This window comes from Phenylobacterium sp. (assembly GCF_041920015.1).
GTDB lineage: Bacteria > Pseudomonadota > Alphaproteobacteria > Caulobacterales > Caulobacteraceae > Phenylobacterium.
Genome location: NZ_JAYRST010000011.1, coordinates 1 through 57,270, shown reverse-complemented (window position 1 = coordinate 57,270; position 57,270 = coordinate 1). Strand labels below are relative to the sequence as shown.

Sequence of the window (57,270 nt, the reverse complement as noted above, 5' to 3'; positions counted from 1 at the left end):
CGAAAAGGCGAGACAAACACCCGCGCTGGTCCGCATCAGGGCGCGGGCAATCGGCGTAATCAAGGCAATCCCCTTAAGCTCAAGCTTTTGCAACTCGGTCGCACTAACACATGTCTCCGCAGATGCAATCGCTTCTGCGACCTATTCTCATGAACAAACGGGGATGTGATGCCGCGCGCGGGCCGCGATCGCGCCGAGATTTCGCCCCAGGCTGCGCGGCAAGCTGGGCCATGTTCGGGAAAGACAGCGAGGTTCGCCATGTCAGTGCATCAGGCTTTGCGTAAGACCTCCATCCTCGGGATTGCGGGCCTCGTCGCCGCATCGGGGCCGGTTGCGCCGGTCGTGGCCCAACCGGTCGTGCGCGACGGCGCGCCCACGCCGGCGGCCTGCGAGGCGCTGGGCTTTCCAAGCGCGGGCCTGCGGGACCGAGAAAGGCTCGCGGGGCGCGCCTATGCGCCTCCTGCGCCGCCCCCGCCGCTTCCGGTTCCGGCGGTGCAGAAGTCCGCTCCTCGCGCCGACGCCGCCCGCGTCGAGGAGTTGGCCGTTTTCGGCAGCAGCGTTCGCCCCGCGCCCACGCCCTATCCCCAGCGGCCGGCGGAGACCGAGCGCTATCCGAGCGCCCAGGCCAATCCGATCAAGCAGGTGGCGCAGGAGCCGGTCTCCACCTTCTCGGTCGACGTCGACACCGCCTCCTACGCCAATGCGCGCCGGTTCCTGAACGATGGCCGGCGCCCGCCCGCCGACGCCGTGCGGGTCGAGGAGATGGTGAACTATTTCGACTACGGCTATCCGAAACCGACGGACCGCGCCCAGCCGTTCCGACCGTTCGTGGCCGTGACGCCCTCCCCCTGGTCGCAGGACCGGCAAATCGTGCATATCGGGCTGCAGGGCTATGACACGCCGCGCGCCCAGCAGCCGCCGCTGAACCTGGTGTTCCTGGTCGACACCTCCGGCTCGATGTGGGGCGAGGATCGTCTGCCGCTGGCGATCAAGTCGCTGAACCTGCTGGTCGACCAGCTTCGGCCGCAGGACCGGGTCGCGATCGTCGCCTATGCCGGATCTGCGGGCGCGGTCCTGGCCCCCACCGACGGGCGCAACCGGCTGAAGGTGCGCTGCGCGCTCGGCGCCTTGCAGGCCGGCGGATCGACCGCCGGCGGCCAGGGCCTGACCCTCGCCTACGACCTGGCGCGGCAGAACTTCGCCAAGGACGCGGTGAACCGGGTGATCCTGCTGACCGACGGCGACTTCAATGTCGGCGTGGCCGATCCCGCCAAGCTGAAGGACCTGGTCGCCCAGCGTCGCAAGGACGGCATCTACCTGTCCGTCTACGGCTTCGGGCGCGGCAACTACAACGACGTGATGATGCAGACCCTGGCCCAGAACGGAAACGGGACGGCGGCCTATATCGACTCGCTGAACGAGGCGCGGAAGCTGTTGCGCGACGACTTCTCCTCCTCGCTGTTCCCGATCGCCGACGACGTGAAGATCCAGGTCGAGTTCAATCCGGCGGCGGTCAGCGAGTACCGGCTGATCGGCTACGAGACCCGGATGCTGGCGCGCGAGGATTTCAACAACGATCAGGTCGACGCCGGCGAGGTCGGATCGAAGGCCTCGGTGACGGCGCTCTACGAGATCACCCCGGTCGGGGCGCGGCCCTCGAGCGATCCGCTGCGCTATCGGAGCGCCCGGCCCGAGGCCGCGCCGGGCCTCGCCCGCGAACTGGCCTATCTGAAGATCCGCTACAAACTGCCCGGCCAGCCGGCCTCGCGGCTGATCGAACGGCCGATCGGGCCTGGCGACGCCTATGCCAGCGTCTCCGCCGCGCCAGAGGCCACGCGCTGGGCGCTGGCCGTGGCGGGCTTTGGCCAGCTTCTCAAGAACGATCCGCGGATCGATTCGGGCTTCGGCTGGAGCGAAATCACGCGCCTGGCCCAGGGCGCGCGCGGCGACGACCCCTTCGGCCTGCGGGCCGAGTTCGTGCAACTGACCCGAGCCGCCGCCGACGCCCCGCCGATGAGCGACTGAACGCGCGGATTTTTCGTGTGGGAGGGGAGCGCCGGCCAGAACCAAACCGGCGTTCCGTTCGTTTGCTCAGGGTCGTAAACCAGGGAGGCGGCGAGTGTTCGACGTCACCGACTCGCGTACCCAAAATCTCATCCGCCTGGACCCGACCGAAGCACCGCATTTCGGGGCGCCGGGCCGTCTCGGCTTCCACCTCATCGACACCACCATGATGTACGCGCCCCGCTCCGGCGGGGTGAAGCGCTATCTGCATCAGAAGCGCGACTGGCTGGCTCGCCGCCGGCCCGACATCAGCCACACCATGGTGGTGCCGGGCGCAGTCACCGGCCTCGCCGCACCTGGGATCGTCTCGGTCGCGGCCGCCCGCCTGCCCTTCGGCGACGGCTATCGGATGCCGGCCCTCACCGCCAAGTGGGAGACGGTGCTGCGGATGCTGGAGCCCGACATCATCGAGGCTGGCGACATGTTCGTGCCCGGCCATGCGGCCCTGGAGGCTGGCGAGGCCCTGGGCGTTCCCGTGGTCGGCTTCTGCCACACCGATGCGGCGGCGCTGGCGGCCCTGCATTTCGGCGAATGGGCGCAGGCGCCGGCCATGAAGCACTGGGCGGCGATCTTCCAGCAGTTCGACCGGGTGGTGGCGCCCAGCCGTCACATCGCCCAGCGTCTGGGCGAAGCCGGCGTCGAGAAGGTCAGCGTGCAGCCGTTGGGCGTCGACACCGAGCTCTTCCACCCCTCGCGCGCCGATCCTGCCCGGCTGAAGCGCCGGCTCGGCCTGCCGCCCTCGACGCGCCTGCTGGTGTTCGCCGGCCGCCCGGCGCGCGAGAAGAACATCGACAGCCTGATCTGCGCGGTCGAACGCCTGGGCGAGCCCTATCGGCTGCTGCTGGTCGGGGCGGGCAAGGACGCCCACTATTCGCCGCGGGTGATCCCGCTGGGCTACGAACGCGATCCCGAGCGCCTGGCCGCGACGATCGCCAGCTGCGACGCCCTGGTGCACGCCAACGAGAACGAGCCGTTCGGCCTAGTGGTGCTGGAAGCCCTGGCCGCGGGCCTGCCGGTGGTCGGCCCCTCGCGCGGCGGCATCGCCGAACTGATCGACGAGCAGGTGGGCCAGCGCGCCCACAGCGTCAATCCGGCCGGCATGGCGGAAGCGATCGAGGCGCTGTTCGCGCGCGACCTGGCGCCGATCCGAGCGGCCGCGCGCCGCCGCGCCGAGCAGCGGCACCGCTGGGACACGACCTTCGAGGGCCTGACCCGGCTCTACGGAGAACTGGTGGCTCGCAGCGCCGCCGGTCACCCGACGGCGCTGCGAGCCTGAAGCTTGATCAGCGGCCCGTCGGCATGTCCTTGAAGGGCACGTCCTTGTCGACACGGATGTCGCCGGGCAGGCCCAGCACGCGTTCGGCGATGATGTTCTTCAGGATCTCGTCGGTGCCGCCGGCGATGCGCAGGCCCGGCGCGAACATCACCGACGAGTGGAAGGCGCCGTGCAGCGGGGCCAGGTCTGGATCGTTGATGATCCCATACTGATCCAGCATCTCGATGGCCGCATTGGCCAGGTCCTGCATCTGGACCGCCGAGATGATCTTGCCGATCGAGCTTTCCGGCCCCGGCGTCTGGCCGCGCGAGAGCGCGGTCATGGTCCGGTTGCGGGTGTGCTTCAGTCCCTCGGCCTGGACGTACCAGTCGGCCAGCTTCTCGCGCAGGGCCTGATCGGTCAGGGCGGTGGCGCCGTCATGGCTCGGCGTCTTGCGCGCGACGTCCATGAACTGGCTCCAGCCCGCGCCCGAGGCGCCGCCGACGGCCAGCCGCTCGTTCATCAGGGTGACCAGGCTGACCTTCCAGCCCTCGCCCTCGGCGCCCAGCCGCTGGCTGTCCTTCACCCGGACATTGGTGAAGAACACCTCGTTGAAGCCCGACCCGCCCGACATCTGGTGGATCGGCTTGACCTCGACCCCCGGGTCCTTGAGGTCGAGCCAGAACATGGTCAGGCCCTTGTGCTTCGGCACATCAGGATTTGTCCGAACGATTACAATGCCGTAGTCGGAGAACTGGGCGCCGGTGGTCCACACCTTCTGGCCGTTGATGATCCAGTCGCCGGAGCCGTCGTCCACTCGCTCGGCCTTGGTGCGCGAGGCGGCCACGTCCGAGCCGCCGGACGGTTCGGAAAAGAGCTGGCTCCAGATCTCCTCGCCGCGGATCGCCGGCCCGACGAAGCGCTTCTTGGTCTCCTCGTCGGCGAAGGTCATCACCGTCGGCAGGCACATGCCCAAGCCGATCTGGAACGGATTGCCCGGAATCGGATGCTTGGCTTCTTCCTGGTTGAAGATCACCTGCTGGACGGGCGTCCCGCCCTGCCCGCCCCATTCCTTGGGCCAGGTGATGCAGGCGTAGCCGGCGGCCGCCTTCTTGGCCTGCCAGGCCTTGGACGCGGCCATACCGTCGCCGCCTTCGGGATCGGACGATGCTTCACGCTTCTTGGGCGCGTTGGCGGCGAGCCATTCGCGGACCTGGGCGCGGTAGGCGGCTTCTTCGGGGGTGTCGTTGAAATCCATGATCCTGCTCTCCCCTCAGGCGGCTTCGACGTTGCGGCGTTCGAGGTGGCTGACGAGACGCTCCTTCCAGACCCGCGGCGCGCCGGCCACGAGCGAAAGCTGGCGCGAGCGCCGGTAATAGAGGTGGCAATCCATTTCCCAGGTGAAGCCGATGCCCCCGTGGGTCTGGATGTTTTCCTTGGAGGCGAACCAGAAGGCTTCGCTGGCGGCGATGCGCGCGGCGCTGGCGGCCACCGGCAGTTCGGGCGCATTCGTGTTGAGCGCCCAGGCGCCGTAATAGGCGTTCGACCGCGACAGCTCGTTCTTCACGTACATGTCGGCGAGTTTGTGCTTGATCGCCTGGTACGAGGCGATGACCCGGCCGAAGGCGTAGCGCTCCAACGCATATTCCTTGGCCATTTCCAGACAACGGTCGGCGCCGCCGGTCTGTTCGAAGGCCAGCAGCACGGCGGCGCGGTCGAAGATCTGCTCCAGCAGTTCGAACCCCTCGCCGGCGTTCCCGATCCGGCGGACGGGCGTGTCCTTGAAGGTCAGCTTGGCCGCATCGCGGGTCGGGTCGAGCGTCTTGACCACTTCACGGCTCACCGAACCGCCGCCGAGATCGGCGAGAAACAGACCCGGCTTGCCGTTCTCCCTGGCCAGCACCAGGGCGACCGTGGCGATGTCGCCGTCGGTGACCGGAATCTTCACGCCGGTCAGCTTGCCGTCCGAAACGCTGGCCTGCAGGGCGGCCGGGGTCAGCACGCCGGGGCCTTCGGAGGTCGCCACCGCCCCGATCACCTCGCCGGCGGCGATCTTCGGCAACAGCTCGGCCTTCTGCTCGTCGCTGCCGGCCAGCATGATCGCCTCGGCCAGGAAATAGACGGTCGAGGCGAAGGGGATGGGCGCGACCGCGCGCCCCAGTTCTTCGGCGATCACGCAGAGTTCGAGATGGCCGAGGCCAAGGCCGCCATGCGCCTCGGGAATGGCGGCGCCGAGCCAGCCCTGGGCCGCCACCTGCTTCCACAGGTCCGCATCATAGGCCTTGCCGTCGTCGTCCAGCACCTTGCGGACCTGCGAGGTCGGGCAATTGGCCTGGAGGAACTTGCGCGCCTCGTTCTTCAGGAACTTCTGGTCGTCTGAAAAGTCGAAATTCATTTCCGCCCATTCCGCCGTTGGTCCGGCTGGTTCGATACGTCTTTGCGGCACCATACGCGTCGCGCGCGCCTTGGAAAGATTGACCTCACGTCAAGAATTTCGGGGTCTTATGGGCCGCTGGACCGAGGGCTCGAAAAGGCGCGCGCATGGCCAAGGCGATATTCCAGAGGAACCAGAAGGTCTGGGTCGAGAGCGTCGGCGTCTGGGCCAGCGTGGAAAAGATCGTGCCGATCTGGGCCCGCGGCTTCGACGAGCCGGTGCGCGTCACCTACGATGTCGGCCTGGGCCGGGAGTTCCTGGCGCACGAACTGAAGCCCGAGCAAGACAGCGGCGCCGAGGCGGTCGGGGACGGCGCGCCGCCCTGGCGGCTGCTGCGCGCCCGCAACAAGTGGCAGACCGAGGACGACAGCGGCCACCATCCCTATCCGGGAACCTATCCGGTCGTGGTGACCGATGCGGCTGACTGGGGCGGATGGCGGGTGCCGGGCGCCGAATACGACCGCGATCCGCACAAGATCGAATTCCAGGCGCGGCTCATCACCTGCGCGCCCCGAATGCTGGCCCTGGGCCGCGCCCTGGTGAAGCTGGTCGACGAAAGCGCCGGCGATCCACCGCCCGAACTGCAGCGGATCGCCGAGGAATTCGCCAAGCTGGACCGGCACTTCCGCGAGGCCCCGAGCGCGAATCCAGTTCCCGCCCGGGCCAAGGTGGCCTGACGCCGGGCTCAGGCCAGGCGCTGGACCGCGCCACGGCGGCGCGCAAGGCCGCCCACCATGCCGAAGCCGACGATCATCATCGCCCAGGTCGCAGGCTCCGGCACCCCGCCGGTGATCGGCGAATAGGTCGAGCGGAACTCCCAATTGACGATGTCGTGGTTCGCCGCCGCCGCGCCGGTGCCGGAGGTGAACCCGACAAAGGCGTCGGGCGTGCCCAGCACGGCCGCGAGATTGACAGTGTGGGACAGCAGCGCGGCGACCGGGCGTATGTTGCTGCTGGCCAGGCGCACCTCGAGCAGGTTCGTCGCGCCGTTATAATCGACCCAAGCGGTCAGGTCCTGGCCGGCGTCGAGGACGAAGGGCGAGGTAGTCCAGAGCACCGAGGTGATGTTGCCGTTCAGGTCGATGCCGACATGGTTGGCGTCCGGATCGTAGCCCGCATTGTACCAGTTATCGAACTCGATCCCGACGCTGTTGGCTATGCCTTGGTAGCCGATGCCGCCGCCTGCGCCGCCGACATCGTTGGAATTCGTCTGGACCGTGAAGACGATCCCGTCCGCGCCGCCGCCGAGCTGGTGGTTGAAGTTGAAGGTGAAGCGGGTCGAGAAACTCACGTCCGCGCCGAGCGTGATCGGGCTGGTGCTGAACACCGATCCGGCCTGGTTGTAGTTGGACGGCGTGACCCGCAGCACCTGGCGCGCACCATCGTTCGCCGCCGCCGCCGCTCCATTCAACTTCAATCCCGCCGTCGAGCTGAAATCGTTGAACACGATCGTCGTGGCCAAGGCCGGCGACGACATCAACGCCAGCGCAGCGGCCGCTCCAAGCAATCCGACCTTCATATCCGTCCTCCCGAGCGAGGCGCGGAACGGCCTCTGTGCAAAGATATTGCGAGCCGGCCATGGACGGCTCAATAGTGCAAATGCGCTATGAAATGGAGGATGGGTGGCCTTCACCGGCGACATTGAAACCGCCGGCGGCGCGGTGAACGCGCTGATCGCCCACATCTATGCCGGCGTGCTGGAATTGCCGTTCGCCGACTTCAAGGAACGCACCCTGGCCAGGGTGCGCACGGCCATCCCCTTCACGTCCGGCGTCTGGGCCTCCGGCGCCTACAGCAGCAACACCATGCACAGCGTCTCGCTGCTGAACCATCGGCCCGAGATGCTGATGGACTATGTCGCCCATTGGCAGGACAGGGACTTCGTGCGCGCCGCGGTGGTGGCTGCGCCGGGCAAGGCGTTCCGCAACGAGGACATCGTTCCCCTGGCCGACTTCCGCCAGTCGGCCATCTATCTGCAGTTCTGCCGCCCCTCGGGATTGGAACACGCGCTGGGGGTGGTGGAGGCCGACCAGGTCCGCGACCTGGGCGAGCTTCTATTCCTGTTCCGCAACGATCCCGATGCGCCGTTCACCGACGAGGAGGTCGCGCGGCTGGAGCTGCTGCTGCCGCACTTGACCACCGCCTGGCGCCAGCGCCAGGCCCTGCACCGCTACGAAACCGGCAATCCGGCCGAGTTCGGCGCCAGCGGACAGGCGGTGATCGACGACCAGGGACTGCTGTGTGCGGTCGAAGCGCGGTTCAGCGAGCTGTTGCGGGCCGCCTTCCCCCACTGGACAGGACCGCGACTGCCGCCCGACGCGGCTCGGGCCTTGCGCGACGGAGTCGCGCGAGCCGGCCACCTGGAATTCCGCCTGATCCGCGGCGAAGGGCGCCATGTCTTGTCGGCGCGACGCCTCGGCGACGACGGGCTGACCTCCGCGGAGTCGAAGGTCGCCCACCTGTTCGCCGGAGGCCGCTCGAATCGCGATGTGGCGGCCGAGCTGGGAGTCAGCCCGGCCACCGTGCGCAACCAGCTCGCCTCGATCTATCGCAAGCTCGACATCCATTCGAAGACCGAGCTGGCGCGGCTGTTTCCGCCGGACGCCAAGGCGCCTGGAACCAGCCCAGGAGAGGGTTAGAATCAGGGCGAGGGTTAGAACTTGTAGCCGACGCCCGCCGAGACCACCCACGGATCGAGCTTCACCTTGGTCTTCAGCGCCCCGTTATTGACGCTGGCGTCGGTCTCGAAGAACACCTTCTTCACGTCCAGATTGGCGCTCCAGCGGTCCTTGAGCGCGACGTCCACGCCTGCCTGCAGCGCGTAGCCGAAGCCGTCGTCGATATCGACCTTGAAGCCGTTCTTGTCCTTGCCGCTGTAGAACAGCATGTAGTTGATCCCCGCGCCCACATAGGGGCTGACCTTGGCCTCGGGCGCGAAGTGGTACTGCAGCGAGACCACCGGCGGCAGGACCCAGGTCTTGTGGACTGCGATATCGGTTCCCGGCCCGACCGCCTTGACCTCGTGCTGAGTCGTGCCGGCGATGGCCTCGACCGCGACGTGGTCGGTCAGGAAGTAGGTCAGGCCGATGGTCGGCATGACGTCGTCCCCGACCTTGGCCTTCAGCCCGCTGTCGGCGCCAGCCGCGGTCTTGATCGCGCCGTCCGCATCGGTCAGCACGCCGGTCGCGCGCACATTGAGCATCAGGACGCCCTTCTGCTTGGGCTGGAAGTCCTGGGCCGAGGCCGTCCCGGCCAGGCAGGCGGCGGCCAGGCCCGCGAAGGCGGCGAAACGATAGGCGCTCATGAATTATCCCCATTTTTGTTACGGCTATTGCCAAGGCGGATATGCACCCGCCCCCACGGCCACGCTTTGACCGAGCGCAAATCCCGGCCCTTCGCGCATCGCCGCCCTGGCGGTCCCCGCCGGCCGTGGCTAAATGCCAGCCATGCGCACTGAAACGCCCCAGCCGATCCGGCTCGCCGACTACGCCCCGCCCGCCTTCCTGATCGACGAGGTCCGCCTCGCCTTCGACCTAGCGCCCAACACGACCCGGGTGAAGGCCCGCCTGAGCGTTCGCCGCAACGGCGACCACGACCAGCCCCTGGTCCTCAACGGCGAGCGGTTGAAGCCGGTCTCGGTGGCGATCGACGGCCGGGCGCTGGAAGACGCCGAGCGCGCGATCGATGCGGAGTTCCTGACCATTCCCGGCGTTCCGGACGCCTTCAGCCTGGAGACCGAGGTCGAGATCGACCCGGAGAACAACAAGGCGCTGGAAGGCCTCTACATGTCCGGCGGCCGCTTCTGCACCCAATGCGAGGCCGAGGGCTTCCGCAAGATCACCTGGTATCCCGACCGGCCCGACGTGCTGTCGCGCTTCACGGTGCGCATCGAGGCCGACAAGGCCGTCCGCCACCTGCTGTCGAACGGCAATCTGATGGAGGCCGGCGACCTGCCGAACGGCCGCCACTACGCGGTCTGGAACGACCCGTTCCCCAAGCCCGCCTATCTGTTCGCCCTGGTCGGCGGCGAGCTCGACGTGCTGGAGGACAACCTCGTCACCATGACCGGCCGCACGGTCGAGCTGAAGATCTTCGTCGATCCCGGCATGGCGCCGCGGGCGGCCTACGCCATGGACGCCCTCAAGCGCTCGATGAAGTGGGACGAGGAAGCCTTCGGCCGCGAGTACGACCTGGACCTCTTCATGATCGTCGCCGTGCGCGACTTCAACTTCGGGGCCATGGAGAACAAGGGGTTGAACATCTTCAACTCCTCGCTGCTGCTGGCCGATCCGGCGACCGCCACCGACCTAGATTACGAGCGGATCGAGAGCGTGGTGGCGCACGAATACTTCCACAACTGGACCGGCGACCGGATCACCTGCCGCGACTGGTTCCAGCTCTGCCTGAAGGAAGGCCTGACGGTCTTCCGCGACCAGAGCTTCTCGGCCGACATGCGCGGCCACGCGGTCCAGCGGATCAAGGACGTCAAGGCCCTGCGCGCGCGCCAGTTCCCCGAGGACCAGGGTCCGCTCGCCCACCCGGTCCGCCCCTCCAGCTATCTGAAGATCGACAACTTCTACACCGCCACGATCTACGAGAAGGGCGCCGAGGTCATCCGGATGCTCAAGACCCTGATCGGGGCCGAGAAGTTCCGCGAGGGCATGGACCTCTATTTCGAACGCTGGGACGGCCACGCCACGACGGTCGAGGCGTTCATCCAGTGCTTCGCCGACGTGACGGGGCGCGACCTCTCCGACTTCTTCGCCTGGTACGAACAGGCCGGCACGCCGCGGGTCGAGCTGAAGCACAGCTATGACGAGGAAGCGCGGACCCTGACCGTCGAGCTGTCGCAGAAGACGCCGCCCACCCCTGGCCAGCCGACCAAGCAGCCGCTGCCGATCCCGGTCGTGCTGGGCCTGCTGGACGGCGAGGGCCGCACCCTCGCCTTCGAACGCGACGGCGTCGCCGTGGACGAGACCCTGGTGGTGCTGGACGGGGAAAGCGCCGCGTTCACTCTGACCGGCGTCGATTCCCGGCCGGTGATCTCGGCCTTCCGCGGCTTCTCCGCCCCCATCGGCCTCTCCACCGACGCGCGGCCGACCGATCGCTACGTCCAGATGGCCAGCGATCCCGACCTCTTCAATCGCTGGGAAGCGGGCCAGGACCTCGCCCGGGCGCTGATCGTCGCCCGCGCCAAGGGCGCCCCGGACCAAGTGGGCGAGGAGCGGTTCGCCGAGGCGATGGGCCGCGCCCTGGCCGACCAGGCCAGCGACCCGGCCTTCAAGGCCCAGCTGCTGGCCCTGCCGAGCGAGCCGGACCTGGCGCTGGCGCTCCAGCCGGCCGATCCGGCGGCGATCCACGAAGCGCGCGAAGCCCTGCGCCAGAGGCTGGCCCTGCACCTGACCGACGACCTCAAGCGCATCCATATCGGCCTGCAGGAACTGGGCGAGTTCTCGCCCGACGCCGCCAGCGCCGGCCGCCGCGCTCTGCGCAACGCCGCCCTCGACCTGCTGGCCGCCAATCCGCGGGCCGAGATCGCCGAGCTGGCGGAGGGCCACTATCGCGTCGCGGCCAACATGACCGACGCCATGGGCGGGCTTTCGGCCCTGATGCTGATCGGCGGCCAGGCCTATGAGGACGCCCTGGCCGACTTCTTCCAGCGGTGGAAATCCGAGCCCCTGGTCATCGACAAGTGGTTCGCCCTGCAGGCGCGCGATCCCGACGAAAGCGCGCTTGGCCGGGTCATGGGCCTGACCGCGCACCCCGCTTTCGAGCAGAAGAATCCCAATCGGCTGCGGGCGCTGGTCTCGACCTTCGCCAACTTCAACCCCGCCCGGTTCCATGACCCGAGCGGGGCGGGATATCGCTTCCTGGCCGACCAGATCCTGGCGGTCGACAGCTTCAATCCGATGACCGCCGCGCGGCTGGTGGACCCGCTGGGCGGCTGGCGGCGCTACAAGCCCGAGCTAGGCGCCTTGATGAAGCAGGAACTGGAGCGGATCGCCGCCAGCGAAGGCCTGTCGAAGAACGTCCACGAGCTCGTCGCCAAGGCCCTGGCCGACTGACGAGCCTGCCTGATCCGAAACGCCGCACCCAGGGCGCTTTCCACCGAAGCGGACGCCGGTTCGGCGGAGAAAATGCTCTAAATTCAAGAGATTCGAGCGTGATCCGTTTCGATGAAAATGGATCACGCTCGAGCCACGTCTGCGGATGACGCGACCGGCGGCCTTGCGTAGACTCTCCGTTAAGGTGAATCAGGGCGCAGGGGAGCGGTGGGACTTTGTCCAAACGCGGTGGCAAGGATACGGCCGGATCGCGGCCAGGCCATCCGCGTGGCGTAGCGGCGTCCGGGCGGGGCCTGGCCGCCAATCAGAGCTTCGTCCGCATCGTCATTCTCGCCACCCTGCTGCTGCTGGCGATCTATACGGCCGTGGCGGTCGTGCGGATCGGCAGCCGGCCCCAGGTTTCGACGCCCGAGAACGCGCTCCTGCCGGCCCGCGCCGAGGCGCTGGCCGCACGCCTGGACGCCGAGGGCGCGGCCCTGCAAGGCGGGCTGCTCGTCGCCCGGGAGATTCTGGCGCGCCATCCAGACCCGCCGCTGGACGCGGCCGAGGCCGGACTGAGCGCGGCTGGGGGCGCAGCCAGCGCCATCGCCATTCTCGACGAGCGCGGCCCGATCGCCGTGGCCGGCAAGGCCGCCGGCGTCGATTGGCGTGAGGTGGGCGCCGGCTCGCGGCCGGACGGCTTCTGGATCGGTGTGGTCGACGCGCCCACGCGCCTGGTCGCCGTATCGGTCACGCTCCCGACCGCCAAGGGCGCGCGCCGGATCGTGGCCCTGGGCGATCCCGTTCGCCTGGGCGCAGCGCTCGGGCCCGGCCAGGCGGTGGCGGCGGTGGACGGACGCATGGTGTCGCCGACCGGAGGCGAGCTGGCGGCGGCGTTCGGCGTCGGCGCGCCCCAGCTTCTCAGGAACGCCTTGAGCAAGGGAGCGCGCCCCGACGGCTCCAGCATGGACCTCAGCGGTCGCAGCGCGCTCGGCGGGGCGTTGATCGCGGTCGCCGCCACTCCATCGAGCCGCCAGGAGATGGCGTCCAGCACCTCCGAGATAATCTGGCTCATCGCGCCGCTGGCCGCAGCGTTCGGCCTTGGTCTGCTGCTCCTGATACAGAGCCGCAAGGTCGAGAGCGCCCAGCAGGCTTTCGTCGATTCCGAGCATCGCTTCCGGTTGGCGGTCGAGGCCGCCCGCTGCGGCATCTGGGAATGGGACCTCACCACCGACCAGATGTTCATGTCCGACGTCACCGGGGCGATCCTCGGCTGGGGCGGCGGCGGCGTGGTCTCCGGGCAGGAGGTTCTGGAGCGGGTCTCTCCCGACCATCGCGAGCGGGTCCGCCAGGCCCTGTCGACCGCCGCCATCTATGGCGGCTTCGACGTCTCGTTCCGCGCCCCCTCCCCACAGGGCGGGCGGCCGATCTGGATCGACGCGCGCGGCCAGGCCTTCGGCCGCGCCGGCGAGGAGGGATATTCGCGCATCATCGGCGTCGCCCTCGACGTCACCGAGGAGCGGATGGCCCAGGCGCGGGCCCAGGCCGCCGAGAGCCGCCTGCGCGACGCCATCGAAAGCGTCTCGGAGGCCTTCGTCCTTTGGGACCGCCACGGCCGTCTGCTGCTGTGTAATCAGAACTTCCGCACGGTCTTCTCGCTCGAAGCCAAGCTGCTGAAGCCGGGCGCCTCGCGCGAGGAGGTCAACCGCTTCGCCCAGCTCGCCATCCAGCAGGAAGCCCCGAGCCTGGACGGACGGCGCGGCGTACGCGAGGCCGAACTCGCCGACGGTCGCTGGATTCAGATCTCCGAACGGCGCACGGCCGAGGGCGGGCTGGTGATGACCGCCGCCGACATCACCGCCATCAAGACCCAGGAAGAAGCCCGCCGGCAGAACGAGGAAAAGCTACGCCAGGTCGTCGACAACCTCGAACGCAGCCAGCAGCAGCTCTCCGAACTGGCCCGCAAGTACGAGATGGAGAAGGTCCGCGCCGAGGGCGCCAACAAGGCCAAGAGCGAGTTCCTCGCCAATATGAGCCACGAGCTGCGCACGCCGCTGAACGCCATCAACGGCTTCTCCGAGATCATGGTCGGCGAGATGTTCGGCTCGCTCGGCGATCCCCGCTACAAGGGCTATGCACAGGACATCCTGTCCTCAGGCCAGCATCTGCTGGCGCTGATCAACGACATCCTCGACATGTCGAAGATCGAGGCCGGCAAGATGAACCTGAAGTTCGAGCTGCTCGAACTGGAAGAGGTGGCCGAGGACGCCGTGCGGCTGGTGCGCAACCGCGCCGAGGCGGCCGGGCTCAGCCTGTCGATCGAGTTCCCGCACCTGCCCGAGGTCGAGGCGGACTACCGCGCCTTGAAGCAGATTCTGCTGAACCTGCTTTCCAACGCCATCAAGTTCACGCCTCGCGGCGGACGCATCACCCTGCGTGCGGAAGGCGGCCGCGATCCCCTGGGCGAGCACATCCGCGTCAGCGTGCAGGACACCGGAATCGGCATCGCGCAAGACGATCTTGTTCGGCTGGCCCAACCCTTCGAACAGGTCGAGAATCAGCATTCCAAGACCACCCAGGGCACGGGGCTAGGCTTGGCGCTCACCAAATCTCTCGTCGAAATGCACGGCGGCCTGCTCGACATGCAGAGCGCGCCTGGCGAAGGCACGCTGGTCAGCTTCAGCATCCCCGTCCGACGCGGGGCCGAACATCCGCGCCGCGCGGGCGGTTTCGCCGCCTAGGGCGCTCCGTCGGCGCGCCTGAAGGCTCGGCGAACAAAACTCCACAAATTCAAACGGATTGAGGTGACTTCTCCCTGCCTTATGGCTGGATGTCCCTAAGTCCCGACCACCGAAGCGGGGCGGCGGAAGCGCGATCGAAGCTGTGCCTTGGCCGCAACACCCGGCGCTTGAAAAGCTTGCGACGCCATAATTCGATAATGAGAATGAGTTGCAGTCGCGAAACATATGAACTACGGCCTCCCGCACTTCACATGAATGGGGATGGGTTATGCTAAAAGTTCACCTCGCGCTGAGCAGCGCCATGACGCTGGCCTTGGCGGCGATGGCTGCAACCGGCGCACAGGCCGAGGACGCCGGACCAACCGAAGTCGAAAGCGTCGTGGTGACGGCCTCCTCGATCGCACAGCGCATCCAGGACGCCCCGGCCAGCGTCTCGGTGGTTTCCGCCGAAGACCTGCAGCAACGGCCCATCCAGGACATCGTCGACGCCCTCGGGCGAGTCGAAGGCGTCACCCTGTCGCGGGCAGGCAATCAGCGGACCATCCAGCTTCGCGGCCTCAGCAGCGCCTACACCCTGCTGATGATCGACGGAAAGCGGGTGAGTTCGACGAACAACATGTTCCGCGGCAACGACTACGACGCCGGCTGGGCGCCGATCGAAGCCATCGAGCGCGTGGAGGTCGTGCGCGGACCGATGTCGTCCCTCTACGGCTCCGACGCCATCGGCGGAGCGGTGAACATCATCACCAAGCCGGTCGGCAAGACCTGGACCGGATCGGTGAGCGCCGACTACACCGCCCAGGAGCACAGCCAGGCCGGAGATTCCTACAAAGGCGGTTTCTATGTGAGCGGCCCGCTGGTCGTCGACACGCTGGGCCTGAAGGTCTGGGGCGGATACGACCGCAGGGACCCGGACAAGGGGATCAATTCGTCCGGCCTGGCCGGCATGCCGCTCCAGCAGGAAACCTTTATCAACGGCACGCTGCAATGGACGCCGGACGACGCCACGGACGTCACGGCGCAATATGGCTTCAGCCGCTCGAACCACGACCACTTCATCATGAAGCGCCAGGACTTCGCCCTGACGCACAAGCGCGAATGGGACTTCGGCGAGAGCCGCCTGCGCTTCTACGGCGACCGGGTCGAGAACCTGACCGGCAACACCACCGGCGAGATCAATCCGAACACCGCCAGGAACTACGCCCTGGACGCCCGCTTCACCGCGCCGCTCGGCGACAACAGCCTGACCGTCGGGGCCGAACACCGCTGGCAGGACCTGGACGATCCGAAGCTCCTGGCCGGCTGGCCCGGCTCGCCCACCGCCGGGAAGGACACCGAGGCCAGCGTCAAGCAATGGGCCCTGTTCGCCGAGAACGAATGGCGCATCACCGACGATCTGCGCCTGACGGTGGGCGACCGCTACGACCACCACGAGAACTTCGGCGGCCATCACAGCCCCCGCGCCTACCTCGTCTATCACCTGACGCCCAACATCTCGCTGCGGGGCGGCTGGTCTCGCGCCTTCCGCGCGCCGACCCTTCTGCAAAACAGCCCCAACTGGGGCTCGGTCTCCTGCGGCAGCGCCACCACCGGCTGCTTCATCGTCGGCTCGACCGAACTGAAGCCCGAAACCGCCGAAAGCTTCGAAGGCGGCGTCCGCTTCGACTTCGACCGCTGGAGCGGCGGGATCACGGCCTTCCAGAACGAGCTGAAGGACATGATCTCGATCAGCAACCGCACCCGCGATCCGGTGCTGGCGCCCAACTATCCCAACTTCGTCGGCTACCTGGCCGATGGGCGGCCGGTCTTCCGCTACGAGAACATCGCCAAGGTGCGCAGCAAGGGGGTCGAAACCAGCATTGCCGGCGACATCACCGAAACGCTCAGCATCCGCGCGAACTACACCTATCTGAAGTCGGAGGACCGCTCCTCGGCCAACCCGATTCCGCTCATCTACCAGCCAAAGCATTCGGCGAACCTGACGCTGGATTGGCGCGCCATGGAGAACCTGTCGCTCTACGCCTCGGCCAACTACATCGGCCGCCAGTACATCGCCGCCTATGCGAACCCGGCTTTCAACGAGATCCAGGAGGCCTACACCCTGGTCGATATCGGCGGCCGCTACGACGTCAATGAACGGCTGACGGTGCGGGCCGGCGTGCTGAACCTGGCCGACAAGCGCATCGAACGGACGACCTCGACCGAATACAACGAAGACGGTCGGCGCTTCTTCCTCTCGCTCACGCACCGCTTCTAGCCCGCCATGCTGCGCCTCCTTCTTCTGGCGACATGCGCCTGGGCCGCTGCGGGACCTCTCGAGGCGCAGCCGGCGCCGAAGCCTCTTGCGTCGGCCCGGCAGGCCGACCGAGAGCTTCGGCTCGACCTGCAGGCGGGAGACTATGTCCGGGGCCGCGCCGAAGCTGCCCCGGACGCCTCCGACCTGGTTCTGCTCGGCCCCGCGGACGAGACGATCCGCACCTTCCGGGGATCGGATCGCGGGGTCGGCTTCTCCTTCGTCGCCGAGCGCCCGGGGCCCTATCGCCTAGGATGGAAGGCGCGCGCCGCGAAAGGCACGATCACGGCCACGAGCATTGTCCACCGCGCCGATCAGCCGCGGGCGGGCGACCGCGCGGGACCGGCGCCCCTGCCCAGCGCCCGGCTGCGCACCCTGCAGGCGGACCTGCAACGCGGCGGCGGAACCCAGGCGTTCTGGCGAGAGGTCGTCGATGGCGGCGGCTATCTGGCCGAGCCGACCGAGGGCGGTCAGGTCCGCGTCACCTTCCTGTGGCGCGGAACGCCGGACACGCGGAGCGTCCATCTGAACTGGCCGGTCTGGGCGCCGCGCATGGACGACAATGCGTTCGAGCATCTGGCGGGCAGCGATGTCTGGTATCGCACGGTGCTCGTGCCGCCTGGAACGCGGCTCACCTACCAACTGGCGCCCGACGCGCCGATCGGCGCCGATGCGCCCCGCTCCGAGCGGCGCGACGCGCTGGTGGCGGTCAGCCAGACCGATCCGCTCAATCGCAAGCTTTGGCCGGCCGATCCGGCGCTCGGCCGGTTCGACCGGTATTCGGTTGTGGAACTGGAGGGCGCGCCGCCCCTGCGGTTCGCCGAACCCCGCCCTGATGCGCCGCGTGGCGCGACCCAGCCCTTCGATCTCACCAGCGCGGCCCTGGCGCAACGGTATTCGGCGGTCCTCTATCGGCCGCCGGGGCCGCCTTCCGCCGCACCACTGCCGCTGCTCATCGTCTTCGATGCAGACCGCTATCTGGAGCGGATCGAGGCGACAACCATCCTCGACAACATGATCGCGCAGGGGGCGATCCCTCCGGTGGCGGCCGTCTTCGTCGCCAATCCCAGCGCCGAGACCCGCGCGTCCCACCTCGCCTGCAATCCGAAGTTCTCCGACTTCCTCGCCGACGAACTGATCCCCGCCGTCCGCTCCCGCCTTCCGGTAACGCGGGAAGCCGCCCAGGTGATCGCCGCCGGCGCCAGCTATGGCGGTCTGGCCGCCGCCTGTGCGGCGCTGCACCGGCCGGACGCGGTGGGCGCCGTGCTCAGCCAATCCGGCTCCTTCTGGTGGGCGCCGGGCGGGGGCGAGGGTCCAGCCGGATCGGACTCCGAACCCAACTGGGTTGCCCGCGCCTTCGCCGCACGCGAGCGCGCGCCGCTCCGCTTCTATCTGAACGCCGGCGTCCTGGAGGCTGGCTCGGGCATTCGGGACAGTACGCGCACCCTGCGCGACGTGCTGAGGGCCAAGGGCTACAACGTCGTCCACGAAGAGTTCGCAGGCGGTCATGACGATCTGGCCTGGCAGGAGACCTTCCCCCGCGGGCTGATCGCCTTGATCGGGTCAAAGACCGTCGTCTCTCCCTGACCGGTCCGGCCCCGGGGCGCCGTCCCGCCGCGGCGGTCCCCGATCCTCGCGGCGCTGAGCGGTCAGTCCCTTGGCCAGGGCCGAGCGGTCGGCCGGCGAAAGGCCAGCGGCGAAATCGACGATCCGGTTCTCGATCTGGCCTCGTGCGTCGGCCTCCTGCCCACGGATCTCGGCCAGGCGCGCCTTGGCGACCTGCGGGTCAAACGGCTGGGCTTCAAGGCTGCGCCAGGCGTCGAGACGCGCCGTGCGGGCCGCGCGCATGGCCTCGCGAGCCGCACGCCCCTCCCCGCGCAGCGCGGCGCGATAGGCCTGTGCCTGGTCCTCGGACAAGACCTCGCCCGCCCGCCACACCGGAGGCGGAGCGCGCATGCCGGTGGAATGTTCGCCCCCGCGGACGCGATGGCCCACCACCAGTCCGCCGGCGACGGCTCCCACCAGGAAGAGGTTGAGCGCCAGCGATGCGAACAGCGCAATGGCCAGGGTCTTGCGGCTCAAGGTCAGGCTCCCTCTCCGTTCACCAGTCCCGTCAGGTCGTCGTAGTTGGCGAGAGACGCGCTGACGGTTTCGTCGGCCGAGACCGGGGCCACCGCCTCCGACAACATCACCCCGACCACCAGCCCCGCCGCGCAGGCCGCCGCCAGGCCCGCCCCGGCGCCCGCGCGCCAGATCCAGCCGGTCAGGCCGCGCTGGGCTCGCGGCGCAGGGGCCGCCGCTACGACCGCCTCGCGCAGGCCGTGCGACACGGCGAGCGGACGCCAGGCGTCCAGGGCCTCGTCCAGCCGCGCGGCGGCGGCCAGGACGCTAGCGGCCAGGTCCGGCTGTTGCGCCGCGAACAGCGCCGCCTCGTCCCAATGATCCTGCGGCCAGCGCGCCATGTCGCCGCCATAGGCTTCGGCCAGCGCCTCGAACCCATCCCGCGTCATCAGCCTAGTCTCCCACCATGTCCGCCAGAGCCATGCGCAAGGCGCGCCGCCCGCGCGACAGCAGGCTTTCCAACGCCTCGACGCTGATCCCCATCAGGGCCGCCGCCTCGATATTGGAGAGCTCCTGATAGTGACAGAGGACGATCGCCTCCCGCTGCCGGTCGGGCAGAGCGCCCATGGCCGCCGCCACCCGCTCGCCGGTCTCCATCGCCTGCAATCCCCGGTCGGGCGCCGGACCGTCGTCCACCACCTCGGGCGGGGTGTCGGTCGGCGCTTCCCGACGGCGGCGCAGGCGGTCGTAGCAGAGATTGAGCGCCACCCGATGCATCCAGGTGTCGAATTTGGCCGCGCCCGGCCGCCATGCCCGCGCCTGCTTCCAGGCGCGCACGAAGGTCTCCTGCGCCACGTCCTCGGCCTCGGCCGCATCGCCCAGCATCCGCCCCGCCAGCGACAGCAGCCGAGGCAACTTGCGGGCCACCAGCGCACGCACGGCTGCAGGGTCGCCCTCGGCGACGCGCGCCAGCAACGCCTCGTCCGGATCGCCCAAGTCTCACCTCGCCTGCAGGCGCAAGCCGCCTATGTCGTTCAAGCTTCGCCACGGCCTCTCATCCGGCGCAAGGCGGTCGCACCGGTCGGAACAGTCTGCACCATGACGCGTCCTCTAACGCCTTGCCTGATCCTCAAACGCGGGCGGCGCGGATTTCCGTCGCTCAGGCGTCGACAATCTTCAGATAGGCCGCGCGGGCCGCCTGCCGCGCCGTCTCCAACCGGGTGCGCAGCGTGCGGAAATCCCTGACGCCGCCGGCCCGCGCCAGCAGGGCCCGGAACGCCTTGGGCTCCTCCTCCGGATCGCCCTGATCGCCGAGCGCCACCTTCAGAAGCTGGGTGAGGTTCTGCTGCAGGGTCCAGGCCTTGCGTAGCGCCGCCAGCGGTTCGGCGGGCGCGCGGCCCTCGAAGGCGGCCAGGGCCTCGGCGGTGTTCGCGCGCAGCGGCCCTCCCTCCGCGGCGTCGGCGAGTTGAAGGAACTGCGCGGCGAACTCGATGTCCACCAGGCCGCCGGGCGACAGTTTCAGGTCCCATGCGCCCTTCGGCGGCCGCTCCTGCTCCAGCAACTGGCGCATCTCGCGCACGTCGGCGGCGGTGCGCGCCCGGTCGCGCGGCCGGCGCAGCGCCGCCTCGATGGCCGCGACGGCGTCGGCGGCGAAGGCCGGGCTGGAGGCCCAGACCACTCGCGCCCGGGTCAGGGCCAGCAGTTCCCAGGTCTCGGCCTCGCCCGAATAATAGTCCTCGAAGGCCGGAAAGCTCACCGCCACCGGCCCCTTGGTGCCCGAGGGGCGCAACTGCATGTCGACTTCATAGAGCTCGCCCTCGGCGGTTGGCGTCGACAGCGCCGCGATCAGCCGCTGGGTGAAGCGGCCGTAGAACACATCGGCGCTCCACTCCTTGATGGAGGAGACGGCCGCCGGGTCGCCCGGCCGGTAGAGCGTCATCAGGTCGAGGTCGGACCCCGCGCTCATCTCGCGCGACCCGCACTTGCCCAGGGCGATGACCGCCACATCGCCCTGGAAGGCGCCGCCGATCCGCTCGGCCTCGGCCAGGGCGGCGGGCGCCAGCACCTCCATGCAGATGTCGGCGAGGTCGGCGAAGGCGCGGCCGGCGACCTCGGCGCTCGCGGCCCCGCTCATCACCTGCACCCCTACACGGAAGGCCTGCTCGCGATGCACGCGGCGCACCGCGTCCATGACCTCCTCGAAGCCCTCGGCCCGGCTGACCGCCACGGCCATCACCTCGCGGTCCTCGCCACGGTCGATATCGGCGAAGAACGCGCCGTCCAGCATGGCGTCCAGCGCCGCCGGCCGCCGGGCAAGCGTGTTGGCCAGGCGCGGGGCGAAGGCCATGACCTGCACCGTCAGCTCGAACAGCTTGGGCTGGGCCAGGAACAGCGACTGAAGCTGCACCCCCGAGGACAGCTTGGAGAAGAACGCCTCGAAGCGCTTGAACGCCGTATCCGGCGCCCCCGTCGCCTGGGCCGCCTCCAGCAGCCGCGGCGCCAAGCGCGTGAAGAGCTCGCGCCCGCGCTCGGTGCGGGTGGCCTGGATATGGCCGTGGTGCCAGTTGCGGATGGTCTGGGACACGCTCGCCGGATGCGAAAAGCCCATGCGCGCCAAGGTCGCCAGGGTCTCGGGGTCGTCCTCGACGCCGGTGAAGATCAGGCTGCCGAACTTCGACGACAATTGCTCCTCGTCGGGGAACAGCTCGCCATAGCGGCGGTTTACGGTCCTCAGAATGCGCTCGATGGCGGCGTCGAAACTACGGACCCGGTCATATCCGCTCAAGGCCGCCACACGCTTCCGCTCGCCATCGGACTCGGAGAGCTTGTGGGTTTGCTCGTCGGCCAGCATCTGCACCCGATGCTCAGCCGCCCGAAGCTGGCCATAGGCCTCGGCCAGTTCGTCGGCGGTCTGCGGCGCGACGTGGCCGGCGGCCTCCAGCGCCCGCAGCGCGTCGATCGTGCGCGGCGAGCGCAGTTCGGGATGGCGTCCGCCCAGGATCAGTTGCTGGGTCTGGACGTAGAACTCGATCTCGCGGATGCCGCCCCGGCCCAGCTTCAGGTCCACGCCCTTGGCGGTCAGGCGCTCGTCGACCTTGTGGACATGTATCTGGCGCTTGATCGAATGGATGTCGGCGATGGATGCGAAATCGAGGTTCTTGCGCCAGATGAACGGTGCAAGTTCCGCCAGAAAGGCCCGGCCGCAGGCGATATCGCCAGCCGCCGCCCGCGCCTTGATGAAGGCCGCCCGCTCCCAGTTCTGGCCGACGCTCTCGTAATAGTCGAAGGCCGCAGGCGCCGGGATGGCCGGCGGTGTCGAGGATGGATCGGGGCGCAGGCGCAGGTCGACGCGGAAGACATAACCGTCGGCGGTCTTGTCCTGCATCATGTCCGCCAGCCGATGGGTCAGGCGCACCGCGAAGGCCTGGGTCTCCACGCCCTCGGCGAGCGGCAAAAGGTCGGGCTCGTAGAAGACCGAAATGTCGATGTCGCTGGAATAATTGAGCTCGTAGGCGCCGTGCTTGCCCATGGCGATGCAGAACCAGCCCCGGACAGGCCCACCCTCCCCCTCGCCCAGGCGGGTCAGCCGCCCGGCCTCGAGCTCGCCGCGCGCCGCGACCTGCAACGCCGAGGCCAGGGCCGCATCGGCGAACCGGGTCAGCGCGCCGGTCACCGCATCGAGGTCCCAGACCCCGCCCAGGTCGGCCAGGGCGATCAGCAGGTGCGCCTCGGCCTTCAGCTTGCGCAGGCCCGCCTTGGCTGCGTCCCAGTCCAGGCCGGCCTGCTCGGCGGTGCGCGCCAACAGGTCGGCGAAGCGCGCGTCCGGATCGGCCTCCAGCAGAGCCTGCAAACGCGCCGGCGACCGCCGCGCCAAGCTGGTCAGATAGGGCGATGCGCCGAAGATCGGAGCCAGGACCGGCCAGGCCGCGTCCAGCAGCGGCGTCCACCCGTCCCGGGCGGCGGCGTCGGACAGGAAGTTGCGGGCGCGATCGGCCGCCTTCGGGTCGGCGATGGGGCCGCAGGGGCGCATGACGTCCTTGAGCTGAGTCATGCCACGACATTAGCGGCCGGCGGGCATTTCTCCAGTCGCTCAGGCCGCGCTCGGCGCCCGCGGCAGGATCAGCGCCACCCGCAGGCCAGGCCCCATCTCCCCGACCTTGCCGGGGCCTTCGGAGAGTTCGAGCCTCCCGCCGTGCGCCTCGGCCACGGCGGCGACCAGGGAAAGACCGAGGCCCGAGCCCGGCTCGCTGCGGCTGTTCTCCAGGCGCACGAAACGCTCCACCACGCGCGCGCGGTCCTCGTCTGGCACGCCCGGGCCGGTGTCGGTGACCGAGAACTCGATCTCGCCCGAAGATCTGCGGCGCACCCGCAGCATGATCGCCCCGCCGGACGGCGTGTACTTGATGGCGTTGTCGAGCAGGTTGGCCAGCGCCTGGGCCAGGAATTCGCGATTGCCGCGCACCTGCAGGTCTCTGGTCAGTTCGGCGCCGAACTCCAGCCCCTTGTCCTCGCAGGTCGGCTCGTAGAGGTCGGCGAGATCGGCGGCCAGCTCGGCCGGGTCGAACACCACCTGGTCGGGCGCCTGGCCCGCGGCCTGCAGCCGGGCGATGGCCAACACCGCCGAAAAGGTCTTCAAGACGCCGTCGGTGTCCTCCAGGGCCTGGGCCAGCGCCTCCTGCGCATCGCCCTTGCCGGCCTCGACGTCGAGATAGGCGCTCTCCAGCCGCGCGCGCAGGCGCGTGAGGGGCGAGCGCAGGTCGTGGGCGATGGCGTCTCCCGCATGGCGGTGGCCGGCCATGGAGCGCTGGAGCCGGTCGAGCATGTCGTTGATGCCCTCCGACAGTTCGTCGAACTCGTCGCGGGCGCCGCGCACGCTGGCGCGGGCGTCGAAGTCGCCGTTGCGCACGGCGGCGACCACGTCGTTCAGCGCGCCCATGCTGCGCGAGACGTTGCGGCTGACCAGCAACCCGCCGGCCAGGCCCAGCACGATGACCAGCGCGCCGGCGCCCCAGAGCGCGCGGACGATCTTCACGACATAGGCCTGGTCTTCGCTGATGTCGGCGCCGACGAAGAGAATCTCCCCGCCGCTCAGATGCTCCTGCACCCCGCGCGCCGGATGCTTCACCAGCCGCCCTTCGTCGTCGTAGTCGGTGACCGAGAAGCTGGCCCGGGACGGCGCGCCCGGCGTGCTGTCGATGGGCGATTCGGCGATGGAACCTGAAATGCGCGTCCCGTCCGGCTTCATCAGCAGATAGAGGAACGGCCGCTCGCTGGCGGCGCGTTCGATCAGCGACTGGTTCACCGCATCGACCCCGGCGCGGTCATAGGCCGCGACCAGGGAGCGCATCTCGCGGATGATGTTCTGGTCGGTGCGCCGCTGCGCCTCGCCCGCGGTGGCCAGATAGATGTAGGCCAGGAAGGCGCTGGCCGCCGCCGCAAATAGCGCCAGGAACAACAGCGTCAGCCGGAACGGCGTGGTGCGGAAAAGCCGCGGCAAACGCATGGCGCGCGCCTAGGGGTCCAGGCGATAGCCCGCGCCGCGCACGGTCTGCAGCATCGGACGGTCGAAGCCCTTGTCGATCTTCGAGCGCAGGCGCGAGATGTGCACGTCGATGACGTTGGTCTGCGGGTCGAAGTGGTATTCCCAGACCTTCTCCAGCAGCATGGTCCGCGTCACCGACTGGCCGGCATGACGCATCATGAATTCCAGAAGCTGGAACTCGCGCGGCTGGAGGTCGATCTCCTTGCCCTGGCGGTGAACGGTCCGGCCGATCAGGTCCATCTCCAGTTCGCCGACCCGCAGCAGGGTCTGGACCGAGCCGGTCTCGCGCCGGCGGCTCAGCGCCTCGACCCGCGCGATCAGTTCGGCGAAGGCGTAGGGCTTGACCAGATAATCGTCGCCGCCAGCCTTCAGCCCATCCACGCGGTCGTTGATCTCGCCGAGCGCGGAGAGGAACAGCACCGGGGTCTGGTCGGCCTCGCGGCGCAACGCCTGGACCATGGTGACGCCGTCCATGCGCGGCATCATCCGGTCGACGATCATCACGTCGAATTCGCCGGCGTGCGCGGCCTTGAGGCCTTCCTCGCCATCGGCGGTGCGGACGCATTCATGGCCGGCCTCGGTCAGGCCGCGGTCCATAACCTCGGCCGCTTCCAGGTCGTCTTCGACAATCAGAATCCGCATCGCCGCCCCCAAAGCCGAAACGTGGCGGGCGGCGAGGACGCCCTCGCCGCCACGCGAACCAACCCTAGAGCCCTTTAGGGTTTGGTGGAATCACCAAGCCCGTTGAAAAGGGCTCTAAATCAAGCCTGTAGAGCGCGTTCGGGCGGGCGAACCGCCCACACTTCGCCCTAACGCGCTCTAGCCGGAAATCTTGAGCGGCAGGAAGGACGTGCGGCCGCTGCGATGCACGCCCACCAGGATGCTCTGGCGGCCGGCCTTCTTGGCCGCGGCCACCGCCGCGGAGAACTCGGCCGCCGTGGTCACCGGCTCGCCGTTCGCCTGGACGAGGACGTCGTCGCGGCGCAGGCCGCGCAGGGCCGCGTCGGACGATTGATCGACGCTGGTGATCAGCACGCCGCGGAAGCCCGCCTCGAGGTTCAGGCGGCGGCGCGCGGCCTCGTCCAGCGGAGCGAGCGCCAGGCCGAGGACGACCGGCCGCTGAGCCTGGGCGCCGGGCGTCTCACCGCCGCCGCGGCTGGGGCCGCCCTGGCCGTTGTCGTTGGCCGCCAGTTCCTTCTCGGTCGGGCGCACGCCCGAACGCACATCGACGGTCCGACGCTTGCCAGCGCGCAGGACCTCGAGCCGCAGCATGTCGCCGGCCTTGGCCTTGGCCACCTCGCGGGTCAGTTCCGAAGAGGTCTTCACGTTGACGCCGTTGACCGCGATCACCACGTCGCCCGACTGCAGGCCGGCGCGCTCGGACGGTCCGCCCGGCGTGACATTGGCGACGATGGCGCCGCGCTGGGCGCCCAGCCCCTGGGACTCTGCCATCTCGGCGGTGAAATTCTGGATCGAGGCGCCGATATAGCCGCGCGTCACCTTGCCGCCCGAGATGAGCTGCTTGGTGATCCCATCGGCCACATCGGCCGGGATGGCGAAGCCGATGCCCACCGAGCCGCCGGACGGCGAGAAGATCGCGGTGTTCACCCCGATCACCCGGCCATAGACGTCGAAGGTCGGACCGCCGGAGTTGCCGCGGTTGATCGGCGCGTCGATCTGGATGTAGTCGACGAAGGTCTCGCCGATGTCGCGGCCATAGGCCGAAATGATGCCGGCGGTCGCCGTACCGCCCAGGCCGAACGGGTTGCCGACCGTGATGACCCAGTCGCCTACCCGCGGCTTGCCGGCGTTCTCGAAGTTCACATAGGGAAAGCCGCTCCCCTTGACCTTGAGCACGGCCAGGTCGGTGCCCTCGTCGCGCCCCACCACGACCGCGTCGAGTTCGCGCTCGTCCTTGAGCACGACCTTGATCTCCTTGGCGTTCTCGACGACGTGGTTGTTGGTGACGATGTAGCCGTCGGCCGAGATGAAGAAGCCCGAGCCCGAGGATTGCTGGCTGGGCAGGCGCGGTCCGCGGCTCGGCGGTCCGCTCTGCCCGCCTTGGCCCTCATCGTCCTCGCCGTCGCCGCCGCCCGGTCCCTGGCGCGGCACGATCCCGAAGGGGAAGTTCTCGAAGCCCGGCACGCGGCGCAGGGCCGAGGGATCCACGTCCGAGGTGACGTTGATGGAGACGACGGCCGGCGAGACCTTCTCGAAGATGTCGGCGAACGACAGCGGCGCGCCCGGCGGCGGCGCGAAGATCGGCGACATCGAGGTCTTCATCAGCAGGCCGCGCTGGCTGGTCTGCTCTGCGCGCGGCTGATCGGCCATGTTGGCGCCCGCCAAGGCCGCCGTAGCGACGCCGACGCCGGCCAAGGCGCCGAGGAGGTAACCGGTCTTCTTCGAGGTCATATGCCTTCAATTTCCCTGTGGGCGTCCGCGGTCACATAACACGGACACGCCCCCGACAAGCTAGGTGCGATGCCCGATAGCGCAACGTCTCTCAAGTTACGTTTAAGTCACGCTGGCTACGTCTTAGCGCTCAATCTTTGGCGCAATCTTGTCATGCCGCTCAATCCTCGGACAGACGTCTGACGGCCGCCTCCTCGTCGGGGGAAAGCGCCTCGTCGGCCGGGCGGTTGCGGAAGTTCGCGATCAGCAAGGCCAGCCCCGCCACCACGACCAGCACCGGCGCGCCCCAGAGGACGGCGTTGCTCCAGGAGAAGGCCGGCTTCAGCAGTACGAACTCGCCATAGCGGTCGGTGAGATGGGCTCGGATCTGATTGTCGCTCTTGCCGGCCTTGATCTCCTCGCGGACCAGGCGGCGCAGGTCCGAGGCCAGTTCGGCGCTGGAATCGTCGATCGACTCGTTCTGGCAGACCAGGCAGCGCACCTCGCGGAACAGCACGCGGGCCCGCGCCTCCTGCGCGGGGTCGGTCAGGCGCTCGGCCGGATCGGAGGCGGCGGCGATGCAGAGCACCGCCGCGGCGATGGCCAGCAGGCGCTTCATGCGATCGCTTCCCGCTTGCGGCCGGCGGCCAGGCGCAGGCGTCGGTCGCTGAGCGAGACGACCCCGCCCAGCGCCATGATCCCGGGGCCGACGAAGATCAGCAACGCCCAGGGGTTCCAATAGGCCCGGACCAGCCAGACCGGCTGGCCCGCCGCTTCGCGCCGCTCGCCGAGGACGACGTAGAGATGGTCGATCCCCAGGGTGCAGATGGCGACCTCGGAGGTGGTCTGGCCGCCGGCCGGATAGAAGCGGCGCTCGGGCGTCGGCGCGCAGATCTGGCGTTCGCCCTTGAAGGCGCGAAGCTGGCCGCGCTCGGCCTCGTAGTTCGGTCCCTCGACCCCGCGGATGTCGTCGAGGACCAGGCTGTATTCGCCCAGCAACAGCCGACCGCCCACGGGCAGGGTCTCGGCCGCCTCCAGCTTCCAGCCGGTCTCGAAACAGGCGCCCAGCACGAAGACGCCCAGGCCCAGATGGGCCAGGGTCATGCCCCAGGCGCCGCGCGGCAGGCCGACCAGCCGCCGCCAGGACTCGCCCGCCGAGGCGCGGAAGGCGCGGGTGCGCTCGCCCAGTTCCACCAGTGCTCCGAGGATCAGCCACGCGCCCATCGCCACGCCGGCCGCCGAGAACGCCTTGCGCGGGCTGATGAGGGCGTAGGCGGCCAGGCCGCAGGCGAGCGCGATCAGCGCCGCCCACCAGAGCCGCTGAGCCACGCCCGGCAGGTCGGCGCGCTTCCAGGCCAGCAGCGGGCCAGCCGGCAACAGGATCGCCAGGGCGGCCATCAGCGGCGTGAAGGTCAGGTTGAAGAACGGCGGGCCGACCGAGATCGCCTCGCCCGTCGCCGCCTCGCGCATGAGCGGATAGAGCGTCCCCAGCAGGACCGTGGCGGTGGCGGCCGCCAACAGGATGTTGTTCAGCACCAGCGCGCTCTCGCGGCTGACCGGAGCGAACAGGCCGCCGCGCTTAAGGGTCGGCGCGCGCCAGGCGAAGAGTGCAAAGCCTGCCCCGGCCGTTACGCCGAGGATCATCAGCAACAGCACTCCGCGCGTCGGATCGACGGCGAAGGCGTGCACCGAGGTCAGCACGCCCGAACGCACCAGGAAGGCGCCCAGCATCGAGAAGGTGAAGGCCGCCAAGGCCAGGAACACCGTCCAACCGGACAACGCGCCACGCTTTTCGGTGACGATGGCCGAATGCAGCAGGGCCGCGGCGATCAGCCAGGGCATGAAACTGGCGTTCTCCACCGGGTCCCAGAACCACCAGCCGCCCCAGCCGAGTTCGTAATAGGCCCAGAAGGCGCCCAGCGTGATGCCGACGGTGAGCGCGCTCCAGGCCGCCAGCGCCCAGGGCCGCACCCAGCGGGCCCAGGCCGCGTCGACCCGCCCCTCGATCAGGGCGGCGACTGCGAAGGAGAACACCACCGACATGCCGACGTAGCCGAGGTAGAGCGCCGGCGGGTGCAGGGCCAAGGCCGGGTCCTGCAACAGCGGATTGAGCGAGCGCCCCTCCACCGGCGGTTCGACCAGCCGCGCGAACGGGTTGGAGGCGAAGACGGTGTAGGCCAGGAACACCACGCCCAGAGCGCCCTGCACCGCCACGGTCAAGGCCTTGAGCCCCGCCGGCAGGTCGCGGCCGAAGGCGGCGACGGCCGCGCCGCATCCGGTCAGGGCCAGGCACCACAGCAGCATCGAGCCTTCGTGGCTGCCCCAGGTCCCGGCCACGCGATAGAGCAGCGGCTTTTCGGTGTGCGAGTTGGCCGCGACATTGGCCACCGAGAAGTCGGAGGTGACGAAGGCGTGCATCAGGGCGGCGAACGCCACCAGCAGCGCCAGGAAGACGCCCACCGCCGCGCCCTGCCCTGCCCCGGCCAGCACCGTGGAGCGGCGAGCTCGGCCGAACGCCGACAGCGCCGCCTGGGCCAGGGAAAGCGCCAGGGCGAGGGTGAGCGCGAAGGCGCCGATCTCTGCGATCATGGATTGGCCGCGCCGGTCTGATAGCTGGGCGGCGGCGCGCCCTCACCGCGCCATTCACCCTGTTCCTTCAGGGCCTTGGAGACTTCCCGGGGCATGTAGCGCTCATCGTGCTTGGCCAGGACCTGCTTGGCCTGGAACTCGCCGTCCTCGCGGAAGGCGCCGGTGGCCACAATCCCCTGCCCCTCGCGGAACAGGTCCGGCAGGTCGCCCGAATAATGCACCTTCATCGTCGCAAGCTGGTCGGCGACCACGAAGTCGACCCGTCCGTCCGGATGCTTGCTGACGCTGCCCGGCTGCACCAGGCCGCCAAGCTGGATGGAGCGCCCGGCCGGCGGCTTGGCCTCGGCCGCCTGGGACGGGGTGTAGAAGAACGAGATCGAGTCGGAGAGGCCCCAGAGGGTTAGCCCTACCGCCAGCGCCAGCACCGGCGCGATGGCCGCCAGCAGATAGAGGCGCCGCCGCGCCTTGGGAGACTTGGGCAACCACCCGCTCATCGCATCGGCTCCGTCTTGGCCGCAAGGTCCAGAGCCTTCAGCACATCGGGCTGCGCGGCGAAGCGCGCCTTGGCTTTCGTCAATGTCTCATCGCGACGGGCCACGTCGCCGAGCACGGCGTAGGAGCGCACCAGCCGCACCCAGCCCTCCGCATCGTCCGGCGCGGCCTCCAGCCGGGCGGCGAGGGTCGCCACCATGCCCTGGACCGCCGCCATCTGACCGTCGTCGAGCTGTTGCGGCGCCGGCTGGTTCTGCGCCGCGGCGATGGCCCGCTCCACAGCCGCCCGGCGCCGGTCGCCGGCCGGCAGGTCGTCCGCCAGCTTGCGCCACGCGGCCAGTCCGGCTTTGCGGTCGCCAGCCTCCACCTCGGCCCGCGCCAGGTGGAAGCGGGCGCTGACCGCCCCAGGGTCGCGCTTCACAGCCTCCTGGAAAGCCTTGTGCGCCTGCGGCGTCACCCGTCCCTCCGATTGGGCCAGCAGCACTTCCCCCAGGGCCTCCCACAGGTCGGCGCGCTCGGGCGCAAGCTCTATGGCCCGGCGCAAGGCGCGCGCCGCGCCGTCGGGATTGTCCGAAGCCATCTGCGCCTGGGCCAGGAAGCCATAGGCCTCGGGATCGCCGCCCCGCTCCTTGATCAGCGCCTGCAGCACCACCGCCATCTGCGGCGCGGTCAGGTGCTCGGGATCGAGGGCGCGCCAGGCGGCGATGCGCGTCTTGAACCCCTGGTCGCCCATGCCTGGCGAGCCGACCGCGAAATAGAGGCCTAGGGCGACCAGCGGCGCCAGCCCGGCCGCGACCAGCGACCAGCGGCGGCGGCCCGGATCGGAAATCCAGGGCGCCTGCGCTCCGTCGGCCGCGGCCAGCAGCCGGCGCGCGGCCTCGGCATGGGTCACGGCCCGCTCGCTCTCGGGAATCAGGCCGCGATCGGCCAGGTCGTCGATTTCGCGCAGTTGGCGGCGATAGAGCGCCGTCGTGGGATCGGCGTCGCCGGCTGCGGCGGCCCGGGCCGAACTCCACAGGATGAGACCGGCGCAGAGCGCCGAGAGCACTCCCGCAACCACCCAGAACGCGATCATGGCGCGGCTTTAGCCGAAACCCGGGCGCAGTTCTATACGCCCGATCAACGCAGCATACGCTCAGAGCGGCCTGGCCGGATCTTCCCAGGTCCCGCGCGGCTCCCTGGCCGCGCCAAAGGCGGTCGCGGTGCGGCGGCGCACGATCTCGCCGGCCCGCGGCTCATGGATCAGCGCGGCGAAATCGGCGGCGACGCGCAGGAAACCGGCGGCGATTTCACGGTCCGGAACCTCGCCGTCCTTCACCAGGGACAGCACGTCCTCGACATACTGATCGACAGCCTCGCCCACCGCTTCCATGACCTTGGCCCGCGTCGAGGCGAAACCCCCGTAATTGGCGCTTGCGCGTATCCCCTCGGCGAAGTTCAGCAGGGCGCAACAGCGCTCGACCAGCCGACTGTCGGGCGGCTGGGTCAGGCACGGCTCGTTCACCGCCGCCCGCGCCAGCCGGGCGCGATGGTTCGGCAAGGCCTCAGCCAACAGCTTGGGAAGCTCGCGCAGGCGCCGCTCGACCGTGCTGGCCAGGACCTGCTTCTGCTTGTGGATGCGGCCGCCCCAGCCGCCTTCCCGCCCCAGGTCGATGGCGCTTTCGAGTTCGCTGACCTGATGGGTGAGGGTCTCGACGATCGCCGCGGCCTTCAGTCCCGCCTCACGTCCGCCATTCAGATCGAAGGTTGCCACCGCCTGCAGGTTCGCATCCACCGCGTCCATCAGACGCGTGGCGAACATCGCCAGTTCCGAACCGGAAAGATAGCTCTCGGCCGGATGGTCCATCACCGCCGAGACGATGCGTAGGATCGTCCAGCGCTGGGCCAGTTGGGCGCTCAGCATCTCGAAGAATCTCGGCCCGGCGTCGTCGCCCCCGCGGCAGGCGTCGCGATAGGCCAGCCGCGCCGCCGCCGCCCGTTCCTGCGTCGTCCGCGCGATCCAGTCGGGCAGCTTCAGCGTCGCACGGCGCACGACCGGCGAGATGGAGAGACAGGAGACCAGCGCCGCCCGGCCGCCCGGCTTGGCCTTGTCGATCAGGTCCAGCGCGGCGACCACGTCGCGCTGCGTTCCAGCCTCGACCTCCTCCAGCAGGCGTTCGACCAGCTCGTCGAAAGGCTGCATCGTCGAGACGCCCGGTTCGTAGTCGGCATAGACCGCAGCGGCGCGGGCGATCCCCTCAGGGTCGATCGCGCGCAGCCCCCGCCATAGCAGAGGCAGGGCGGCCATCGGGAAGCAGAGCCGGTCGGCGTCCAGCCCGTCGCCCGCGAACAGGGGCGCGACCGGCTCCAGCACCTTGTTGCGCAGGTTGCGGTCGGCGACCTCGGCCTCGACCACCCGCCGCACGCCGGCCAGCGCTGTGTCGCCGTCGGCCGCGACCAGCGCCTTGCGCAGGCCGCTGACCACCGCGTCCGGCGCGCCGGACACGAGGGTCCGCACGATCTCGATCTTGTCGTCGGGCAAGCCCGTCATCTGGCCGCGCTCCGTGCGCGGGGAGCGCACAAACTCGGGGGAAGACTGCCTGCGGCGAGTTAAGGCTTTACCAAAAGCTGTTTGGAATCAGGCTTCAGCGCGCGGCAAGTCGATCTCCACCAACAGTCCCCCCAATCGCGCTTCGCCCAGCCGCAGCGACCCGCCATAGGCGCGCGACAGCTCCTCGATGATCGAAAGCCCAAGCCCCGAGCCGGGCGCGCTTTCGTCCAGCCGCGTCCCGCGACGCACCACCGTCTCGCGCTGCTCGGGCGTCAGGCCGGGGCCGTCGTCCTCAATGGAAATCCTGAAACGCTCCGCTTCGATGGCGCTCGCCCGCACACGCACACGGCCCTTGCACCATTTCCCCGCGTTCTCCATCGCGTTGCCGGCGAGCTCCAGCAGGTCCTGCCGCTCGCCGAGGAAATAGAGGTCGTCCGGAGCGTCCCAGTCGATCTCGACGCCCTTGTCGGCGAAGATCCGCTCCAGCGTCCTCGACAACTCGTCCAGCACCTCGGCGACCGAGGTCCGCTCGCCCGAGCCTTGGGTTCGCGCCGCGGCCCGCGCTCGACGCAGGTGATGGTCGACCTGCTGGCGCATCGCCTCGGCCTGGGTCTCGACCACCTCCGCCAGCGGCCCGCCCGTCTGCCGCGCCTCGGTCAGCATCACCGACAGCGGCGTCTTCAGGGCGTGGGCCAGATTGCCGACATGGGTGCGCTGGCGTTCCACCACTTCCTGATTGTGCGCCATCAACGCGTTGAGTTCGTCGGCCAGCGGCGACAGCTCGCTCGGATACCGCCGCTGCACCCGTTCGGTCTTGCCCCGGCGGACCGAGGCGACCTCGCGCCGAAGGGCGAACAGCGGGTTGAGGCCGACGCGCACCTGGATCACCACGGCCGCGATCATCCCCACCCCCAGCAGGACGAAGGCGATCGCCGTGGCGGTGATGAAGCCGCGCACGTCCCGGTCGACAGGGCTGCGGTCCTCGGCCGCCATGAACACCACCGGCGCGGCGCGGCCCGGCAGCTTGGCCTGGGTCGCCACCGCCCTCAGCGGCTCGTTCAGCGGCCCGGCGACGTCATAGGACATCGGCTTACCGGGCTGGGCGTCCAGGCGCCCCACGATGTCTGGCGGCGATTTCAGCTCGCTGTCCCAGAGCGAGCGCGAGCGCACCAGCACGTGCAGCTTGCCGCCTTCGGCCGGTTCGGCGATCTGCCAGTACTTGCCGGAAAAGGCGCGCAGCGCGCGCAGGTCGGTCAGGGCCGGCGCCACCACCTCGCCCTTGTCGCTGATGGTGGTCCCGGCCGTCAGGTTGTCGATCAGTTCGGAAAGGCCCTGGTCGAACCGGCGCAGCGCCGCCTGCTGGAACAGCAGCGCCAGCACCATGGCGCAGACCACCAGCACCGCCAGGCTCCAGCCCGCCGCCAGGATCACCAGCCGCCGGACGAGCGAAGGCGAGCCGAGGGCCGGCATGCTCACGAGCCCCGCCTCACGAACCCTGCGCCTCGCCTCCCAGCTCATCGGACGGCGCGGTCAGGCGATAGCCCAGGCCGCGGACCGTTTCGATGCGGTCGGCGCCGATCTTCTTGCGCAGCCGGCCGATGAACACCTCGATGGTGTTGGAGTCGCGATCGAAGTCCTGGTCGTACAGGTGCTCGACCAGTTCGGTGCGGCTGATCACCCGGCCCTGGTGCATCATCAGGTAGTGCAACAGGCGATATTCCAGCGAGGTCAGGCGCAGGGGTTCGCCATTGACGCTGGCCCTCGCCGCCCGCGGGTCGAGCCGCAGGCCCCCGAGCGAGAGGCTGGGCGCGGCGTGACCGGCCGAGCGGCGCAACAGGGCGCGCAGCCGCGCCAGCAACTCCTCGGTGTGGAAGGGTTTGGTCAGATAATCGTCGGCCCCGGCGTCGAAACCGGCGACCTTCTCGCTCCACGCGCCGCGGGCGGTCAGGATGAGGACCGGCGTAGCCACGCTCTCGCGCCGCCAGCGCTCCAGCACCGAGACGCCGTCGACCTTCGGCAGGCCGAGATCGAGGATGACCGCGTCATAAGGCTCGGTCTCGCCCAGGAACTGCGCTTCCTCGCCGTCGCCGGCGTGATCGACGGCGTAGCCGGCGTCGGCCAGCGCCGCCTTGAGCTGCCGCGACAGATCGGGATCGTCCTCGACCAGTAGAATTCGCATGGATTTCCTTACCCGCCCTGCCGCGAGATGATCTGACCGCTCTGGGCGTCGACAACGAAGATGATCACCCGGCCGTCATGGGTCTGCCACTGGACGAAATAGGCCGGACGGCCCCCGGCCTCGCCCTGGGTGGTGTTGAGCTGACGCCCCGGCGTGCGGGCGGCGATATTGGCGATGACCGTCGAAAGCGGAACCTGCCGGCCGCCGCGCACGGCGTCGCGCGCGGCGTCCTGGTCGCCCCGGCCGCCATAGGCCGGACGTCCATAGTCCGGATAGCGCTGGGCCGAGCCGACCGCCGGAACGGCGGCCGTCATCAGAGCGGCTATGAGGAGAAGACGTTTCATGGGCCCCAGCACTAAAGCCAGATCACTGAACCGAGCCTGAATGGCGGGTTTATGGAGCCCGCCGCCAGCCCTGTCACGAGGCCGCAGGGCTTATTTCTTCTTGGCCTTGTACGGACGCTCCTTGCGCCAGCGCTCGGCGAAGCTCTCCAACTCGGCGTCCGGCTTGTCCGGCAGCACCAGAACGATCCGCGCCAGCAGGTCGCCGCGCTTGCCCCGGCCGTCGACCAGCCCCTTGCCCTTCAGACGCAGCGACTGGCCGCTGTTGGCGCCCTTCGGGACCGTCAGGGTCACCGGGCCGTCGGGCGTGCGCGCCTCGACCTTCCCGCCCAGCACCGCGTCCGGGATCGTCACCGGCAGGTCCATGACCAAGATGTCGCCCTCGCGCCGGAACAGCGGATGCGGTCGCACCGCCAGCTCGATGAACGCATCGCCCGGGCCGCCGCGACCGGGCGAACCCTGCCCTTTCAGGCGCAGGGTCTGGCCATCCTCGGCCCCCTTGGGGATGGTCACGTCGATGGTCCGGCCGTCTGAGAAGGCGATCCGCTTCTTGGCGCCCTGGATGATGTCCTCCAGGTCGATGTCGAGCTTGGCCCGCACGTCCGAGCCGCGCTGGCTGAACCCGCCGAAACCGCCGCCGCCGCCGCGACGCCCCAGGATCTCGCTGAAGAGGTCGCCGAGATCGCCGCCCTCCATGGTCTCGGCATAGCGCCCGCCGCCCTGGTTGAACGGGCCGCCCTGGCCGAAGGGCCCGCCCGCGCCGCCATAGCCGCGCATGGTTTCGCGGCCGTCGGCGTCGATCTCGCCGGCGTCGAACTTCTTGCGCTTCTCGGCGTCGCCGACGATATCGAAGGCCGCGCTCACGCGCTTGAAGCGCTCCTCGGCGGTCTTGTCGCCGGGATTGGTGTCCGGGTGGTGCTGCTTGGCCAGCTTGCGGAACGCCTTGCGAATCTCGTCAGCGCTCGCGCTGCGAGGCACGCCCAGCTCCTGGTAGGGGTCGCGCGCCAAGAATTACCTCTCCGAACATCCGTGAAACTCGAGGTCATCAATTAGGCCGTTTGCCGCCCGGCGCAAGCCTTCATGTGACATATTTACCACATATCTGCGGCGCTCAATCCCTGCCCCGTTCTTCCAGCAGGTCCCAGGCGGCGTACTCCACCGCCTCCTCCGGATCATCGAGCGTTTCCTCGCTGATGGTCTCGCCTCGGATCGACACCCCGGCGGCATGGACGCTCTCCGGATCACCCGAAACCAGCGGATGCCAGTCGGCCAGGCCCCTGCCCTCGTAGATACGGCGATAGGCGCAGCTCAACGGCATCCAGCTCAGCCGCTCGATATTGCCCGGCGTGAGCTTGATGCAGTCGGGAACGTACTTCTTGCGCTCCGCATAGTTGGTGCAGGTGCAGCGCTCGGAATCGAACAGCTTGCAATGGACGCGGGTCGGGAAAATCTCGCCGCTATCCTCGTCCTCGAAGCGGACCAGGCAGCACAGGCCGCAGCCGTCGCACAGGCTCTCCCACTCGCGAACAGTCATCTGCTCAAGAGACTTCGTTTCCCAGAAAGGCCTCGAAGCCATGTTAGAGACACCCTAAACAAGCCAAACCACGCCGCCCCAGTTTATCCGTGACCGACGAAAACCACGAGCCGCCGTCTTCCGAACGCCCGCTGGGCGGCCTGCGCCGCGGCGATCCGCCCGAGCCGGCCCCGGCGCCGGACGAGCCGTTCCGCGCCGACCTGCCGCGCGGGCGCCGTAAAGGCAAGGGCGGCGGAGCGTCGCGTTTCTGGCTGAGCGCCCTGAAGTGGTTGGGCGCCCTGGTCGTCGTCCTGGTGATCGGCGCGGGCGTCGCCGCCTTCGCAGCCTGGAACTATGTCAGCGAGAAGTACCTGCAGGATCTGCCGCCGGTGCCCTCGCGCGAGCAGCTCTACGCCTCCACCCGCGCGCCGGCGATCAAGTTCTACGACATGAACGGCGCCTTCATCGCCTCGCGCGGGCCGCAGTACGGCGAGCGGGTCGACCTGGAGCAGCTGCCCGACTACGTGCCCAAGGCGTTCCTGGCGGCCGAGGACCGGCGCTTCTACCACCATGGCGCGGTCGATCCGTGGGCCATCGCGCGCGCCGCCTACGCCAACCACAAGGCCGGGCGGGTCGTGGAAGGCGGCTCCACCATCACCCAGCAGCTCGCCAAGGGCATGTTCCTGAGCCCGGCCCAGAACATCAAGCGCAAGGTGCAGGAAGCGGCCCTCGCCTATCGGCTGGAAGGGCTGCTGAGCAAGGACGAGGTGCTGGAGCTCTATCTCGACCGCATCTATTTCGGCGCCAACACCTTCGGGCTCGACGGCGCCTCGCGCACCTATTTCGACAAGCCGGCCAGCCAGCTCAACCTGTCCGAAGCCGCCCTGCTGGCGGCCCTGCCCAAGGCGCCCTCGCGCATGGCCCTGCACCGGAACATGGACAAGGCGCTCAAGCGCCAGCGGCTGGTGCTCGAGCGCATGCGGGGCGAGAACTGGATCAGCGAGGCCGAGATGCGCTCGGCGCTCGCCCGCCCGCCGCAACTGGCCTCGACCGCGCTCACCAGCGAAGGCGACTACGGCTACCTCGTCGACTATGCGCAGACCGAGGTGCTGAAGATGGTCGGCGAGGCTTCGCCCGACCTGATCGTCACCCTTACCGTCGATCCCAGGCTGCAGAAGGCCGGCGCCGAGGGGCTGCGCCGCATCATCGAGGCCGACGGCAAGACGATCGGCGCCAGCCAGGGGGCGATGGTCGCCCTGGATTCGACCGGGGCCGTCCGCGCCATGGTCGGCGGCGTGGACTACGCCAGGAGCGTCTTCAACCGCGCGGTCCAGGCCCGCCGCCAGCCGGGGTCCAGCTTCAAGCCCTTCGTCTACGCCGCGGCCGTCGAGACGGGCGTCCTGCCCACCGACACCCGCGTCGATAGCCCGGTCAAGATCGGCGATTGGGAGCCCAAGAACTTCGGCGGCAAGTACGCCGGCGAGGTCACCGTCGAGAGCGCCCTGGCGCGGTCGCTGAACACCGTGGCGGTCAGGCTGGGCGAGGAGGTCGGCCCCTCCGCCATCGCCAACCTGGCCATGCGGTTCGGGATCACCACCCTGCCGCCCAATCCGAACCTTTCGGTGTCGCTCGGGGCCTACGAGGTTCCGCTGATCGAGATGACCAGCGCCTACCAGGTCTTCCAGCAGGCCGGTAACCGCCTGACGCCCTATGTCGTGGCCGAAATCCGCACCGCGGACGGCCAGACGATCTTCACGCACCGCACCGCCTCGCCGGTCCCGGCCTACGACATCCACTGGGCCAGCATCATGGTGAAGATGATGCAGAAGGTGGTGACCGGCGGCACTGGGACGCGGGCCAATTTCGGGCGGCCGGCGGCCGGCAAGACCGGCACCAGCCAGAACTTCCGCGACGCCTGGTTCATCGGCTTCACGCCCGACTACGTCGCCGGGGTCTGGGTCGGCAACGACGACGACACGCCGATGAACAAGGTCACCGGCGGCGAGGTGGCCGCACGCATCTGGAAGGACTTCATGGTCACGGCCCACATGAGCCTGCCCAGCCACGACTTCGACTGGCTGTTGCCCGATCCCGAGCCGATCTACGAGGACGACCCGCGCAACGGCTTCTACCAGGGCCTGGCGGCCGAGTTCGGCGAGGCCGCGCAAAGCGCCGATCCCGATCCGCCGATGCTCGACCTGCCCGATCCCGACCCCGTCCGCCCGCGTTTCGAGCCCGAACCACACTGACGCGCTTTGCATCGGCGCGCGCGGATCGCTATGTGCGTGCGCCGATGAAGCCCCCCGTTCTCGCCCTCAAGGACGTCCGCCTCGCCGACGGTCCCAAGATGCTGTTCGACGGCGTCGACCTGGCCATCGAGCCGCGCTCGCGCGCCTGTCTGGTCGGCCGCAACGGCGCGGGCAAGTCGACCCTCCTGAAGATCCTCGCCGGCCAGATCGCCGCCGACGAGGGCGAGCGCACGCTCCAGCCCGCCACCCGCATCGCCTATGTGCCGCAGGAGCCGGACATCACAGGCGCGACCCTGCTCGACTACGTGGTCGCCGGCGGCGCCGAGCCGCACCGCGGCGAAGCGGCGCTGGAGCTGTTCGGGATCGACCCGGCCAAACCCGCCCAAGGCCTTTCGGGGGGCGAGATCCGCCGCGCCGCCCTGGCCCGCGCCTTCGCCGAGGAGCCGGACGTCATCCTGCTGGACGAGCCGACCAACCACCTCGACATCCTGGCCATCGAGACGCTGGAGGCCGAACTGGCCGCCAGCCGCGCGGCCATGGTCATCGTCAGCCACGACCGCGCCTTCCTGGAGCGGGTGACCAGCCGCTGCTTCTGGCTGGAACACCGCCGGGTGCGCCGGCTCGACAAGGGCTTTTCCGCCTTCGACGAGTGGGTCGAGCGCATCCTGGCCGCCGAGGCCGAGGAGGCGCGTCGCCTCGATAAGCAGCTTGAGAAGGAAGAGTACTGGCTGCGCCGCGGCGTCACCGCCCGCCGCGCCCGCAACGAAGGCCGCCGCCGCGCCCTGCTGGACCTGCGCAAGGTCAAGTCCGAGCGGATGCGCGAGGTGCGCGGCGACCTCTCCATGGGCCTGGCCTCCTCCGGCCTCTCAGGCCAGCGCGTGGCCGAGGTGAAGGGCATCTCCAAGGCCTTCGGCGAGCGCGTCCTGGTCAAGGACTTCTCGACCCGCATCATGCGCGGCGACCGCGTCGCCATCGTCGGCCCGAACGGGGCGGGCAAGACCACCCTCGTCAAGCTGCTGCTCGGCGAACTAGCGCCCGACACCGGCGGCGTGACCCTGGGAGTCAATCTGGAGATGGCCTATATCGACCAGGGCCGCGCCGACCTGAAGCCCGACATGACCCTGCGCGACGTGCTGACGCCCGGCGGCGGCGATCAGGTGATGGTGCGCGGTCAGCCCAAGCACGTGGCCGCCTACGCCAAGGAATTCCTGTTCACCGACAATCAGTTGCGTCAGCCTGTTCGCAGCCTGTCGGGCGGCGAGCGCAACCGCCTCCTGCTGGCCCGCGCGCTCGCCACGCCCGCCAACCTGCTGGTGCTGGACGAACCGACCAACGACCTCGACATGGACACCCTCGACCTGCTCGAGGACCTGCTGGCCGACTACGAAGGCACCTTGATCCTGGTCAGCCACGACCGCGACTTCGTCGACCGCCTCGCCACTTCGACCATCGCCCTGAACGGCCACGGCAAGGTCGTGGAGACGCCCGGCGGATGGCAGGACTTCCTCTCGCAGAACCCTGGCTTCTTCCAGTCGGTCGCCGCCGGCGCGGCCCAGGCCCCCGCGCCCAAGCCTGCCGCGCCGAAAGCCGAGACGCCCAAGGCGGCCAGCAAGCTCTCCTACAAGGACCAGCGCCGCCTGCAGGAACTGGACGGCCTGATCCATGCCTTGCCGGGCAAGATCGCTAGGCTGGAGCAGGATCTCGCCGACCCGGACCTCTACGCCCGCGACCCGGCCGGCTTCTCCCGCCTGAGCGCAGCGCTGGAAGCCGCCCGCACCGATCTGGACGCCGCCGAGCTGGAATGGCTGGAGTTGGAGGAGCGCCGCGAGGCCCTCGCCCGCTAACGCCTCTCCGGCGCCAGTCCCGCCTCCAGCGTGACGGCGCGATATTCCGGCGAGAACGCCCAGGCCTCTTCGCCCGCCAGTTCGACGCGGCGGAACAGCGTGAACGGCAATACCCCGTCAAGATCGCTCAGGGTCTCCCCGGCCAGCACCCTGGCGACCGCCGTCTCGTCCAGCCGCGGATCGACGCAACTGGCCAGCCGCGCTAGGTCGGGCAGTCGCGCGGGTTCGCCCAGGGCCCGCAAGGCGCATGAGACGATCACCACCGCCGACAGCGCCGCATCGTGCCGGGCGCGTCCATCACGGCGGGGAAAGGCGATAACATTGCCGCCGTCCGCCATCAGCGCGCCTCCAGAGGCGCTCCGACGGCCTGCCCCGGCTTGAAAATCCCGAAGAACATCTTCGCTCCCACACCACCACGCCAGGCCCCTCCATCGGAGGCCGCGATTAATCGGTGATTAAGTCAGGAACTCATATCGCCCGGTTCGAGGCGTTTCTTGACGTCCATCAAGACGATTTTACAAATCGGAGCGGCATTTTACAATTCTATACAATTTGCACGCCACCCGATTACTGGCTCACCGCACGAAGCAATCGCCCTTCAACCCGTTGCAGAACGCCTGCGCCTCGGCCTTGGTCCGGAAGCCGGTGACCAGCGCCCGATGGAAGGTCCGCCCGTCGATCACCACGCTGCGCACGTCGGTCCCCAACGGCGGCGCGATCTTGCCGCGCAGCTTGCCCAGGGTCTCCCGCGCCTGGGCCGGCGTGGCCGAAGCGGCGATCTGGACCGCCACCTTGCCGGGCGTCCGCACGGGCGGCGGCGCGGGACTTGGCTTCGGTTCCGCCTTCGGGGCCTGCGCGGGCGGCGGCGGGGGAAGCGTTCCCCGCAACGGCTCTGTGGACGCGACCGGTGGAGCAGGAGCCGCCGCCGTCCGGGCCACGCGTGCGTCGAGCGAGGTCCGGACCGGACCGTCCTCCTCGGCGCCGGGCTCCCGCGGCGCCGCCGCCGCCGCCCGGCCCGGCGAGGGGTCCAGCGGCTGCGGCGCGGCCAGCGCTTCACGAGGCAGAGCCGCGCACACGGCCCGGATCACGTCGGAAAGATAGGCGTCTGGCGAGGGCTGCACCCACCCTCCAGGCACATGCCGGTTGATCGCGACGCCCTTGGCGCCCGGCTCGGTGAAGACGGTCATCTTCACCACCAGGTCGCGGCGGCGCGCGCAGTCTATGTTCACGGTCGAGCGCAGCGAGCGGTAGCCCAGCATCTGTGCGGCCTGCGCCGACACCACCTCGCCTTGCAGGACGACGCCCTCGACCACGCCGCCGCCCTGGCTGACCGTCCCGCGATTGCGGATCGCCACCACGACGTCAGGCTTGACCGAAACCACCGAGGCGCGCGGCAGCCCGCTGGCAGCGATGGCGCGCTGCTCGGCGGCGCTGAACGCGCTGTCGGCCAGAGCGCCGCCGGCGAGCGCCACCGCGGCTCCCGCCCCCAATCCGATCGCCTTCAACCGCCCCATCACGCCAGGTTCGTCCCCCTCTTGTCCCGTCGGTTGTGACGGGCGTTCAAGGTTAACGCCATTCTCGCCCCGCGGCGGCCAGGCGCGGCCATTCCCTGTGGATAAGCCGAAAGTTCCTGCCCGAGCCGGCTGGGCGCGGCCGAACCGCGCCAAGGACGCCAACCACCCAGGGATGTGACAAACTGTCCGCATCGCATCGCCTTAAGCCTTTGGTTCCAAAGAACGTCCAGGATTTCGCGCCTACCCGCGGGAAGCTTCGATGACCGCTCGGACCACCCGGTCTCACAACCTGACGCTCAGCGTCGGCCTGACCCTGGCCTACGCGGTGGTCGCCTTGTTCAGCCTGACCCTCACGCGCGAGGGGGCGGGAATCGCGACCGTGTGGCTGGCCGGCGGGGTGCTGGCCCAGGCGTTTCTGCTGCTGCCCTGGCGCTGGAGCCTCGGCGTCCTGCTCGCCTGCTACCTGGTGCAGCTCGCCTACAATCTGATGATCGGCAACCCGCCGCCGATCGCCTTCACCTTCCCCCTGCTGACCTGCGCCGAGGCCTTCGCCACCGCCTGGCTGGCTCGCAAGGTCTGCGGCAAGACCATGCGTCTGACCAGCCTGACGCGCGTGGCGCGCCTGCTGCTGCTTGCGGTCGCCCCGGCCACCGCCGCCGGCGCGGTGATCGCCGCCGACATCTTCACCATCTACGGCCGCAGCTTCGACGTCGTCCTGACCAACTGGTTCTACGGTCACGCCCTGGGCATGGCGATCGTGCTGCCCGCGGGCCTGATGATCCTGCGCCCCGACATGAGCCGCGACTTCCGCCGGCCGGCGGCCGAGCAAGTCGCCATCTACGGCCTCATCGCGGCGATGAGCGTCCTCGCCTTCGCGCCGGTCCGCTTTCCGCTGACGTTGTTCCTGTTCCCCGCCCTCACCTTCGCCGCCTTCCGGCTTGGGCCACGCGGCGCGGCGGTCGGCGCCCTGATCGTCGCGGTCATCATGCCGGCGCTGATCGTGGCCTTGCCAGTGGTCCGCCACCAGGAAACCTGGACCTTCGCCGAGAAGGTCCGCAGCATGCAGTTCCTGATCGCCTTGGCGTTCTTCACCAGCCTCATCATCGCCATGGCGACCGCCAGCCAGAAGCGGATGAAGCGGCTGTGGGCCGGCCGCACCCGCATCGCCCAGGCGGCTCGGACCCGCGCGGTGGCGGCCGGACAGGCCAAGGCGCAGTTCCTGGCGACCATGAGCCACGAGATCCGCACGCCCATGACCTCCATCGTCGGCTTCACCGAGGTGCTGCTCAAGCGCGACGACCTTCCCGAGCCGGCCCGGCGGCAGTTGTCCTTGATCGACCGCGCCGGCGCCTCGCTGCTGACCGTGGTCAACGACATCCTCGATTTCTCGAAGATGGAGGCCGGAGAGGTCGAGTTGCTGCGCGCCCCGGCCGCCCCACGGCGCATCGCCCAGGACGCCCTGGCCATCGTCGCCGAGGCCGCCCGGCGCAAGGGCCTGGACCTCCAGCTCGGCTTCATCGGCCCGGTCGAGGCGCCCTTGCTGGTCGACGATCTGCGGGTCCGCCAGATCCTGCTCAACCTGCTCTCCAACGCCATCAAGTTCACCGAGCAGGGCCGCGTGGCGCTCGACGTGCAGGTCATCGACCGGGAAGCGGTCTCCACCCTGAGCTTCACCGTCACAGACACCGGCCCGGGTGTCGCCCCCCAGCAGGTCGAGCGGCTGTTCATGCGCTTCAGCCAGGCCGACGCCTCCATCAGCCATACCCATGGCGGCTCGGGGCTCGGCCTGGCCATCTGCCGCGGCCTGACCGAACTGATGGGCGGCCAGATCGGCGTCGACACCAAGCCAGGCTCAGGCGCCAGCTTCTGGTTCGAAATCCCGGCCGAGCGCGCTGCGGCGCCCGTCGCCGCCGAAGCGCCGCAGCCTCAACAGGCGCCGCTCAAGGCCCGCGTGCTGCTAGTCGACGATCATCCCATGAACCGCGAACTGGGCGCCACGGTGCTGGGCCTGCTCGGCTGCGAGGTGGTCCTGGCGCAGGACGGTCAGGAGGCGCTGGACGCCGTTCGCACCCAGGCCTGCGACCTGATCCTGATGGACGTGCACATGCCGCGGATGGACGGGCTGCAGGCGACCCGCGCCATCCGCGCCCTGGGCGGCGACCATGCGGCCACGCCGATCATCGCGATGAGCGCCGACGTCATGCCGCAGGTGGAAGCCGCCTGCCTCCAGGCCGGCATGAACGCCGCCGTCGGCAAGCCGATCCAGATCCAGGCCCTGCATGCGGTGCTGGCCAAGTGGCTGACCGGGGAACGGCGGGGCGCCGCGGCGGCCTGAACTCGTCGTTTTCGGCGTTTCGGACGTTTGCCCGCGGGCTAAACGGCACTAGGCTCCGCCCGCCTTGTCGTCTGGGGGATGTCCATGAAGCTTCTGCGTCTCGCCGCCGCCCTGCTTGCGGCTGTCGCCTGCGCCTGTTCGCCGGCCAAGAACGAGGACGCGGCCAAGGCCCCGGACGGGCGCACGGTCATCCGCTTCGCCACCGACTGGAAAGCGCAGGCCGAGCAGGGCGGCTTCTACCAGGCCCTGGCGACCGGCGAATACGCCAAGCGCGGCCTGGACGTGCAGATTGTCCAGGGCGGGCCGGGCGTGAACGTGCCCCAGCTCCTGGCCTCCGGCGCTGTCGAGGCGGGCATGGGCTCCAACAGCTTCATCGTCATGAACCTCGCCAAGGAGCAGATCCCGGTGAAGGCGGTCGCGGCGATGATGCAGAAGGACCCGCAGGTCCTGATCGCCCATCCCGACCAGGGGCTCGAGAAGATCGCCGACCTGAAGGGCCGCCCGATCCTGCTGTCCGACGCCTCGGTCTCCGCCTTCTGGGTGTGGTTGCGCGCGAAATACGGCTTCACCGACGACCAGGTGCGCAAATATACCTTCAACGCCGCGCCGTTCCTGGCCGACAAGCGCGTGGTCCAGCAGGGCTACATCACCTCCGAGCCCTACACGATCGAGAAGCAGGCGGGCCTGAAACCCAAGGTGTTCCTGCTGGCCGACGAAGGCTACCCCGGCTACGCGACCATGATCCTGGTCTCCGACAGCCTGATTCAGAAGAACCCCGCCGCGGTGAAGGCCTTCGTCGAGGCCTCGGCCGCCGGCTGGAAAAGCTATCTCGACGGCGACGCCACGCCTGGGGACGCCCTGATCCGCAAGGACAACCCGGAAATGACCCAGGACGTCCTCGACCAGGCCCGCGAAAAGATGAAGACCTACGGCATCGTGGACTCCGGCGACGCGCAGACCGGCGGGATCGGCGTGATGACCGACGCCCGCTGGGCCGAGTTCTTCGACCTCGCCGCCGCCCAAGGCGTCTACCCCAAGGACATGGACTACAAGCGCGCCTACACCCTGCAGTTCGTGACGAAGTAGCGATGGTTGGCTTCGTCAGATCCTCCCCCTCTGGGGGAGGTGGATCGATGCGCAGCATCGAGACGGAGGGGGCCTGCTCTTCCGATGGAATGAATCGCAGTCCCCCTCAGTCCGCCATTCGGCGGACAGCTCGCCCACAGGGGGAGCATCTGTGGGTGCAGCCCTCGTGACCGTCGCGGCGCTGGAAAAGGTCGAGGTCGACTATCCCGGCCGCGGCCGGGCGCTGGGGCCGATCGATCTTGCGATCGACGCCGGGCGCATCCTGGCCCTGGTCGGTCCGTCGGGCTGCGGCAAGTCCACCGCCCTGCGCCTGCTGGCGGGGCTGGAGGGCCCGACCCGCGGCCAGGTGCGGCGCGCCGCCGGGCGCGGCGAGACCGCCGTGGTCTTCCAGGCCCCCACCCTCGCCCCCTGGCTCAGCGCACGCGCCAACGTCGCCCTGCCGCTCGAACTCTCCGGCATGGACCGCAAGGCCGCCGCCGCCCGCGCTGATGCGGCCCTTGCGCGCGTGGGCTTGGCGGGCGCCGAAGCCGCGCGGCCGGCCACCCTGTCGGGCGGGATGGCGATGCGCGCCTCCCTCGCCCGCGCCATGGTCACCGAACCACGCCTGCTGCTGCTGGACGAACCGTTCGCCGCCCTGGACGAGATCACCCGCCGCACCCTGGCCGACGACGTCCTGAAACTGTGGCAAGCCGCCCAGCCCGCCATCGTCTTCGTGACCCATAATGTCGAGGAGGCCGTCTACATGGCCGACCGCGTGGCTGTGCTGACCCGCGGCCCCGGCCATCTGGCCGGGATCGCCGAGGTCGATGCGCCCCTGCCCCGCCCCGCGGGCTTCCGCACCTCCCCGGTCTTCCGCGACGCGGTAGAGCAGGTCTCGGCCCTGTTGGCTGAGGGCATGGGGGCGACGGTATGAGCCGGCTGCTCGCCCCGCTCGTCCTGGTCGCCCTGCTGCTCGCGGCCTGGGAGATCGCCGTCCGCGCGCTTGGCGTACCGGCCTATTTCCTGCCGCCGCCGTCCGGCGTGGCGATCGCGCTCGTCCAGGACCTGCCGGCGCTCGCCGCCGCCTCCTGGATCACGCTTTCGACGGCCCTGATCGCGCTCGCCATCGCCAGCCTGACGGCGGTCGGCCTGGCGGTCCTCGTCGGGCTCAACCCCTTGCTGGAAGCCGCCGTCCGGCCATTGGCCTCGGTGCTCCAGGTGACGCCCGTGGTGGCCATCGCCCCGCTGGTGCTGATCTGGGCCGGCATCGACCACCCCGAGCGCGCCATCATCGCCCTGGCGGTGCTGGTGGCCTTCTTCCCGATCTTCTCGGGCGCGGTCACCGGCCTGCATGCAGCCGATCCGGACCTCGAGCGATTGTTCGACCTCTATGGCGCGTCGCGCTGGCAGCGGGTGACGCGTTTGCGCCTGCCCTCGGCCGCGCCCTTCCTGCTGGAGGGCCACAAGGTCGGCGCGGGTCTGGCCATCATCGGCGCCGTGGTCGCAGAGTTCGGCGCCGGATCTGGCGGCGTCCGCGGCCTCGCCTGGCAGATCCTCGACGCCGGCAACAAGCTTCAGACCGCCCGGATGATCGCCGCCCTGGCGGTGCTCGGCCTGATGGGCGTGGCGCTGCACGCCTTGCTGGACCGGATCGAGCAGGCCGGCCTCAAATGGTGGCGCGGGCGTTAGGCTTGGCCGTTAGGCGCGAATTAAGCGACCTGGGATTAACGATGCGGGCATGCGCGTCGCTCTCGCCATCGCTGTCGGGCTCGCCTGTCCATCCCTCGCCGCGGCACAGGCCGCCGGCGATCGCTATGGACCGCCCTCGGCTGCGCGCCTGACCGCCGTCGCCGGCGAAGCCTATCGCGGCCCGACCCTCGCCTGGACGAACAAGGCCGCGGCCGAGCCGACCGCGCAATCGGCCCTCCCTCCGGCTCCGACCGCCTATCGCGAGGCGCGGGTCTATGCGCCGTTCCAGCCTCAGGTTCCGCTGCCGTTGCAGCAAGTCCGGCAACCGGCCCCGGCGGCCGTCGAGCCGCCGGCCTATCGGCCCGTCGCTTCCGCGCCCGTCCAGCCTCCGCTCCAGGCGCAGGCTCCGCAGCGCATGGCCGCCGTGGCGCCCGCAGCCGGCGGCCACACGCGCTTCTACTCGGTCCATCGCGGCTACGGCCTGACGCCCGACGCCATCCCCGAGCCGCCTGCCGGCGACCGTTACGTGCTCATCGGCCCGCCAGACGCGCCCGCCCCGAAAACCGACGAACAGGACGGCGAGCCCCTCGGCTCGCGTCCGGATTCCTTCTGAAGACGACACTTCCATGGCCCGCAGCAAGCTTCACGATCTTCTCGAAATGGCGCGCGAACCGTCGAGCGAGCGGCGGCGCGAGCTGCTGCGCGGCGTGACGGACCTGTTCTTCTCGAGCGAAGAGGTCCGCGGCGAGGAGATGGAGCTGTTCGACGACGTGCTGAGCCAGCTCGCCGGCGAGATGGAAGAAGCCGTGCGGCTGGAGCTCTCCCATCGCATGGCCCAGAGCAGCGCTCCCCCGCGCGGCCTGTTGCGCGACCTGGCTCGCGACACCTCGATCACGGTCGCCGAGCCGATCCTCGCAGGCTCGCACGCCCTGACCGATGATGATCTGCTATCGGTCGCCCGCACCCGCGGCCAGGACCATCTGCGCGCCATCTCCCAGCGCCCGATGGTGTCCGAGGCGGTGTCGGAAGCCATCGTGGAGCGTGGCGACGACGACACGGTCAGCCTGCTGCTGGCCAATAACGGCGCGCGCATGTCGCGCGAAACCCACGAACTGGTCGTCGACCGCGCGGTCGAGAACCCGGCCCTGCACGCCGCCGTCGTCGGGCGCAAATCGTTGCCGGTAGATCTGCTCAACGAAATGTACTTCGTGGTCGAGGCGCGGCTGCGCAGCGAGATCCTCGCGCGCAACGAGGCCATCGACCCGGCCGAACTCGACGCCGCCCTGGCCGCCGGGCGCAAGCAGCTCGCCACGCGCGACGGCGCCCTGCCCAGCGACTACGCCGAGGCCGAATCTCAGGTGCAGCTCCTGCGCGCCCGCCGCGCCATCACCCCGCAGGTGCTGGCCGGCTTCCTGCGCGCCCGCGAGACCACCAAGTTCCTGGTGGCCCTGAGCGAGCTGGCCGACATCGATTTCCACACCGCCCGCCGTATCCTGGAGCGGCGCGAGCTCGACGCCCTGTCCATCGTCTGCAAGGCCGCGGGCTTCGAGCGCTCGCTCTATCTCACCTTCGCGGTGCTGATCCTCGACCGCGACGCCAACGCCATGGGCCGCGCGCGCGAATACGGCGAACTCTACGAAAGCCTGCCGCGCGAAGCCGCGCAGCGGACGATCCGCTTCTGGCGCATCCGCCGCGAGGCCGGCGACATGGCCGCGGCCTAATAGGCCGGGCGAGCGGTCGCCGGACCGGCCAGGCGCTCCAGCGCGTCGGCGGCGATCACGCAGAGCGAGCGCAGGCCCAGTTCCCCGAACACGTCCAGCGCCGCGTTCAGCGCCATGGCCGCGCTGGCCCTCTCGCCGCGGTCCTGGCCGGTGATGTCCAGCCGCGCCTCGTAAAGCCGTGCGAGATTGACCTGCAGCAGCGCCCAGGCGGCCGGGTCGCGCCGGGCCGAGATGTCCGCCAGCTCGATCTTGAAGGCGGCCTCGGCCGCGTCCAGCACCGTCAGGTCGCCCGACAGCTCGGCCGACCGCGCCAGGCAAAGCGCCCGATTGGAAGCGCCGAACGCCCGCAGCGACAGGCCCGGCGCGGTCTTCAGCACATGGGCCGCGCGGTCGTAGCAGGTCACCGCCTGCTCGTAGGCGCGTTCCGAAGCGCCCGCCTCGCCCAGCGCCTGCAGCCCCTGGGCCAGGGCCGTCTGCACGCGCGCCCAGTCCAGCGGGCTGTGCTCGCGCGAGAGTTCGCCGGCCACGTCGGCCAGCGCCGTCACCGCCTTGGCCAGCGGCTCGACCTCGCCCGAGGCCTCGCCGATCAGCGCCATGGCCTGGCCGCGCAGGGCGCAGGCCCGCGCCCAGCTCAACGGCTCATAGGCCGGGTCGAGCCCGTCGGCCGCCCGCGCCGCCTCGTCGCGGCCAAGCGCCAGGATGTCGATGTCACGCAGGCGCGCGCCCCAGCCGATCATGATGTCGGCCGCCACCAGCCGCGCCTCGACCGCCAGCAGGCGCGCAGCCCGGCAACGACGGGTGAGGTTCTGCAGCGCCACGATCGGCGCCGCCAGGCGCTGGAACGCCGCGCGCGCGGCGCGGGCGTCGAGGAGGCCCATCTGCTCGCGCGCCTCGATGGCCGCCACGCCGATGTCGGCCAGCGGCAGGGCGAGGCCCCCGCGCGCCGCCGCGCGCGCCTCGCGGAAGGCGACGTCGGCAGCCGCGTTCAATCCCTCGTCGCCGAACAGTTCGGCGCCCAGCATGGCGCAGAAGGCCTGCTCGCAGCGGGCCCGCGCCCAGCCGTCGGGGCGGCGCTCGCGCCCGAAGGCCTCGGCCGCCGCCTCGGCGGTCGCCGCCGCCTTGCGCAGGATCGTCGCATCGCCCGAACGGCGCGCGACCTCGCGCCAGACGATGGCCGCCTCCAGCCGGCGTTGAGCCTTGTCCTTGGCCCCCACGCGGCCCGCGGCGATATCGGCCGCGCGGCCTTCCTGTGAGATCATCCGCAGGTCGAGCAGTTCGAGAAGCGAGGCGTCCCCGCCGGTCAGCCCGTCGCGCGGCGCCCTGACGGCGTCGGCGCCGAACAGGCGTTTCAGCTCTCGACCGAACTCGAACATTCGACGGCTCCGATCACCCATGGCGTCTCATCGCGAGACGCCCTCGGAGGGTTCAGATCGGAAACAGCAAAGCCGGAGCCGAGATCGTAAACAAGTGGTTAACGCGGCCGTTATGGTTAACAATAACTGAATAATTCGTGTTCGGCGCGTGATCCGAACTGGCGCAAAACTTGCTTAACCGCCGTTAGGCCCGTTCCTTCGACCGTTCGAAGCCGATCTTCGGGAAACGCTCTCCCACATAGCCGATCTCCCAGGACGACTTGCCCAGGAAGACGGGCTGTTCGTCGATGTCGACCGCCATGGCGCCCTTGTGCTTGCTCGCGAAGTCCTCGACCTCGGCCTTGTCGCCCGACAGCCAGCGCGCCTCGGCATAGGGCGCCGGCTCGAAGATCACCTCGAGCTGGTACTCGTTGGCCAGCCGGTCGGCCATGACCTCGAACTGCAGTTGCCCCACCGCGCCGACGATGAAGTCCGCCCCGATCACCGGGCGGAAGAGCTGCGTCACCCCCTCCTCGGCCAGGCCTTCCAGCGCCTTCTTCAGGTGCTTGGCCTTCAGCGGGTCCTTCACCCGCACCCGCTGCAGGATTTCCGGGGCGAAGTTGGGCAGGCCCGCAAAGCGCAGGGTCCCGGTCTCCGACAGGCTGTCGCCCACCCGCAGCACGCCATGGTTGGGAATGCCGATCACGTCGCCGGCGAAGGCCTCCTCGGCCAGTTCGCGGTCGGAGGCGAAGAACATGATCGGCGCGTTGACCGAAAGCTGCCGCCCGGTGTTCTGCACCTTCATCTTCATGCCCCGCTGGAACTTGCCCGAGGTCAGGCGCAGGAAGGCGATGCGGTCGCGGTGGTTGGGGTCCATGTTCGCCTGGACCTTGAAGATGAAGCCGGTGACCTCCTTGTCGCCCGGCGCGACGTGGGTCGGCTCCCCGTTCCGCACCGCAGCCACGGCCTTGGGCGGCGGCGCATAGGCGCCCAGCCCCGCCAGCAACTGGTCGACGCCGAAGTGGCGCAGGGCCGAGCCGAAGAACACCGGCGTCATGTGGCCTTCCAGGAAGGCCTGCGGATCGAAGGGCTTGGAGGCCTCCTGCACCAGCATGGCGTTCTCTTCCAGCTCGGCCTGCTCGTCGGGGTCGAGATAGCTGACGATGGCGTTGCCCTCGAACGCCACCGCGCCGGGATGTCCCCCGTCATTGTCCGAAGCCTTCTTGACGAACGGGAAGAACTTCTGGTCGCGCAGGTCCAGCATGCCCTTGAACCGCCCGCCCGAGCCGGCAGGCCAGAACAGCGGCGCCGGGTCCAGCGCCAGCTTGGAGGCGATTTCGTCCAGCAGTTCGATCGGGTCCTGCGCCTCGCGGTCCATCTTGTTGATGAAGGTCACGATCGGGATGTCGCGCAGGCGGCAGACCTCGAACAGCTTGAGCGTCTGCGGCTCGATACCCTTGGCCGCGTCCAGCACCATGACCGCGGCGTCCGCAGCCGTCAGGGTACGATAGGTGTCTTCCGAGAAGTCTTCGTGGCCCGGCGTGTCCAGCAGGTTGAACATCAGCCCGTCGTGATCGAAGGTCATCACGCTGGCCGAGACGGATATCCCGCGCTCGCGCTCGATCTTCATCCAGTCCGAGCGGGTGCGGCGGTTCTCGCCGCGGGCGCGCACCGCGCCGGCCGCCCGGATCGCCCCGCCGGCCATCAACAGGTTTTCCGTCAGGGTCGTCTTGCCCGCGTCAGGGTGCGAGATGATGGCGAAGGTGCGCCGGCGCGCGGCCTCGGCGGCGGGAGAGGTGCTCATGGGCGGCTGGTAGCGCAGCCGCGCGGCGCGGGAAAGCCTGCGTTACGCCGCCAGCCGCCGCCAGACCTGGCGATCGGTCCAGACGGTGTCGAGCTGACCCTCGTTCTGCCGGGTCGACAGCCGCGCCATCACCTCGAAATCGACATTGGCGTAGCGGATGGCGACGTCCTCCGGCGCGCAGCCATAGGAGGGGGCGACGAACAGCGCCGCATTGATCGACGGCGCCTTGGCGATGATCAGGGTCGCCAGCCGCCTGGCCCGCTCGGGCCGGTCGAAATGCAGCAGCGGGTCCTCCGCATAGAGCTCCTGGCCCAGCTTGCTGACGATGTTGAACGGAAGCGCCTTGAACCGCTTGCCGGCCATCTTCGGGGACAGCGACGCCCCGGCCAGGTTCAGGACGACATCGTTCAACAGGAACAGCATACGCAGGCAGGCACTCGCGTTCGGGGCGCCAAGCCTTGCCATGAACGTGCTTTCGCCGCCGTTGAGAGACGCGGTGAATTGCCCGGTAAGGGTGAATCCTAACCCTGTTCCACCGGCTCGGTCAGGAAGTGACGGCCGTCCCGATCCTCGATCTCCACCACCCATATGTCGGGGTCGATGCGCGCCGCCCGCTCGATATAGCGGTCGAGGTCGGCTTCGGCCTCCGACGCGGCCGGACGCATCCAGACCCGCTCGCCATCGCCGCGCGTCGCCTCCGCATAGAGCCGCGTGGTTCCCTCGCCCCGATGCAGCACCTTGACCAGCACGCTGCCGGCCCGCACATCGCCCTTTCGCGCCACCACCGCAAAGCCGCCGCCAAGCTCGACCCGGCGGATCAGGGCGGCGACCCAGATGTCGGTGGAAAGAAGCATGCGACCTCGTAACGGAACCGAAAGGCTGCCGCTCTAGGCTGCCCCGCAAAAGCTCTCGAACCTATACGAGAAAAACAAAAGGCATGACGAGTACGCGCAGAACTGCGCGGCGCGTCGTGTGTGGATGGATGGGGCTGGCCGCTGCGGGGGGGCTTCTCGCGGCGCCCGGGGTTTCGACGGCTGGCGCCGCCGACCTCTTCTACGAGCGCACGGTGATGACCGCCGCCGACGCCCGCTGCGGGCTGTTCGAGCCACAGATCGCCGCCGCCCTGGCCGCCGGTCAGGCCCAGGCGCGCGGCGCGGCCATCCGCGCCGGTGCCGGCAAGGACACCCTGGCGCGCATCGAGCGCCGCGCCAGGACCAAGGCTGCGGCCGCCGACTGCCGCTCGGGCGATCTGCAACTGGCCGCCGACCGCGTCCGCGACGCCTTCGCCGGCTATTCGCAACTGGCGCGGATGACCTATCCGGGCGAGATGGCCGAGTGGCGCGCCGACCGCGCCGCCGGAACCGCCGCCCGCTGGCGGCTGCAGCAATCGACCCGCTTCGGCTGGGACCAGATGACCTTCGGCTTGGCGGGCCGCGAGGGCGCCAACGCCCTGATGGCGGTCGCCACCTTCTCCGACGGCCGCGCGCCCTATGCGGCGCGGCTGATCGTGCGCGACGCCGACGTGACGCTCGGCCCCTATCTCGACGCCCGAGGCCAGCAGCTCTCGCACCTGCCTCTGGCCCGACGCCTGCCGCCGCCCGCCGGCCAGCGGACCTACGCCGCCGAAGCCCGCAGCCCGGCCGGATCGGACCTGCTGCCCAAGGGAACCAAGACCGGCTGGGCCTTCCGCTTCCCGGCCGACGCCGCCCAGGTCCTCAGCCAACTGGACCCGCGCGAGGCCATCGCGGTCGAGTTCCTGTTCGCCGGCTCCGGCGGCGACGCCGCCCGCCGGGCCTATGTCGAGGTCGGCGACTTCGCCGCCGGCCGCGCCTTCCTCCAGGTCGCGAACCGCTAGGCTGGATCACGCTCGAGTCTCTTTGAATTCAGAGCATTTTCTGCGCCGAACCGGCAGCCGCTTCGGCGGAAAATGCTCCAGGCAGGCGCTCTATGGCGTATTGGCCGCCAGAGGCGTCTCCACCACCGGCAGCCGCACGGTAACGGCCGCGCCTTCCCCCAGGCGGCTCTCGATCGTCATCGCCCCGCCGTGCAGTTCGGCGAACGAGCGCACCAGCGACAGGCCCAGGCCCGTACCCGCCGCCTTCTGCGTTGCCTCCCCGGCCTGCTCGTAGGGCCGGCCCAGACGCTGCAAGTCCTCCGGCCCGATGCCGACTCCTGTATCGGCCACCACCAGCTCCAGATTTCGCCCGTCGCTCAGCAGGCTCACCGTCACCGATCCGCCGCGCGGGGTGAACTTGAGCGCATTGGAAATCAGGTTCAGCACGATCTGCTTCAGCGCCCGGCGGTCGGCGACCACCTCCAGCGGTTCCCTGGGCAGCACCCCGCGCAATTGCACCCCGGCCCGCTCCGCCTGGCCGCGCATCAACCGCAGCACCCCGGACACCGCTTCCTTCGCATCGAAGGGTTCGAGCGCCAGCTCGAACCGTTCGGCCTCGATCTTCGACATGTCCAGCACGTCGTTGATGAGGTCCAGCAGGTGCCCGCCAGACTCGTGGATCAGGTCGGCGTACTCGGCGTAGCGGTCGGAGATCGGCCCGAACAGCCGCTGACGCATGATGTCCGAAAAGCCCATGATCGCATTGAGCGGGGTGCGCAGCTCGTGGCTCATATTGGCCAGGAAGCGGGACTTGCCGGCGTTCTGGGCCTCCGCGTCGTTGCGCGCCTGCTCCATCTCGACTTCGCGGGCGTGGGCGGCGCGCGCGTCCCGCAGCCCGGCGACCATCCGCGCCCCCCGGCGGCGCACGTCCAGCACCATCCAGCCATCCGCCGCCCCGGCCGGCGCGAACGCCGCTTCGCCGGCCCCGCTGCGCCGCGCTTCGGCGATCGCCGCGGCGACCTGCTGGCGGAATCCCGCCGCCGCCAGCTCGGTCATCATGCCGCCTTCGCGCACCTCGATCCCGGCCGGAACCGGCCCCCAAGCGCCGCTGATCCGCCCGGCCTCGTCGATAGCCAGCAGCAGATGCGGCTGATCGTGCAGCGCCTGGCGAAGACGCGCCTCGGAGAGGCGCCGCCGGCGGGCGTCCAGGCCGACGCTCCGCTGCATCACCACCAACCCGGCGGCGAGGCCGAGGATGATGGTGGCCAGGGCCAGGACGCCCAGCACCGCCTCATAGGCCGGATGCAGCACGATTCCGCGCAGGGTCAGGCCGCCGATGGCCGCAAGTCCGGCCGCGCCGAGCGACACCGCCGCCCCCAGCGCCAGGCGGTCCGTGCGGCCCATCACCGCGGCGGCGGCCACCGGCGCCAGGCACCAGACCCCGAACGGCCCGGCCACCCCGCCCGTGGCGCTGGCCGCCACGGCTGCGACGAACCCCAGTCCGACGATCGTCAGGATCGCCGGCAGGCCGGCCGCCCGCGCCGTCGCGCTGGTCGTCCTGACTGGCGGGCTTTCGGTCACGGCGGGCTTCGGGGCTCCAAATTCGGTCGGCTGAACCTAACGGGGCTGGTGAGTCCCTGCGAGGGCGCTCGCGTCCCACGCGACCGCTGACCTGGGGGCGACGCACGCCTTCCTGTTGATCGAAACCAAATCGAAAGGCGGCGAGGCCAATACTGAAGCCTCCGAGACCGCGAGGCTTTCGTTCGTACCCATGGCCCAAGCGGCGCACAGCCCCCGCCCCGTCCCGACCGCGTCCGACGCCCCCGAGCGGACGCGCCCTGCGGACTCCTCACACGAAGATGCGCGCCGTTCGTTCCTGCGCATGGCCAGCCATGAGTTGCGCACGCCGCTGAACTCGATCCTGGGATTCTCCGAAATCCTGGAGTCAGAGCTCTACGGCCCGCTCGGCGCGGCTCAGTACAAGGAATATGCGGGCATCATCCGCACCAGCGGCCAGCGGCTCCTGCGCCTGGTGAACCAGGTGCTCGACATCGCGCGCCTCGAAAGCGGCGCCATGGACCTGGCGCTGGCGCCCGAGCCCGTCGATCACGCCCTGGACGACGCGGTCGACGGCCTGGCCGACGAAATTGCCCAGCGGCGGCTGACCATCATGGTCCATGAGCGGGGCGGCCTGCCCTCGGTCCAGGCCGACGCGCGCGGCCTGCGCAACATCCTGGCCAACCTGCTGCACAATGCGATCACCTTCTCGCCCAAAGGCGCGGCGATCGAGGTGTGCGCCCGCGTGGTCGGCGGCCATGTCGACATCGCCATCCTCGACCACGGCCCCGGCGTCGATCCGGGCGATATTCCCAGGCTGCTGCAGCCTTTCGAGCAGGGCGAGGACGCCCTCACCCGCCGCATCGAGGGCGCCGGCCTTGGCCTGCCCATCGTGCAACTGCTGTGCGAAGCCATGGGCGGACGGCTGAAGCTCGCCTCGCCGCCCGGCGCCGGCCTGACCGCCATCGTGCGCCTGCCGCTGGCTTGAGGTCGGTTGCGCAACCTCTCGCGGCCCCCTAAGTCGCTGTCGCACATGAAGACCATCGACCAAGAGCTGACCGACCTCGCCGAGGAATTCGACCTGCTGGACGACTGGGAGGAGCGCTACCGCTACGTCATCGAACTGGGCCGCGAACTGGCGCCGCTGACCGACGCCGAGCGCAACGAGGCCAACAAGGTGCGCGGCTGCGCCAGCCAGGTCTGGCTGGTCACCGAACCCCAGGCCGACGGACGCGTGATCTTCAGGGGCGATTCCGACGCCCATATCGTGCGCGGCCTGATCGCGGTGCTGCTGCGACTGTTCTCCGGCAAGCCGCCGGCCGCCATCCTCGCCTTCGATCCCAAGGACGCCTTCGAGCGCCTGGGCCTGGCCGGGCACCTCTCGGCCCAGCGGTCGAACGGCCTCGCATCGATGGCTGCGCGCATCCGTCGCGACTCCGAGGCGCTGACCGCGGCCTGACGCTTCGGCCGCAAAAGGGTCAGGCGGCCCGGATGCCCGAGACGGAGGTGTCGCCCTGCACGCCGACGACCGCGTCGTAGCCGAGGATCATGTCGACGTCCCGGCCGTTGGAGGCCAACGGCAACCGCAACCACAGGATCGAGATGTGCGCCGCCCCGCGCCAAGCCAGGCTGTGCACGCCGACCGCCGGGCGGCGGTCCTCCACCACCTTGCTCAGTTCGCCCCGCCAGTAGTCCGCGGCGGCCGGGTTATAGACCTCCCCCAGCCGCCGGCCGGTGATCTCGCGCCCGTAGACGCCGTACAGGCCGGTGCCCGCCAGGCGCAAGCGGAAGTCCATCGGCTCACGCTGGACGTCGATGAGGCTGATGGTCGGCAGCA

General features: G+C 69.6%; 48 protein-coding genes. 19 read left to right on the top strand and 29 right to left on the bottom strand.

Annotated elements, in window-relative coordinates; translation table 11 throughout:
* Nucleotides 1-258: 258 nt before the first annotated feature.
* A complete protein-coding gene (locus ACE3TL_RS04185) occupies nucleotides 259-2,025 on the top strand; it encodes a von Willebrand factor type A domain-containing protein (protein ID WP_374577471.1) in 1,767 nt (588 codons plus the stop codon).
* A gap of 94 nt (nucleotides 2,026-2,119) precedes the next feature.
* Complete coding sequence (locus ACE3TL_RS04180) at nucleotides 2,120-3,340, top strand: glycosyltransferase (RefSeq protein ID WP_374577470.1); 1,221 nt, start codon at nucleotides 2,120-2,122, stop codon at nucleotides 3,338-3,340.
* Between the two features lie 7 nt (nucleotides 3,341-3,347).
* Here the strand turns inward: ACE3TL_RS04180 and ACE3TL_RS04175 are convergent, their stop codons facing one another.
* Nucleotides 3,348-4,577, bottom strand: coding sequence for an acyl-CoA dehydrogenase family protein (locus tag ACE3TL_RS04175; RefSeq protein WP_374577469.1), 1,230 nt, complete (start codon nucleotides 4,575-4,577; stop codon nucleotides 3,348-3,350).
* A gap of 15 nt (nucleotides 4,578-4,592) precedes the next feature.
* Complete coding sequence (locus tag ACE3TL_RS04170) at nucleotides 4,593-5,714, bottom strand: acyl-CoA dehydrogenase family protein (protein WP_374577468.1); 1,122 nt, start codon at nucleotides 5,712-5,714, stop codon at nucleotides 4,593-4,595.
* Between the two features lie 146 nt (nucleotides 5,715-5,860).
* Here ACE3TL_RS04170 and ACE3TL_RS04165 point away from each other — a divergent pair, with 146 nt between their 5' ends.
* Nucleotides 5,861-6,430: a hypothetical protein gene (locus ACE3TL_RS04165; protein WP_374577467.1), complete on the top strand. Its 570-nt coding sequence runs from the start codon at nucleotides 5,861-5,863 to the stop codon at nucleotides 6,428-6,430.
* A gap of 8 nt (nucleotides 6,431-6,438) precedes the next feature.
* On the opposite strand, the gene ACE3TL_RS04160 is transcribed toward ACE3TL_RS04165, so the two are convergent.
* Nucleotides 6,439-7,272: a PEPxxWA-CTERM sorting domain-containing protein gene (locus tag ACE3TL_RS04160; RefSeq protein WP_374577466.1), complete on the bottom strand. Its 834-nt coding sequence runs from the start codon at nucleotides 7,270-7,272 to the stop codon at nucleotides 6,439-6,441.
* Nucleotides 7,273-7,375: 103 nt separating this feature from the next.
* Between ACE3TL_RS04160 and ACE3TL_RS04155 the strand changes: the two genes are divergently transcribed.
* A complete protein-coding gene (locus ACE3TL_RS04155; protein ID WP_374577465.1) occupies nucleotides 7,376-8,392 on the top strand; it encodes a LuxR C-terminal-related transcriptional regulator in 1,017 nt (338 codons plus the stop codon).
* Between the two features lie 14 nt (nucleotides 8,393-8,406).
* Here ACE3TL_RS04155 and ACE3TL_RS04150 read toward each other — a convergent pair whose 3' ends face one another.
* A complete protein-coding gene (locus tag ACE3TL_RS04150) occupies nucleotides 8,407-9,057 on the bottom strand; it encodes an OmpW family protein (RefSeq protein WP_374577464.1) in 651 nt (216 codons plus the stop codon).
* Between the two features lie 142 nt (nucleotides 9,058-9,199).
* Between ACE3TL_RS04150 and pepN the strand changes: the two genes are divergently transcribed.
* The 4 genes from pepN (at nucleotide 9,200) to ACE3TL_RS04130 (ending at nucleotide 18,418) form a co-directional block, all read left to right on the top strand.
* On the top strand, nucleotides 9,200-11,818 hold the full coding sequence (gene pepN / locus ACE3TL_RS04145; RefSeq protein WP_374577463.1) for an aminopeptidase N: 2,619 nt from the start codon (nucleotides 9,200-9,202) through the stop codon (nucleotides 11,816-11,818).
* Between the two features lie 215 nt (nucleotides 11,819-12,033).
* Nucleotides 12,034-14,538 carry an ATP-binding protein gene (locus ACE3TL_RS04140; protein WP_374577462.1) on the top strand — a complete coding sequence of 835 codons (2,505 nt, stop codon included), beginning with the start codon at nucleotides 12,034-12,036 and terminating at the stop codon, nucleotides 14,536-14,538.
* A 301-nt stretch (nucleotides 14,539-14,839) separates the two neighbouring features.
* The gene (locus tag ACE3TL_RS04135) at nucleotides 14,840-16,795 is read left to right on the top strand and encodes a TonB-dependent receptor domain-containing protein (protein ID WP_374577461.1); all 1,956 of its coding nucleotides are present in this window, start codon (nucleotides 14,840-14,842) and stop codon (nucleotides 16,793-16,795) included.
* Nucleotides 16,796-16,801: 6 nt separating this feature from the next.
* Complete coding sequence (locus ACE3TL_RS04130) at nucleotides 16,802-18,418, top strand: alpha/beta hydrolase (RefSeq protein WP_374577460.1); 1,617 nt, start codon at nucleotides 16,802-16,804, stop codon at nucleotides 18,416-18,418.
* On the opposite strand, the gene ACE3TL_RS04125 is transcribed toward ACE3TL_RS04130, so the two are convergent.
* From ACE3TL_RS04125 to ACE3TL_RS04045, 17 genes are all read right to left on the bottom strand, one after another.
* On the bottom strand, nucleotides 18,395-18,913 hold the full coding sequence (locus ACE3TL_RS04125; RefSeq protein WP_374577459.1) for a periplasmic heavy metal sensor: 519 nt from the start codon (nucleotides 18,911-18,913) through the stop codon (nucleotides 18,395-18,397). The two genes, ACE3TL_RS04130 and ACE3TL_RS04125, sit on opposite strands and share 24 nt — an antisense overlap.
* Before the next feature lie 2 nt (nucleotides 18,914-18,915).
* Complete coding sequence (locus tag ACE3TL_RS04120; RefSeq protein ID WP_374577458.1) at nucleotides 18,916-19,341, bottom strand: hypothetical protein; 426 nt, start codon at nucleotides 19,339-19,341, stop codon at nucleotides 18,916-18,918.
* A gap of 4 nt (nucleotides 19,342-19,345) precedes the next feature.
* A complete protein-coding gene (locus ACE3TL_RS04115; RefSeq protein WP_374577457.1) occupies nucleotides 19,346-19,888 on the bottom strand; it encodes an RNA polymerase sigma factor in 543 nt (180 codons plus the stop codon).
* Nucleotides 19,889-20,051: 163 nt separating this feature from the next.
* Nucleotides 20,052-22,943, bottom strand: coding sequence for a bifunctional [glutamine synthetase] adenylyltransferase/[glutamine synthetase]-adenylyl-L-tyrosine phosphorylase (locus tag ACE3TL_RS04110; RefSeq protein WP_374577456.1), 2,892 nt, complete (start codon nucleotides 22,941-22,943; stop codon nucleotides 20,052-20,054).
* Nucleotides 22,944-22,982: 39 nt separating this feature from the next.
* Entirely contained in the window at nucleotides 22,983-24,395 is a 1,413-nt protein-coding gene (locus ACE3TL_RS04105) for an ATP-binding protein (protein ID WP_374577455.1), read from the bottom strand.
* Nucleotides 24,396-24,404: 9 nt separating this feature from the next.
* Nucleotides 24,405-25,076 carry a response regulator transcription factor gene (locus ACE3TL_RS04100; RefSeq protein ID WP_374577454.1) on the bottom strand — a complete coding sequence of 224 codons (672 nt, stop codon included), beginning with the start codon at nucleotides 25,074-25,076 and terminating at the stop codon, nucleotides 24,405-24,407.
* Nucleotides 25,077-25,253: 177 nt separating this feature from the next.
* The gene (locus ACE3TL_RS04095; RefSeq protein WP_374577453.1) at nucleotides 25,254-26,846 is read right to left on the bottom strand and encodes a Do family serine endopeptidase; all 1,593 of its coding nucleotides are present in this window, start codon (nucleotides 26,844-26,846) and stop codon (nucleotides 25,254-25,256) included.
* 160 nt (nucleotides 26,847-27,006) lie between these two features.
* Nucleotides 27,007-27,444, bottom strand: a complete 438-nt coding sequence (locus ACE3TL_RS04090; protein ID WP_374577452.1) for a cytochrome c-type biogenesis protein — start codon at nucleotides 27,442-27,444, stop codon at nucleotides 27,007-27,009.
* Complete coding sequence (locus ACE3TL_RS04085; protein WP_374577451.1) at nucleotides 27,441-29,414, bottom strand: heme lyase CcmF/NrfE family subunit; 1,974 nt, start codon at nucleotides 29,412-29,414, stop codon at nucleotides 27,441-27,443. The genes ACE3TL_RS04090 and ACE3TL_RS04085 overlap by 4 nt, the downstream gene beginning before the upstream one ends.
* Nucleotides 29,411-29,908: a cytochrome c maturation protein CcmE gene (ccmE, locus tag ACE3TL_RS04080; RefSeq protein ID WP_374577450.1), complete on the bottom strand. Its 498-nt coding sequence runs from the start codon at nucleotides 29,906-29,908 to the stop codon at nucleotides 29,411-29,413. Before ccmE ends, ACE3TL_RS04085 begins: the two co-directional genes overlap by 4 nt.
* Nucleotides 29,905-30,981: a c-type cytochrome biogenesis protein CcmI gene (gene ccmI / locus ACE3TL_RS04075; RefSeq protein WP_374577449.1), complete on the bottom strand. Its 1,077-nt coding sequence runs from the start codon at nucleotides 30,979-30,981 to the stop codon at nucleotides 29,905-29,907. Before ccmI ends, ccmE begins: the two co-directional genes overlap by 4 nt.
* Nucleotides 30,982-31,041: 60 nt before the next feature.
* Nucleotides 31,042-32,436, bottom strand: coding sequence for a hypothetical protein (locus tag ACE3TL_RS04070; protein ID WP_374577448.1), 1,395 nt, complete (start codon nucleotides 32,434-32,436; stop codon nucleotides 31,042-31,044).
* 87 nt (nucleotides 32,437-32,523) lie between these two features.
* Nucleotides 32,524-33,906, bottom strand: a complete 1,383-nt coding sequence (locus tag ACE3TL_RS04065) for a sensor histidine kinase (protein ID WP_374577473.1) — start codon at nucleotides 33,904-33,906, stop codon at nucleotides 32,524-32,526.
* Nucleotides 33,907-33,922: 16 nt separating this feature from the next.
* A complete protein-coding gene (locus ACE3TL_RS04060) occupies nucleotides 33,923-34,615 on the bottom strand; it encodes a response regulator transcription factor (protein ID WP_374577447.1) in 693 nt (230 codons plus the stop codon).
* An 8-nt stretch (nucleotides 34,616-34,623) separates the two neighbouring features.
* On the bottom strand, nucleotides 34,624-34,959 hold the full coding sequence (locus tag ACE3TL_RS04055; RefSeq protein ID WP_374577446.1) for a PepSY domain-containing protein: 336 nt from the start codon (nucleotides 34,957-34,959) through the stop codon (nucleotides 34,624-34,626).
* Nucleotides 34,960-35,049: 90 nt separating this feature from the next.
* Nucleotides 35,050-35,964, bottom strand: coding sequence for a DnaJ C-terminal domain-containing protein (locus ACE3TL_RS04050; protein WP_374577445.1), 915 nt, complete (start codon nucleotides 35,962-35,964; stop codon nucleotides 35,050-35,052).
* Between the two features lie 103 nt (nucleotides 35,965-36,067).
* Nucleotides 36,068-36,532, bottom strand: coding sequence for a YcgN family cysteine cluster protein (locus ACE3TL_RS04045; RefSeq protein WP_374577444.1), 465 nt, complete (start codon nucleotides 36,530-36,532; stop codon nucleotides 36,068-36,070).
* Between the two features lie 47 nt (nucleotides 36,533-36,579).
* Here ACE3TL_RS04045 and ACE3TL_RS04040 point away from each other — a divergent pair, with 47 nt between their 5' ends.
* Nucleotides 36,580-38,718, top strand: a complete 2,139-nt coding sequence (locus ACE3TL_RS04040; protein WP_374577443.1) for a transglycosylase domain-containing protein — start codon at nucleotides 36,580-36,582, stop codon at nucleotides 38,716-38,718.
* 44 nt (nucleotides 38,719-38,762) lie between these two features.
* Nucleotides 38,763-40,562, top strand: coding sequence for an ABC-F family ATP-binding cassette domain-containing protein (locus ACE3TL_RS04035; RefSeq protein ID WP_374577442.1), 1,800 nt, complete (start codon nucleotides 38,763-38,765; stop codon nucleotides 40,560-40,562).
* Here ACE3TL_RS04035 and ACE3TL_RS04030 read toward each other — a convergent pair.
* On the bottom strand, nucleotides 40,559-40,900 hold the full coding sequence (locus ACE3TL_RS04030) for a hypothetical protein (protein WP_374577441.1): 342 nt from the start codon (nucleotides 40,898-40,900) through the stop codon (nucleotides 40,559-40,561). The two genes, ACE3TL_RS04035 and ACE3TL_RS04030, sit on opposite strands and share 4 nt — an antisense overlap.
* A 237-nt stretch (nucleotides 40,901-41,137) precedes the next feature.
* Nucleotides 41,138-42,076 carry an SPOR domain-containing protein gene (locus ACE3TL_RS04025; RefSeq protein ID WP_374577440.1) on the bottom strand — a complete coding sequence of 313 codons (939 nt, stop codon included), beginning with the start codon at nucleotides 42,074-42,076 and terminating at the stop codon, nucleotides 41,138-41,140.
* Nucleotides 42,077-42,335: 259 nt separating this feature from the next.
* On the opposite strand from ACE3TL_RS04025, the gene ACE3TL_RS04020 reads away from it, so the two are divergent.
* The 6 genes from ACE3TL_RS04020 (at nucleotide 42,336) to ACE3TL_RS03995 (ending at nucleotide 48,886) form a co-directional block, all read left to right on the top strand.
* Nucleotides 42,336-44,411, top strand: a complete 2,076-nt coding sequence (locus ACE3TL_RS04020; RefSeq protein ID WP_374577439.1) for an ATP-binding protein — start codon at nucleotides 42,336-42,338, stop codon at nucleotides 44,409-44,411.
* A 78-nt stretch (nucleotides 44,412-44,489) separates the two neighbouring features.
* A complete protein-coding gene (locus tag ACE3TL_RS04015) occupies nucleotides 44,490-45,497 on the top strand; it encodes an ABC transporter substrate-binding protein (RefSeq protein WP_374577438.1) in 1,008 nt (335 codons plus the stop codon).
* A 151-nt stretch (nucleotides 45,498-45,648) separates the two neighbouring features.
* Nucleotides 45,649-46,410, top strand: a complete 762-nt coding sequence (locus tag ACE3TL_RS04010; protein ID WP_374577437.1) for an ABC transporter ATP-binding protein — start codon at nucleotides 45,649-45,651, stop codon at nucleotides 46,408-46,410.
* Nucleotides 46,407-47,165, top strand: coding sequence for an ABC transporter permease (locus ACE3TL_RS04005; protein WP_374577436.1), 759 nt, complete (start codon nucleotides 46,407-46,409; stop codon nucleotides 47,163-47,165). Before ACE3TL_RS04010 ends, ACE3TL_RS04005 begins: the two co-directional genes overlap by 4 nt.
* A gap of 49 nt (nucleotides 47,166-47,214) precedes the next feature.
* Nucleotides 47,215-47,778 (top strand): hypothetical protein, encoded by a 564-nt coding sequence (locus ACE3TL_RS04000; protein ID WP_374577435.1) that lies wholly within the window; start codon nucleotides 47,215-47,217, stop codon nucleotides 47,776-47,778.
* A gap of 13 nt (nucleotides 47,779-47,791) precedes the next feature.
* Entirely contained in the window at nucleotides 47,792-48,886 is a 1,095-nt protein-coding gene (locus ACE3TL_RS03995) for a DUF2336 domain-containing protein (RefSeq protein WP_374577434.1), read from the top strand.
* Here the strand turns inward: ACE3TL_RS03995 and ACE3TL_RS03990 are convergent.
* From ACE3TL_RS03990 to ACE3TL_RS03975, 4 genes are all read right to left on the bottom strand, one after another.
* The gene (locus ACE3TL_RS03990) at nucleotides 48,883-50,259 is read right to left on the bottom strand and encodes a hypothetical protein (protein WP_374577433.1); all 1,377 of its coding nucleotides are present in this window, start codon (nucleotides 50,257-50,259) and stop codon (nucleotides 48,883-48,885) included. The genes ACE3TL_RS03995 and ACE3TL_RS03990 overlap by 4 nt on opposite strands.
* 184 nt (nucleotides 50,260-50,443) lie before the next feature.
* Nucleotides 50,444-52,042: a peptide chain release factor 3 gene (locus ACE3TL_RS03985; RefSeq protein WP_374577432.1), complete on the bottom strand. Its 1,599-nt coding sequence runs from the start codon at nucleotides 52,040-52,042 to the stop codon at nucleotides 50,444-50,446.
* 42 nt (nucleotides 52,043-52,084) lie between these two features.
* Nucleotides 52,085-52,453: a hypothetical protein gene (locus tag ACE3TL_RS03980; protein ID WP_374577431.1), complete on the bottom strand. Its 369-nt coding sequence runs from the start codon at nucleotides 52,451-52,453 to the stop codon at nucleotides 52,085-52,087.
* Nucleotides 52,454-52,563: 110 nt separating this feature from the next.
* Complete coding sequence (locus ACE3TL_RS03975; protein WP_374577430.1) at nucleotides 52,564-52,896, bottom strand: DUF1491 family protein; 333 nt, start codon at nucleotides 52,894-52,896, stop codon at nucleotides 52,564-52,566.
* Nucleotides 52,897-53,024: 128 nt separating this feature from the next.
* Here ACE3TL_RS03975 and ACE3TL_RS03970 point away from each other — a divergent pair, with 128 nt between their 5' ends.
* Nucleotides 53,025-53,897, top strand: a complete 873-nt coding sequence (locus tag ACE3TL_RS03970) for a hypothetical protein (RefSeq protein WP_374577429.1) — start codon at nucleotides 53,025-53,027, stop codon at nucleotides 53,895-53,897.
* Nucleotides 53,898-53,987: 90 nt separating this feature from the next.
* Here the strand turns inward: ACE3TL_RS03970 and ACE3TL_RS03965 are convergent, their stop codons facing one another.
* Nucleotides 53,988-55,457 carry a sensor histidine kinase gene (locus ACE3TL_RS03965; protein ID WP_374577428.1) on the bottom strand — a complete coding sequence of 490 codons (1,470 nt, stop codon included), beginning with the start codon at nucleotides 55,455-55,457 and terminating at the stop codon, nucleotides 53,988-53,990.
* 115 nt (nucleotides 55,458-55,572) lie between these two features.
* On the opposite strand from ACE3TL_RS03965, the gene ACE3TL_RS03960 reads away from it, so the two are divergent.
* Complete coding sequence (locus ACE3TL_RS03960) at nucleotides 55,573-56,421, top strand: sensor histidine kinase (RefSeq protein ID WP_374577427.1); 849 nt, start codon at nucleotides 55,573-55,575, stop codon at nucleotides 56,419-56,421.
* Between the two features lie 45 nt (nucleotides 56,422-56,466).
* Nucleotides 56,467-56,892 carry a SufE family protein gene (locus ACE3TL_RS03955; RefSeq protein ID WP_374577426.1) on the top strand — a complete coding sequence of 142 codons (426 nt, stop codon included), beginning with the start codon at nucleotides 56,467-56,469 and terminating at the stop codon, nucleotides 56,890-56,892.
* A 19-nt stretch (nucleotides 56,893-56,911) separates the two neighbouring features.
* Here ACE3TL_RS03955 and ACE3TL_RS03950 read toward each other — a convergent pair.
* Nucleotides 56,912-57,270 (bottom strand): PAS domain-containing protein (locus tag ACE3TL_RS03950; RefSeq protein ID WP_374577425.1); only part of this gene is annotated, 359 nt, incomplete at its 5' end.

Coding starts and splice junctions, on each gene's coding strand:
- ACE3TL_RS04185 (WP_374577471.1), top strand. CDS start 259: ATGTCAGTGCATCAGGCTTTGCGTAAGACCTCCATCCTCGGGATTGCG.
- ACE3TL_RS04175 (WP_374577469.1), bottom strand. CDS start 4,577: ATGGATTTCAACGACACCCCCGAAGAAGCCGCCTACCGCGCCCAGGTC.
- ACE3TL_RS04170 (WP_374577468.1), bottom strand. CDS start 5,714: ATGAATTTCGACTTTTCAGACGACCAGAAGTTCCTGAAGAACGAGGCG.
- ACE3TL_RS04165 (WP_374577467.1), top strand. CDS start 5,861: ATGGCCAAGGCGATATTCCAGAGGAACCAGAAGGTCTGGGTCGAGAGC.
- ACE3TL_RS04160 (WP_374577466.1), bottom strand. CDS start 7,272: ATGAAGGTCGGATTGCTTGGAGCGGCCGCTGCGCTGGCGTTGATGTCG.
- ACE3TL_RS04150 (WP_374577464.1), bottom strand. CDS start 9,057: ATGAGCGCCTATCGTTTCGCCGCCTTCGCGGGCCTGGCCGCCGCCTGC.
- pepN (WP_374577463.1), top strand. CDS start 9,200: ATGCGCACTGAAACGCCCCAGCCGATCCGGCTCGCCGACTACGCCCCG.
- ACE3TL_RS04135 (WP_374577461.1), top strand. CDS start 14,840: ATGACGCTGGCCTTGGCGGCGATGGCTGCAACCGGCGCACAGGCCGAG.
- ACE3TL_RS04130 (WP_374577460.1), top strand. CDS start 16,802: ATGCTGCGCCTCCTTCTTCTGGCGACATGCGCCTGGGCCGCTGCGGGA.
- ACE3TL_RS04120 (WP_374577458.1), bottom strand. CDS start 19,341: ATGACGCGGGATGGGTTCGAGGCGCTGGCCGAAGCCTATGGCGGCGAC.
- ACE3TL_RS04110 (WP_374577456.1), bottom strand. CDS start 22,943: ATGACTCAGCTCAAGGACGTCATGCGCCCCTGCGGCCCCATCGCCGAC.
- ACE3TL_RS04105 (WP_374577455.1), bottom strand. CDS start 24,395: ATGCGTTTGCCGCGGCTTTTCCGCACCACGCCGTTCCGGCTGACGCTG.
- ACE3TL_RS04100 (WP_374577454.1), bottom strand. CDS start 25,076: ATGCGGATTCTGATTGTCGAAGACGACCTGGAAGCGGCCGAGGTTATG.
- ACE3TL_RS04095 (WP_374577453.1), bottom strand. CDS start 26,846: ATGACCTCGAAGAAGACCGGTTACCTCCTCGGCGCCTTGGCCGGCGTC.
- ACE3TL_RS04090 (WP_374577452.1), bottom strand. CDS start 27,444: ATGAAGCGCCTGCTGGCCATCGCCGCGGCGGTGCTCTGCATCGCCGCC.
- ACE3TL_RS04085 (WP_374577451.1), bottom strand. CDS start 29,414: ATGATCGCAGAGATCGGCGCCTTCGCGCTCACCCTCGCCCTGGCGCTT.
- ccmE (WP_374577450.1), bottom strand. CDS start 29,908: ATGAGCGGGTGGTTGCCCAAGTCTCCCAAGGCGCGGCGGCGCCTCTAT.
- ccmI (WP_374577449.1), bottom strand. CDS start 30,981: ATGATCGCGTTCTGGGTGGTTGCGGGAGTGCTCTCGGCGCTCTGCGCC.
- ACE3TL_RS04070 (WP_374577448.1), bottom strand. CDS start 32,436: ATGACGGGCTTGCCCGACGACAAGATCGAGATCGTGCGGACCCTCGTG.
- ACE3TL_RS04065 (WP_374577473.1), bottom strand. CDS start 33,906: ATGCCGGCCCTCGGCTCGCCTTCGCTCGTCCGGCGGCTGGTGATCCTG.
- ACE3TL_RS04060 (WP_374577447.1), bottom strand. CDS start 34,615: ATGCGAATTCTACTGGTCGAGGACGATCCCGATCTGTCGCGGCAGCTC.
- ACE3TL_RS04055 (WP_374577446.1), bottom strand. CDS start 34,959: ATGAAACGTCTTCTCCTCATAGCCGCTCTGATGACGGCCGCCGTTCCG.
- ACE3TL_RS04045 (WP_374577444.1), bottom strand. CDS start 36,532: ATGGCTTCGAGGCCTTTCTGGGAAACGAAGTCTCTTGAGCAGATGACT.
- ACE3TL_RS04035 (WP_374577442.1), top strand. CDS start 38,763: ATGAAGCCCCCCGTTCTCGCCCTCAAGGACGTCCGCCTCGCCGACGGT.
- ACE3TL_RS04030 (WP_374577441.1), bottom strand. CDS start 40,900: ATGGCGGACGGCGGCAATGTTATCGCCTTTCCCCGCCGTGATGGACGC.
- ACE3TL_RS04025 (WP_374577440.1), bottom strand. CDS start 42,076: ATGGGGCGGTTGAAGGCGATCGGATTGGGGGCGGGAGCCGCGGTGGCG.
- ACE3TL_RS04020 (WP_374577439.1), top strand. CDS start 42,336: ATGACCGCTCGGACCACCCGGTCTCACAACCTGACGCTCAGCGTCGGC.
- ACE3TL_RS04015 (WP_374577438.1), top strand. CDS start 44,490: ATGTCCATGAAGCTTCTGCGTCTCGCCGCCGCCCTGCTTGCGGCTGTC.
- ACE3TL_RS04005 (WP_374577436.1), top strand. CDS start 46,407: ATGAGCCGGCTGCTCGCCCCGCTCGTCCTGGTCGCCCTGCTGCTCGCG.
- ACE3TL_RS04000 (WP_374577435.1), top strand. CDS start 47,215: ATGCGCGTCGCTCTCGCCATCGCTGTCGGGCTCGCCTGTCCATCCCTC.
- ACE3TL_RS03995 (WP_374577434.1), top strand. CDS start 47,792: ATGGCCCGCAGCAAGCTTCACGATCTTCTCGAAATGGCGCGCGAACCG.
- ACE3TL_RS03990 (WP_374577433.1), bottom strand. CDS start 50,259: ATGTTCGAGTTCGGTCGAGAGCTGAAACGCCTGTTCGGCGCCGACGCC.
- ACE3TL_RS03985 (WP_374577432.1), bottom strand. CDS start 52,042: ATGAGCACCTCTCCCGCCGCCGAGGCCGCGCGCCGGCGCACCTTCGCC.
- ACE3TL_RS03975 (WP_374577430.1), bottom strand. CDS start 52,896: ATGCTTCTTTCCACCGACATCTGGGTCGCCGCCCTGATCCGCCGGGTC.
- ACE3TL_RS03970 (WP_374577429.1), top strand. CDS start 53,025: ATGGGGCTGGCCGCTGCGGGGGGGCTTCTCGCGGCGCCCGGGGTTTCG.
- ACE3TL_RS03955 (WP_374577426.1), top strand. CDS start 56,467: ATGAAGACCATCGACCAAGAGCTGACCGACCTCGCCGAGGAATTCGAC.